The sequence below is a fragment of the Enterobacter cloacae complex sp. SHL009 genome, assembly GCF_049237205.1.
Lineage (GTDB): Bacteria > Pseudomonadota > Gammaproteobacteria > Enterobacterales > Enterobacteriaceae > Enterobacter > Enterobacter cloacae_M.
In genome coordinates this window covers 1-57,671 of sequence record NZ_JBMKIW010000005.1, presented here as the reverse complement: position 1 = coordinate 57,671, position 57,671 = coordinate 1, and the positions used below count along the sequence as shown (strand labels likewise).

General features: G+C 57.7%; 51 protein-coding genes and 1 pseudogene (1 of these 52 running past the window's edge). 39 read left to right on the top strand and 13 right to left on the bottom strand.

Going from position 1 to position 57,671, the window contains the following annotated elements; all coding sequences use genetic code 11:
* A protein-coding gene (gene minC / locus ACOTZC_RS13240; RefSeq protein ID WP_023312186.1) for a septum site-determining protein MinC crosses the window boundary here: on the bottom strand, window positions 1-396 show its 5' portion. It extends 312 nt beyond the left edge of the window; 396 of the gene's 708 nt are visible here — the first part of the coding sequence; the start codon lies at window positions 394-396; its stop codon lies beyond the left edge, outside the window.
* A 123-nt stretch (window positions 397-519) separates the two neighbouring features.
* Between minC and ACOTZC_RS13235 the strand changes: the two genes are divergently transcribed.
* From ACOTZC_RS13235 to ACOTZC_RS13225, 3 genes are all read left to right on the top strand, one after another.
* Window positions 520-795 carry a YcgL domain-containing protein gene (locus ACOTZC_RS13235; protein ID WP_029742143.1) on the top strand — a complete coding sequence of 92 codons (276 nt, stop codon included), beginning with the start codon at window positions 520-522 and terminating at the stop codon, window positions 793-795.
* 47 nt (window positions 796-842) lie between these two features.
* A complete protein-coding gene (locus ACOTZC_RS13230; protein ID WP_045404348.1) occupies window positions 843-1,502 on the top strand; it encodes a fumarylacetoacetate hydrolase family protein in 660 nt (219 codons plus the stop codon).
* Between the two features lie 93 nt (window positions 1,503-1,595).
* Complete coding sequence (locus tag ACOTZC_RS13225; RefSeq protein WP_023312183.1) at window positions 1,596-2,036, top strand: YcgN family cysteine cluster protein; 441 nt, start codon at window positions 1,596-1,598, stop codon at window positions 2,034-2,036.
* A 115-nt stretch (window positions 2,037-2,151) separates the two neighbouring features.
* On the opposite strand, the gene dsbB is transcribed toward ACOTZC_RS13225, so the two are convergent.
* Complete coding sequence (gene dsbB, locus ACOTZC_RS13220) at window positions 2,152-2,682, bottom strand: disulfide bond formation protein DsbB (protein WP_024909807.1); 531 nt, start codon at window positions 2,680-2,682, stop codon at window positions 2,152-2,154.
* 143 nt (window positions 2,683-2,825) lie between these two features.
* The gene (gene nhaB, locus ACOTZC_RS13215) at window positions 2,826-4,364 is read right to left on the bottom strand and encodes a Na(+)/H(+) antiporter NhaB (protein ID WP_421635815.1); all 1,539 of its coding nucleotides are present in this window, start codon (window positions 4,362-4,364) and stop codon (window positions 2,826-2,828) included.
* Window positions 4,365-4,564: 200 nt separating this feature from the next.
* Between nhaB and fadR the strand changes: the two genes are divergently transcribed.
* Window positions 4,565-5,284: a fatty acid metabolism transcriptional regulator FadR gene (fadR, locus tag ACOTZC_RS13210; RefSeq protein ID WP_023312180.1), complete on the top strand. Its 720-nt coding sequence runs from the start codon at window positions 4,565-4,567 to the stop codon at window positions 5,282-5,284.
* 44 nt (window positions 5,285-5,328) lie between these two features.
* Here the strand turns inward: fadR and ACOTZC_RS13205 are convergent, their stop codons facing one another.
* The gene (locus ACOTZC_RS13205) at window positions 5,329-6,861 is read right to left on the bottom strand and encodes a SpoVR family protein (RefSeq protein ID WP_023293929.1); all 1,533 of its coding nucleotides are present in this window, start codon (window positions 6,859-6,861) and stop codon (window positions 5,329-5,331) included.
* 321 nt (window positions 6,862-7,182) lie between these two features.
* On the opposite strand from ACOTZC_RS13205, the gene ACOTZC_RS13200 reads away from it, so the two are divergent.
* The 3 genes and pseudogenes from ACOTZC_RS13200 to ACOTZC_RS13190 form a co-directional block, all read left to right on the top strand.
* On the top strand, window positions 7,183-8,481 hold the full coding sequence (locus tag ACOTZC_RS13200) for a D-amino acid dehydrogenase (protein ID WP_023312179.1): 1,299 nt from the start codon (window positions 7,183-7,185) through the stop codon (window positions 8,479-8,481).
* Between the two features lie 9 nt (window positions 8,482-8,490).
* Window positions 8,491-9,561: a catabolic alanine racemase DadX gene (gene dadX / locus ACOTZC_RS13195; RefSeq protein ID WP_163353926.1), complete on the top strand. Its 1,071-nt coding sequence runs from the start codon at window positions 8,491-8,493 to the stop codon at window positions 9,559-9,561.
* A pseudogene (locus tag ACOTZC_RS13190) lies at window positions 9,522-9,719 on the top strand (hypothetical protein); the annotation flags it as partial. The gene dadX and the pseudogene ACOTZC_RS13190, both read left to right, overlap by 40 nt.
* Here the strand turns inward: ACOTZC_RS13190 and ACOTZC_RS13185 are convergent.
* Both ACOTZC_RS13185 and ldcA read right to left on the bottom strand, forming a co-directional pair.
* Window positions 9,654-11,387 carry a potassium/proton antiporter gene (locus ACOTZC_RS13185; protein ID WP_248169395.1) on the bottom strand — a complete coding sequence of 578 codons (1,734 nt, stop codon included), beginning with the start codon at window positions 11,385-11,387 and terminating at the stop codon, window positions 9,654-9,656. The pseudogene ACOTZC_RS13190 and the gene ACOTZC_RS13185 sit on opposite strands and share 66 nt — an antisense overlap.
* A 97-nt stretch (window positions 11,388-11,484) precedes the next feature.
* The gene (gene ldcA / locus ACOTZC_RS13180; RefSeq protein WP_045356007.1) at window positions 11,485-12,399 is read right to left on the bottom strand and encodes a muramoyltetrapeptide carboxypeptidase; all 915 of its coding nucleotides are present in this window, start codon (window positions 12,397-12,399) and stop codon (window positions 11,485-11,487) included.
* Between the two features lie 107 nt (window positions 12,400-12,506).
* Here ldcA and emtA point away from each other — a divergent pair, with 107 nt between their 5' ends.
* On the top strand, window positions 12,507-13,118 hold the full coding sequence (gene emtA, locus ACOTZC_RS13175) for a membrane-bound lytic murein transglycosylase EmtA (protein WP_023312175.1): 612 nt from the start codon (window positions 12,507-12,509) through the stop codon (window positions 13,116-13,118).
* A 37-nt stretch (window positions 13,119-13,155) separates the two neighbouring features.
* On the opposite strand, the gene ycgR is transcribed toward emtA, so the two are convergent.
* Window positions 13,156-13,887, bottom strand: a complete 732-nt coding sequence (gene ycgR / locus ACOTZC_RS13170) for a flagellar brake protein YcgR (protein ID WP_023312174.1) — start codon at window positions 13,885-13,887, stop codon at window positions 13,156-13,158.
* Between the two features lie 208 nt (window positions 13,888-14,095).
* Here ycgR and ACOTZC_RS13165 point away from each other — a divergent pair, with 208 nt between their 5' ends.
* Window positions 14,096-14,350 (top strand): GlsB/YeaQ/YmgE family stress response membrane protein, encoded by a 255-nt coding sequence (locus tag ACOTZC_RS13165; RefSeq protein WP_008502662.1) that lies wholly within the window; start codon window positions 14,096-14,098, stop codon window positions 14,348-14,350.
* A gap of 112 nt (window positions 14,351-14,462) precedes the next feature.
* The gene (locus ACOTZC_RS13160) at window positions 14,463-16,565 is read left to right on the top strand and encodes a TonB-dependent siderophore receptor (RefSeq protein ID WP_421635814.1); all 2,103 of its coding nucleotides are present in this window, start codon (window positions 14,463-14,465) and stop codon (window positions 16,563-16,565) included.
* A 431-nt stretch (window positions 16,566-16,996) separates the two neighbouring features.
* Here the strand turns inward: ACOTZC_RS13160 and ACOTZC_RS13155 are convergent, their stop codons facing one another.
* Both ACOTZC_RS13155 and ACOTZC_RS13150 read right to left on the bottom strand, forming a co-directional pair.
* Window positions 16,997-18,682 carry an alpha,alpha-trehalase gene (locus ACOTZC_RS13155; RefSeq protein ID WP_248162075.1) on the bottom strand — a complete coding sequence of 562 codons (1,686 nt, stop codon included), beginning with the start codon at window positions 18,680-18,682 and terminating at the stop codon, window positions 16,997-16,999.
* Window positions 18,683-18,784: 102 nt separating this feature from the next.
* On the bottom strand, window positions 18,785-19,741 hold the full coding sequence (locus tag ACOTZC_RS13150; protein ID WP_045404333.1) for an AraC family transcriptional regulator: 957 nt from the start codon (window positions 19,739-19,741) through the stop codon (window positions 18,785-18,787).
* A 115-nt stretch (window positions 19,742-19,856) separates the two neighbouring features.
* On the opposite strand from ACOTZC_RS13150, the gene ACOTZC_RS13145 reads away from it, so the two are divergent.
* Window positions 19,857-21,044, top strand: coding sequence for an MFS transporter (locus ACOTZC_RS13145; RefSeq protein WP_163353923.1), 1,188 nt, complete (start codon window positions 19,857-19,859; stop codon window positions 21,042-21,044).
* Between the two features lie 47 nt (window positions 21,045-21,091).
* On the opposite strand, the gene gap is transcribed toward ACOTZC_RS13145, so the two are convergent.
* Together gap and ACOTZC_RS13135 are read right to left on the bottom strand one after the other, a co-directional pair.
* Window positions 21,092-22,102: a type I glyceraldehyde-3-phosphate dehydrogenase gene (gene gap / locus ACOTZC_RS13140; protein WP_023312169.1), complete on the bottom strand. Its 1,011-nt coding sequence runs from the start codon at window positions 22,100-22,102 to the stop codon at window positions 21,092-21,094.
* Between the two features lie 78 nt (window positions 22,103-22,180).
* Complete coding sequence (locus ACOTZC_RS13135) at window positions 22,181-23,161, bottom strand: GlxA family transcriptional regulator (protein ID WP_421635813.1); 981 nt, start codon at window positions 23,159-23,161, stop codon at window positions 22,181-22,183.
* A gap of 149 nt (window positions 23,162-23,310) precedes the next feature.
* Between ACOTZC_RS13135 and ACOTZC_RS13130 the strand changes: the two genes are divergently transcribed.
* Together ACOTZC_RS13130 and ACOTZC_RS13125 are read left to right on the top strand one after the other, a co-directional pair.
* Entirely contained in the window at window positions 23,311-24,282 is a 972-nt protein-coding gene (locus ACOTZC_RS13130) for a fatty acid desaturase (protein ID WP_174259599.1), read from the top strand.
* Window positions 24,275-25,033 (top strand): phosphate/phosphite/phosphonate ABC transporter substrate-binding protein, encoded by a 759-nt coding sequence (locus ACOTZC_RS13125; protein ID WP_126303761.1) that lies wholly within the window; start codon window positions 24,275-24,277, stop codon window positions 25,031-25,033. Before ACOTZC_RS13130 ends, ACOTZC_RS13125 begins: the two co-directional genes overlap by 8 nt.
* On the opposite strand, the gene ACOTZC_RS13120 is transcribed toward ACOTZC_RS13125, so the two are convergent.
* Both ACOTZC_RS13120 and ACOTZC_RS13115 read right to left on the bottom strand, forming a co-directional pair.
* The gene (locus ACOTZC_RS13120; RefSeq protein ID WP_421635842.1) at window positions 25,012-25,908 is read right to left on the bottom strand and encodes a LysR family transcriptional regulator; all 897 of its coding nucleotides are present in this window, start codon (window positions 25,906-25,908) and stop codon (window positions 25,012-25,014) included. The genes ACOTZC_RS13125 and ACOTZC_RS13120 overlap by 22 nt on opposite strands.
* A 22-nt stretch (window positions 25,909-25,930) precedes the next feature.
* A complete protein-coding gene (locus ACOTZC_RS13115) occupies window positions 25,931-28,219 on the bottom strand; it encodes an FdhF/YdeP family oxidoreductase (protein ID WP_047173196.1) in 2,289 nt (762 codons plus the stop codon).
* A 1,001-nt stretch (window positions 28,220-29,220) separates the two neighbouring features.
* Here ACOTZC_RS13115 and ACOTZC_RS13110 point away from each other — a divergent pair.
* The 26 genes from ACOTZC_RS13110 to ACOTZC_RS12985 all read left to right on the top strand — a co-directional run.
* Entirely contained in the window at window positions 29,221-29,715 is a 495-nt protein-coding gene (locus ACOTZC_RS13110; RefSeq protein WP_033145802.1) for a hypothetical protein, read from the top strand.
* A 23-nt stretch (window positions 29,716-29,738) separates the two neighbouring features.
* A complete protein-coding gene (gene tssJ / locus ACOTZC_RS13105) occupies window positions 29,739-30,242 on the top strand; it encodes a type VI secretion system lipoprotein TssJ (RefSeq protein ID WP_421635812.1) in 504 nt (167 codons plus the stop codon).
* A 28-nt stretch (window positions 30,243-30,270) separates the two neighbouring features.
* Complete coding sequence (gene tssK, locus ACOTZC_RS13100; RefSeq protein ID WP_029740099.1) at window positions 30,271-31,614, top strand: type VI secretion system baseplate subunit TssK; 1,344 nt, start codon at window positions 30,271-30,273, stop codon at window positions 31,612-31,614.
* Between the two features lie 17 nt (window positions 31,615-31,631).
* On the top strand, window positions 31,632-32,870 hold the full coding sequence (locus tag ACOTZC_RS13095) for a DotU family type VI secretion system protein (RefSeq protein WP_033145801.1): 1,239 nt from the start codon (window positions 31,632-31,634) through the stop codon (window positions 32,868-32,870).
* 2 nt (window positions 32,871-32,872) lie between these two features.
* Entirely contained in the window at window positions 32,873-36,493 is a 3,621-nt protein-coding gene (gene tssM, locus ACOTZC_RS13090; protein WP_047173195.1) for a type VI secretion system membrane subunit TssM, read from the top strand.
* A gap of 16 nt (window positions 36,494-36,509) precedes the next feature.
* Window positions 36,510-37,226: a type VI secretion system-associated protein TagF gene (gene tagF / locus ACOTZC_RS13085; RefSeq protein WP_047173194.1), complete on the top strand. Its 717-nt coding sequence runs from the start codon at window positions 36,510-36,512 to the stop codon at window positions 37,224-37,226.
* Between the two features lie 11 nt (window positions 37,227-37,237).
* Entirely contained in the window at window positions 37,238-38,254 is a 1,017-nt protein-coding gene (gene tssA / locus ACOTZC_RS13080) for a type VI secretion system protein TssA (RefSeq protein ID WP_047173193.1), read from the top strand.
* Window positions 38,255-38,329: 75 nt separating this feature from the next.
* Complete coding sequence (gene tssB, locus ACOTZC_RS13075) at window positions 38,330-38,854, top strand: type VI secretion system contractile sheath small subunit (RefSeq protein ID WP_008502644.1); 525 nt, start codon at window positions 38,330-38,332, stop codon at window positions 38,852-38,854.
* A 3-nt stretch (window positions 38,855-38,857) separates the two neighbouring features.
* Entirely contained in the window at window positions 38,858-40,357 is a 1,500-nt protein-coding gene (tssC, locus tag ACOTZC_RS13070) for a type VI secretion system contractile sheath large subunit (protein WP_023336028.1), read from the top strand.
* 97 nt (window positions 40,358-40,454) lie between these two features.
* A complete protein-coding gene (locus tag ACOTZC_RS13065) occupies window positions 40,455-41,120 on the top strand; it encodes a hypothetical protein (RefSeq protein ID WP_226855178.1) in 666 nt (221 codons plus the stop codon).
* A gap of 682 nt (window positions 41,121-41,802) precedes the next feature.
* The gene (locus ACOTZC_RS13060; protein WP_008502640.1) at window positions 41,803-42,285 is read left to right on the top strand and encodes an Hcp family type VI secretion system effector; all 483 of its coding nucleotides are present in this window, start codon (window positions 41,803-41,805) and stop codon (window positions 42,283-42,285) included.
* Window positions 42,286-42,352: 67 nt separating this feature from the next.
* Window positions 42,353-42,760, top strand: a complete 408-nt coding sequence (locus ACOTZC_RS13055; RefSeq protein ID WP_045404297.1) for a putative T6SS immunity periplasmic lipoprotein — start codon at window positions 42,353-42,355, stop codon at window positions 42,758-42,760.
* Window positions 42,761-42,840: 80 nt separating this feature from the next.
* Window positions 42,841-43,332, top strand: a complete 492-nt coding sequence (locus ACOTZC_RS13050) for a type VI secretion system amidase effector protein Tae4 (protein WP_045404296.1) — start codon at window positions 42,841-42,843, stop codon at window positions 43,330-43,332.
* The gene (locus ACOTZC_RS13045; protein WP_047173191.1) at window positions 43,329-43,682 is read left to right on the top strand and encodes a T6SS amidase immunity protein Tai4 family protein; all 354 of its coding nucleotides are present in this window, start codon (window positions 43,329-43,331) and stop codon (window positions 43,680-43,682) included. Before ACOTZC_RS13050 ends, ACOTZC_RS13045 begins: the two co-directional genes overlap by 4 nt.
* Before the next feature lie 87 nt (window positions 43,683-43,769).
* Window positions 43,770-45,533, top strand: a complete 1,764-nt coding sequence (gene tagH / locus ACOTZC_RS13040; RefSeq protein ID WP_047173190.1) for a type VI secretion system-associated FHA domain protein TagH — start codon at window positions 43,770-43,772, stop codon at window positions 45,531-45,533.
* Window positions 45,530-46,327, top strand: coding sequence for a PP2C family protein-serine/threonine phosphatase (locus ACOTZC_RS13035; RefSeq protein ID WP_023336024.1), 798 nt, complete (start codon window positions 45,530-45,532; stop codon window positions 46,325-46,327). The genes tagH and ACOTZC_RS13035 overlap by 4 nt, the downstream gene beginning before the upstream one ends.
* A 16-nt stretch (window positions 46,328-46,343) precedes the next feature.
* Window positions 46,344-47,342, top strand: coding sequence for a hypothetical protein (locus ACOTZC_RS13030; RefSeq protein ID WP_047173189.1), 999 nt, complete (start codon window positions 46,344-46,346; stop codon window positions 47,340-47,342).
* Between the two features lie 9 nt (window positions 47,343-47,351).
* On the top strand, window positions 47,352-48,164 hold the full coding sequence (locus ACOTZC_RS13025; RefSeq protein ID WP_047173188.1) for a type VI secretion system accessory protein TagJ: 813 nt from the start codon (window positions 47,352-47,354) through the stop codon (window positions 48,162-48,164).
* A complete protein-coding gene (gene tssE, locus ACOTZC_RS13020; RefSeq protein WP_047173187.1) occupies window positions 48,157-48,720 on the top strand; it encodes a type VI secretion system baseplate subunit TssE in 564 nt (187 codons plus the stop codon). The genes ACOTZC_RS13025 and tssE overlap by 8 nt, the downstream gene beginning before the upstream one ends.
* Window positions 48,721-48,722: 2 nt before the next feature.
* The gene (tssF, locus tag ACOTZC_RS13015) at window positions 48,723-50,594 is read left to right on the top strand and encodes a type VI secretion system baseplate subunit TssF (RefSeq protein ID WP_023312147.1); all 1,872 of its coding nucleotides are present in this window, start codon (window positions 48,723-48,725) and stop codon (window positions 50,592-50,594) included.
* Window positions 50,591-51,634: a type VI secretion system baseplate subunit TssG gene (gene tssG / locus ACOTZC_RS13010; RefSeq protein ID WP_348942128.1), complete on the top strand. Its 1,044-nt coding sequence runs from the start codon at window positions 50,591-50,593 to the stop codon at window positions 51,632-51,634. Before tssF ends, tssG begins: the two co-directional genes overlap by 4 nt.
* Before the next feature lie 38 nt (window positions 51,635-51,672).
* The gene (tssH, locus tag ACOTZC_RS13005; protein ID WP_421635811.1) at window positions 51,673-54,288 is read left to right on the top strand and encodes a type VI secretion system ATPase TssH; all 2,616 of its coding nucleotides are present in this window, start codon (window positions 51,673-51,675) and stop codon (window positions 54,286-54,288) included.
* A gap of 24 nt (window positions 54,289-54,312) precedes the next feature.
* Entirely contained in the window at window positions 54,313-55,731 is a 1,419-nt protein-coding gene (locus tag ACOTZC_RS13000) for a serine/threonine protein kinase (RefSeq protein ID WP_421635810.1), read from the top strand.
* Between the two features lie 20 nt (window positions 55,732-55,751).
* Window positions 55,752-56,555: a hypothetical protein gene (locus ACOTZC_RS12995; protein WP_045404277.1), complete on the top strand. Its 804-nt coding sequence runs from the start codon at window positions 55,752-55,754 to the stop codon at window positions 56,553-56,555.
* The gene (locus tag ACOTZC_RS12990) at window positions 56,539-56,991 is read left to right on the top strand and encodes a hypothetical protein (RefSeq protein ID WP_045404275.1); all 453 of its coding nucleotides are present in this window, start codon (window positions 56,539-56,541) and stop codon (window positions 56,989-56,991) included. Before ACOTZC_RS12995 ends, ACOTZC_RS12990 begins: the two co-directional genes overlap by 17 nt.
* 71 nt (window positions 56,992-57,062) lie before the next feature.
* Window positions 57,063-57,671: type VI secretion system Vgr family protein (locus ACOTZC_RS12985; RefSeq protein WP_421635809.1), on the top strand; the 609-nt coding region annotated here is incomplete at its 3' end.

Below are 57,671 nucleotides of genomic sequence, written 5' to 3'. Positions count from 1 at the left end.
AATCATTCGCGTTTTTGTGACGGTAGTAACGTTTTGCACCGCAGGAGGGGGCGTTTGCACGGCAACGGGTGCCGCACGCGAGGCTTTTTCTTTGCCCTCATTCAGAAGAGGCAGCCCCGCACGCTCAATTTCCGCTTTCAGCTCAGTATCTTTGCAGCCGCTGATGCCCACGATACGCAGTCCGGTCGAGGAGACTGCCTGCTGGAGAAGCTTCCAGTTAACCGGCGCCTCAAGACCGCTGACGTTGATAACAACAGGGGCGTGCTTCAGAAAGGCGGGAGCCTGGGCGATTTTGTCTTCTAACGCCTGACGAATAACCTCGGGTTTTGCATCATGCAAATGTACCACTGATAAGGTGAAGCTACTGCCTTTAAGCTCGATGGGCGTGTTTGACATCCTGGCCTTACTCAATTTGCTATTAACCGCAACCACTCGCTGCGATATTCCGAAGAGTATCAGGCATGTTATAGTCAGGAGTATATTGAGGCAAGCAACCACCCATTAATTCAGAGTAAAAACATGTTTTGTGTGATCTACAGAAGTACAAGCCGTGACCAGACCTATCTTTATGTCGAAAAGAAAGACGATTTTTCACGCGTGCCTGAAGAATTAATGAAGAACTTTGGCCGACCACAGCTGGCGATGCTGCTGCCGCTCGATGGTCGTAAGAAACTGATTAACGCCGATCTGGATAAAGTGAAAACGGCCTTAGCCGAGCAAGGCTATTATTTACAGCTTCCACCGCCACCCGAGAATTTATTAAAACAGCATCTTGAGGCGAACGGTAAAAAATAGTCTCAACTGTTTTTGGGCACAACACATCAACCGTTTAGGGGTCGACCATGTATCAACATCATAACTGGCAAGGTGCATTACTGGATTATCCCGTCAGCAAAGTGGTTTGCGTGGGCAGCAACTACGCAAAACATATTCAGGAGATGGGCAGCGCGACGCCAGAAGAGCCGGTCCTGTTTATTAAGCCTGAAACGGCGCTTTGCGATATCCGCCAGCCGCTGGCGCTGCCCCAGGGGCTGGGTTCGGTGCATCACGAAGTTGAACTTGCCGTGCTGATCGGCGCGACGCTGCGCCAGGCCTCGGAAGAACATGTTAAAAAAGCGATTGCCGGATACGGCGTGGCGCTGGATCTGACCCTGCGTGACGTTCAAGGCAAAATGAAGAAAGCAGGGCAGCCGTGGGAAAAAGCCAAAGGGTTTGATAATTCCTGCCCGATTTCGGCGTTTGTGCCGGTGAGCGAATTTAACGGCGATCCGCAGGACACGCCGCTCAGCCTGAAGGTTAACGGCGAGATCCGCCAGCAGGGCACCACGGCAGACATGATCCATAAGATTGTGCCCCTGATCGCCTACATGAGCCGCTTCTTTACCCTTAAACCAGGCGATGTGATCCTGACCGGAACCCCAGAAGGCGTTGGCCCGCTACTCAGCGGTGACGAGCTTGAGGTCGGTTTTAACGGCCTGTCGCTGAAAACTCGCGTGCTGTAACCCCATCTTGCCGCCTGAAGAGGGCGGCAAAACTTGCAACAACGTGCCAGACTCGTTATAAGGTGCGCTTTCTTTTGAAGTGTGGACATCCTGATGAACAACATCCCTTTCTGGCAAAGCAAAACTCTCGACGACATGACTGACGCGGAATGGGAATCATTGTGTGACGGCTGCGGGCAGTGCTGCCTGCACAAGCTGATGGATGAAGATACGGATGAAATCTACTTCACCAACGTTGCCTGCAAGCAGTTAAACATTAAAACCTGCCAGTGCCGCAACTATGAGCGCCGGTTTGAATTTGAGCCTGACTGCATCAAGTTAACCCGGGATAATCTGCCGACGTTTGAATGGCTGCCGCATACCTGCGCGTATCGCCTGCTGGCGGAAGGGAAAGGTCTGCCTGACTGGCATCCGCTGTTAACCGGTTCAAAAGCGGCGATGCACGGTGAACGTATCTCTGTGCGCCACATTGCTGTGAAAGAGTCCGAGGTGCGTGACTGGGAAGACCACATCATGAATCACCCGACCCGTTGAGATTAAAAAACCCGCCGAGGCGGGTTTTTTATTGTGCGCTGTTGTGTCGGTTGGCGCTGCGCTTACCCGACCTACAAAACTGGAGGCCCGCGCAAGCGAAGCGCCGCCGGGCAACTTAGCGCCCGAACAGATCGCGTTTCTTCGGTTTGAACGGCTGAGCGATCAGCACCAGCAGCGCCACGACGAAGTAGGCGGCAAAAATACCCACCAGCCACTGCGGCATCTCCAGCGTCAGGAATTCCCACTGACGAACGGAGCAGTCACCGGATGCAACAAACACCTGCGGCAGCCATTTGTCCAGCGGCAGCCAGCTCGGGAAGCGGGCGGCAAAATCACAGGTCATAAACGGTGACGGATGCAATTGCATCATGGTGTGCTGCCAGGAGAGTTCAATTCCTTTCCAGGCGCTGTAGATCCAGATGGCAATACCGGCATAGCGAAGCGGCGATTTTGGGGCAATCGCGCCCACCAGGCCCGCACCCATAATGCCGAATAGCGCGCAGCGTTCGTAAATACACAGTACGCAAGGTTTCAGTCCCATTACGTGCTGGAACCACAGCGCGACCATTTCCAGCGCAAAGGCGGTCAGGGCCATTAACAACCACGCTCCGCGACCGCGGGAGCACTGGTTTAAAAATCTCAACATAATCATTTCCCTGGAACATGCTTAGAAAGCGCAGTGTAAACGAATTCGTTTTTCGCGCCACCTGTACCTGGCGAAATAAAACGTAATTGGATGTTTATCGTGCGAAAAGGCAAACGGGCAGCGAACTGCCCGAGATGCGTAGTTTACTGCGCCGCAAGTATACCCGCTTGTACCAGCCATTGCGTACAGGGAATGAGGGTAATTTTGACGCAAAGCAATCCGACGATCGTGAGCACCAGCGTATAGGGCAGTGCCATCCACACCATCCTGCCATAAGAAAGACGTATGAGCGGCGCGAGGGCGGAGGTCAGCAGGAACAGGAAGGCGGCCTGGCCATTTGGCGTCGCTACCGACGGCAGGTTGGTACCGGTGTTGATCGCCACGGCCAGCAGCTCAAACTGTCCGGCGCTGATAACGCCTTGCTCCATGGCCGCTTTGGCCTCGTTGATGTAGACCGTCCCGACAAAGACGTTATCTGAGATCGACGAGAGCAGGCCGTTAAACAGGTAAAACAGCGAGAGCTGAGCATCCGGTGACGCCTGTAATACAAAGGCAATAATCGGCGCGAACAGGTGCTGGTCGATAATCACCGCCACGACGGCAAAGAACACCGCCAACAGGGCGGTAAACGGCAGGGCTTCGGTAAACGCCTTGCCGATGGCATGTTCGTCCGTCACGCCGGTAAAGGTGGTGGCGAGAATAATGACTGACAGGCCAATCAGCCCCACTTCGGCAAGATGGAACGCCAGCGCCGCGATAAGCCAGACGCCAATGATCCCCTGAGCAATCAGTCGTAGCGTCTCCTGGCGCGTCCGCTGTCTTCGGCTCTGCACATCGAATTTATGCAGTTCCTGACGTACCGGATCCGGGAGCTGCGCCCCGTACCCAAAAAGGCGAAACTTCTCCACCAGCAGACAGGTCGCCAGCCCGCAGATCAGCACCGGTACGCTCACCGGGGCCATTCTCAGGAAAAAATCACCGAAGTGCCAGCCCGCCGCTTTGGCAATGATCAGGTTTTGCGGCTCGCCCACCATGGTCATCACGCCGCCCAGTGCGGTACCCACGCCGGCATGCATCATCAGGCTGCGCAGAAACGCGCGGAACTGTTCCAGCACGTCACGGTTATGCGCCTCAACGTGGCTGTCATCCTGCAGGTCCTCATTTGGGCGAGAGGAGGCCACGCGGTGATAAATACCGTAAAACCCAACCGCGACGCTGATCACCACCGCGACGACCGTCAGCGCATCCAGGAAGGCCGACAGGAAGGCGGCGGCAAGGCAAAACGCCAGCGAGAGGAACATTTTCGACGGAATGCTGAGCAGCAGGCGCGTGAAGATGAACAGCAGCAGCTGTTTCATAAAGTAGATACCCGCCACCATAAAGATCAGCAGCAGAAGCACTTCGAGATTAGACGCCAGCTCTGCTTTGACATGCTCGGCGCTGGTCATACCAACGACGACGGCTTCAAACGCCAGCAATCCGCCCGGCAGCAGGGGATAACATTTCAGCGCCATGGCCAGGGTGAAGATAAACTCCGCCACCAGCAGCCAGCCGGCGATAAAGGGATTCACACTAAAAATGATGGGATTAACGACCAGGAAAACCAACAGTATCAGTTTATACCAGTCAGGAGACTGGCCTAAAAAATTGCGCCATAGCGCGCGCCCAAAAGAAATTTCCACAACAGACGTCCTTCCCGTCAAGTAAGACAAAACATCAGTATACGCAAAAATCACGGCCTGGAGGCGGATAAGGCTGCATTGTAAATTTCACAAAAATGAAACGGCGATCCCTCTTTTCTCTCTTTGCCGCGCTACCTGCTACTGCGTCCCTCTGGTATGATGAGTCCAATTTGCTAAAGCTGTGTAATGGAAATCTCACTATGGTCATTAAGGCGCAGAGCCCGGCGGGTTTCGCGGAAGAGTACATCATTGAAAGCATCTGGAATAATCGTTTCCCTGCGGGGTCCATTCTTCCGGCTGAACGCGAACTCTCTGAACTGATTGGCGTCACTCGCACCACGCTGCGTGAAGTGCTTCAGCGGCTGGCGCGCGATGGCTGGTTGACGATCCAGCACGGTAAGCCTACGAAAGTAAACAACTTCTGGGAAACGTCCGGGCTGAACATTCTTGAAACGCTGGCGCGTCTCGACCATGAAAGCGTGCCGCAGCTCATTGATAATCTGCTCTCCGTTCGCACCAACATCGCGACGATCTTTATTCGTACCGCTTTCCGTCAGCATCCGGAAGACGCCCTTGCGGTGCTGGCCACAGCAAACGAGGTGGAAGATCACGCCGATGCTTTTGCCACCCTCGATTACAACGTGTTTCGCGGCCTGGCGTTTGCCTCCGGCAACCCGGTGTATGGCCTGATCCTCAACGGTATGAAAGGGCTTTATACCCGCATTGGCCGCCACTACTTTGCCAATCCGGAAGCGCGTAGCCTGGCGCTGGGCTTCTACCATAAGCTGAGCAAGCTCTGTACCGAAGGCCTGCACGATCAGGTTTATGAGACGGTGCGCCGCTACGGTCACGATTCCGGTGAAATCTGGCACCGTATGCAGAAAACTCTGCCGGGTGATTTAGCGATTCAGACCCGCTAAAAGAAAAACCTCTCATACGAGAGGTTTTTTTTCGCCCGGTGGCGCTACAGCGTATTCAACCGCGCCGGGCAACGTTCCAGCAGCTCGACGCTCCCGTCTTCATTCTGCTGCTCCAGCTGCACGTCAAAACCCCACAGGCGATGCACGTGCTTCAGCACCTCTTTACGCCCTTTATCCAGCGGCGCGCGATTGTGCGGGATATAGCGCAGCGTCAGGGAGCGGTCGCCGCGCAAATCGACGTTCCACACCTGAATATTCGGCTCAAGGTTGCTCAGGTTGTACTGGGAAGAGAGGCGAGAGCGGATCTCACGGTATCCCTCTTCGTTATGGATAGCGGAAATCTCCAGATAGTTGTTGCGGTCATCGTCCAGCACGGTGAAGAAGCGGAAATCACGCATGATCTTCGGCGACATAAACTGGCTGATGAAGCTCTCATCCTTAAAGTCGCGCATCGCAAAGTGCAGCGTTTCCAGCCAGTCAGAACCGGCGATATCCGGGAACCAGTACTTGTCTTCTTCCGTCGGCGACTGGCAGATGCGCTTAATATCCTGGAACATGGCGAAGCCAAGCGCATACGGGTTAATCCCGCTGTACCACGGGCTGTTGTAGGGCGGCTGGAACACCACGTTGGTATGGCTGTGGAGGAATTCCATCATGAACCGCTCGGTCACTTTTCCCTCGTCGTACAGATGGTTAAGAATGGTGTAGTGCCAGAAGGTCGCCCAGCCTTCGTTCATGACCTGCGTCTGTTTTTGCGGGTAAAAATACTGGCTCACCTTGCGCACGATGCGCAGGATCTCACGCTGCCACGGCTCCAGCAGCGGGGCGTTCTTCTCCATAAAATAGAGCAGGTTTTCCTGCGGCTCGGACGGGTAACGACGCGCTTCGGCGATCGTTTTTTCCTCCTCACGCTTCGGCAGGGTTCGCCACAGCATGTTCACCTGGCTTTGCAGGTACTCTTCGCGGCTTTTCTGCCGGGCTTTCTCCTCCTGCAGGGAGATTTTCTGCGGGCGTTTATAGCGGTCCACGCCGTAGTTCATCAGCGCGTGGCAGGAGTCGAGCAGTTTTTCCACTTCGTCCACGCCGTAGCGCTCTTCGCAGTCGGTAATGTATTTGCGGGCGAAGATCAGGTAATCGACGATGGAGCTGGCGTCCGTCCAGCTGCGGAACAGGTAGTTATTCTTGAAAAATGAGTTGTGCCCGTAGCAGGCATGCGCCATCACCAGCGCCTGCATGGTAATGGTGTTCTCTTCCATTAAATAGGCAATACACGGATTGGAGTTAATCACAATCTCATACGCCAGCCCCTGCTGGCCGTGCTTATACAGCCGTTCCGTTTCAATAAATTTTTTACCAAACGACCAGTGCGGATAGTTAATCGGCATCCCGACGCTGGAGTAGGCGTCCATCATCTGTTCGGACGTAATGACTTCAATCTGATGGGGATAGGTATCCAGACGATACAGCTTTGCGACCCGGTCGATTTCGGCGAGGTAAACATCCAGCAGCTCGAAGGTCCAGTCGGGTCCATCGCTCAGACGTGTGTTGTCCTTGTTCAGGGAATCAATAGTAGCCATTAGCGCGCCCTCGTTGTGGGTGCTCTCTCTGTCTGGAGAGCCTCCTTTCAAGCATAGATCAACGTGTTAAAAAGCGTGCTGGGGCAGAAATTTTTTCTTTGCGATTTCGCGTTTTTGATACGGCAAAAAAACGGTATGCCTCAGCATATTATGCTGGTTAAAAATAACGCGCAGCAGGAGATCCCAAATTAGCACTATCCCCTGATGCTGGGGGATGTGTGAGGTAAGTCACCATAAAAAAGTCGTATGTTGAATAATATTTTCAACTAGGTTATCAATCTGTAATTAGAAGATTGTTCTTTTGCACATAATGGAGTGGCTATGCGTGTTGTCATACTGGGAAGTGGTGTCGTTGGGGTAACCAGCGCCTGGTATTTAAGTCAGGCGGGACATGACGTAACCGTTATCGATCGTGAATCCGGTCCCGCGCTTGAAACCAGCGCGGCGAACGCCGGGCAAATCTCTCCGGGGTATGCGGCGCCGTGGGCTGCGCCGGGCGTTCCGCTGAAAGCGATTAAATGGATGTTCCAGCGCCATGCGCCGCTGGCCATCAGCCTTGACGGCACGCAGTTCCAGCTGAAGTGGATGTGGCAGATGCTGCGCAACTGCGACACCCGCCACTACATGGAGAACAAAGGGCGCATGGTGCGCCTGGCGGAATACAGCCGCGACTGTCTGAAAGCGCTGCGCGCGTCGACGGGGATTGAGTACGAAGGCCGTCAGGGCGGGACGCTGCAGCTGTTCCGCACCGAGCAACAGTACGAGAATGCCACCCGCGATATCGCCGTGCTGGAAGATGCGGGCGTACCGTACCAGCTCCTTGAAGCCAGCCAGCTTGGCCAGGTTGAACCGGCGCTGGCGGAAGTGGCGCACAAGCTGACCGGCGGCCTGCGCCTGCCGAATGACGAAACCGGCGACTGCCAGCTCTTTACGCAACGTCTGGCGCAAATGTGCGAGCAGGCGGGAGTGAAGTTCCGCTTTAACACCTCCGTCGACAAGCTGCTGTCGGAAGGGGAAAAAATTTACGGCGTGAAGTGCGGCGACGAGGTGATCAAAGCCGATGCCTACGTGATGGCGTTTGGTTCGTACTCCACCGCCATGCTGAAAGGCATTCTCGACATTCCGGTTTATCCGCTGAAGGGCTACTCGCTGACCATTCCGGTGAAAGAAGAGAGCGGCGCACCTGTCTCGACCATTCTGGATGAAACCTACAAAATCGCCATTACCCGCTTCGACAACCGCATTCGCGTAGGCGGCATGGCGGAGATCGTCGGCTTCAACACCGAGCTGCTGAAGCCGCGTCGTGAAACGCTGGAGATGGTCGTGGGCGATCTCTTCCCGCGCGGCGGTTTTGTTGAGCAGGCGACGTTCTGGACCGGCCTGCGTCCGATGACCCCGGACGGCACGCCGATCGTAGGCCGCACGCCGTTCAAAAACCTGTGGACCAATACAGGACACGGCACGCTCGGCTGGACGATGGCCTGCGGATCGGGCCAGCTGCTGAGCGACCTGATTTCCGGGCGCACGCCGGCAATTCCGTTTGACGATTTAAGCGCCGCACGCTATCAATCGGGGTTTACGCCTTCGCGTCCACAGCACCTGCACGGCGCGCATAGCTAAGGAGTTGTCATGTCCCGTCCTGTTCTGGCCCAGCTGAACCTGCAGGCCCTGAAGGATAATCTGCAAATTGTTCGTCGGGCGGCACCGGGTTCGCGCGTCTGGTCGGTGGTGAAAGCGAATGCCTACGGCCACGGTATCGACCGTATCTGGAGCGCGCTGAGCGCGACCGACGGTTTTGCGCTCCTGAATCTGGAAGAGGCCATTCTGCTGCGCGAGCGCGGCTGGAAAGGGCCGATTCTACTGCTGGAAGGGTTCTTCCATGCGGACGATCTGCCGCTGCTGGACAAGTACCGTCTGACCACCAGCGTGCACAGCAACTGGCAGATTAAGGCGATCCAGGATGCGAAGCTCCACGCTCCGCTGGATATCTACCTCAAGGTGAACAGCGGCATGAACCGCCTGGGCTTTCAGTCTGAGCGGGTGCATACGGTCTGGCAGCAGCTGCGCGCCATGAAAAACGTGGGCGAAATGACGCTGATGGCCCATTTTGCCGACGCGGAAAAACCCGACGGTATTGCCGATGCCATGGTCCGCATTGAGCAGGCGGCTGAAGGGCTGGATTGCCCGCGCTCGCTGTCGAACTCGGCGGCCACGCTGTGGCATCCCGAGGCGCACTATCACTGGGTGCGTCCGGGGATCGTTCTGTACGGTGCGTCTCCCTCTGGTCAGTGGCAGGATATCGCCAACAGCGGCCTTAAGCCGGTCATGACCCTGCGCAGTGAAATCATTGGCGTGCAGACGCTGAAGGCCGGGGACACGGTGGGCTACGGCAGCCGCTACCGGGCAAAGGGCGAGCAGCGGATTGGCATCGTGGCGGGCGGCTATGCCGACGGCTACCCGCGCATCGCACCAACCGGCACGCCGGTCTGGGTCGATGGGGTCCGCACGGGAACGGTGGGCACCGTATCTATGGATATGCTGGCCGTTGACCTGACGCCATGCCCGCAGGCGGGCATTGGCTCACCCGTCGAGCTGTGGGGTAACGAAGTTAAGATTGACGACGTTGCTGCCGCGGCGGGCACGGTGGGGTATGAATTGATGTGCGCACTGGCACCAAGAGTGCCGGTTGTGACGGTGTAACTTATGTTAGCCGGGTGGCGCTAACCCTTACCCGGCCTACGTTCGAGGGTTTTGTAAGCCGGGTAAGGCGAAGCCGCCACCCGGCAAAAAAACTACTCCGCTTCCTCTTCCATCTGCCTCAAACCGACTTTCCGCACCGCGTTATCTTCTTTTTCGGCAACGGTCCAGATCATCCCGGCAAACTCTACCTGATCCCCCACGACCGGGGCAGCGCCAAGCCGCTGCTGGATGATTTCGCCCAGCGTTTGCGGGTTATCACCGTCTTCAGCACCTTCATCCAGGCCGTAAATCAGCGCGACATCCGCAAATTTGGCGCTGGCTTCCAGAATAAAATCGCCGAAGAAGCGCTGGTCCAGCGCCACCGGAGGCGACTGGCTGAACAGCTTGCCCAGCGCCGGCAGGTCACGCTCGCGACCAATCACGCAAAGAATATCCCCCTCGCGCAGACGGGTGCTGCCGGTAGGGTGCAGTAGGACATTATCGCGGAACAGGGCGGCAATGCGCGTTTCGGTCGGCATGTGCAAATCGCGCAGCGAGGCTCCCACGCACCATTTGTCGGCGCTCAGCTGATAGACAAACTGTTCCCACGGGTTCTCCGGATGAATATCAAGCCCCACGCGGGAGACCGGCCAGCCCACGGGCGGGACCACCACTTTGGCTTTTTTCGCCGCCCACCCGAGCGAGGTTCCCTGGAACAGAAGGGAAATCAGCACCACGAAGAAGGCCACGTTAAAGAACAGCCGGGCGTTATCCAGACCGGCCATCATCGGAAACACCGCAAGGATAATCGGCACCGCGCCGCGCAGGCCCACCCAGCTGATAAACACCCGCTCGCGCAGGTTGAAGCCGCGAAACGGCAGCAGGCCTGCAAATACCGACAGCGGACGGGCGAAGAAGATCATCCACGCGGACAGCAGCAGCGCCGGAACGGCGATCGGCAGCAGGTCCGATGGCGTAACCAGCAGGCCCAGCACCAGAAACATGCCGATTTGCGCCAGCCACGCCAGACCGTCGAAGTTCTGCAAAATGGCATGCCGGTTGCGAATAGGGCGGTTGCCCATCAGGAACCCGCAGAGATAGACCGCGAGAATACCGCTGCCGTCCACTGCGGTGGTGACGGCAAAAATGAGAATGCCGCCGCTCAGCGCCAGCAGGGGGTAAAGCCCCGCGGGCAGCGAGATGCGGTTGATCGTCTGCTGTAAGAGGTATCCCCCCGCCAGGCCGATGACGATCCCCAGACCGAACTGCTGCAGGATATGTAACGCAAACATCCAGCTCAGCCCGCTTTCATGCTGCTGAATCATCTCGATAAGCGTAATGGTGAGAAATACCGCCATCGGATCGTTACTGCCGGATTCAATCTCAAGCGTGGAGCCAACGCGTTCGTTAAGCCCTTTTCCGCCGAGCAGGGAAAACACCGCTGCCGCATCGGTTGAGCCCACGATGGCGCCAATCAGCAAACCTTCCATGATATTGAGATGGAAAAGCCACGCGGCCATCATTCCGGTGAGGCCGGAGGTAATCAACACGCCGACCGTGGCGAGCGACAGCGCAGGCCCTAAGGCCACGCGGAAGGAGCTCGCCTGGGTGCGCATCCCGCCGTCCAGCAGGATCACCGCCAGCGCGAGGTTACTCACCATGTAGGCGAAGGGATAGTTATCGAAAGGGATACCGCCAATGCCATCAATGCCGGCCAGCATGCCGATGGCGAGGAAAATGACAAGAATAGGTATGCCGAGACGCGATGAAAATGAACTTAATAAAATACTGCTGGTTACAAGGACGGAACCCAAAATGAAAAGGCTGATTATCGCTGCGGCATCCAATGTTCTCTTACTCCCACCTCAATGTTAACGCTGTTACTAAAACCCTAACATATTAACAACGGCAACAGCGTTTTATTAAGGGGGTATAACGGCTTTTTTATGCCTTTATGACAGGATGACCGCTGATGGTCAGCCGACTGCCGGAATCATTGTGGATCAGGGTGGCGTGCGCCCCCAGCGCCAGGGTCACGGTTTGCTGCTCGTGGCCGAAATCGAGACCGGTGATGACCGGAATATCCAGCCGCGAGCGAACGAAGTCGACCATGGTCTCAAGGGAGTAACCCGCGTCATAGTCATTCGGGGCAGAGCCGCTGAAGCTGCCCAGCACAACCGCGGACTGGCGTTCAAGAATACCGGCATGATAAAGCTGCAATAGCATGCGCTCGACGCGGAACGGATGTTCGTTGATATCTTCCAGCACAAGAATGCCGTCCTCGATTTGCGGCATCCACGGCGTGCCGATGAGCGAGACCAGCATCGCCAGGTTACCCCCCCAGAGCTGGCCTTCACACTCCCAGTGCGGTCCATTGCCTTGCCACTCCACGCTGTAGGTAGGGTTACGCAGCGCGCGCCAGAAATGTTCCACGGTGAACGCGTCCAGCTCCGGTGCGCCGAAGTTACCGGCCAGCATCGGGCCGCTAAACGTGATGACGTTATGCAGGGCCAGCAGCCCGAGCTGGATGACGGTGAAATCGCTGTGGCCGCAGATCAGCAGCGGATCCTGCTGCTGGCGCAGCGCCAGCCCCTGCCAGTCAATGCTCTCCAGCAGCCGGCTCGCACCGTATCCGCCACGCACCGCAAGCACAACCCGGTTTTCGCCCGTCAGGTTCACCAGACTATTGATATCATTCAGCCTCTGCGCTTCGGTACCGGCAAAACGCTGCTGGCGGCGGGGGATAATCGTCTGATTTTCTACCTGATGGCCAGATTCCAGCAAACGCTGAACGCCCCGCTGCGCCGCGTCCTGGTTAATGCAGTAGCCCGACGGCGCGATAAGATGAAACTGAGACATGGCAATTCCTTGCTGAATGAGAAACTAATTGTCTATATCATGCCGCTTATACGCCGCCTGCTTCAAGAGGCGGCGCACCGCGATGACCGGCTATAAGGATAGATGACGTGAAATTGAGATGGTTTGCTTTTTTGATTGTGTTGCTCGCTGGCTGTAGTTCAAAACATGATTATCAAAACCCGCCCTGGAACCCGGAAGTGCCGGTGAAACGGGCCATGCAGTGGATGCCGATCAGTGAGCAAGCCGGGAAGGCCTGGGGCGTCAGCCCGCGTCTCATCACGGCGATCATTGCGGTGGAGTCCGGCGGTAATCCCACGCTTGTCAGCAAATCCAACGCGGTGGGGCTGATGCAGCTTAAAGCGTCAACGGCGGGGAGAGAGGTTTATCGCTACATGGGCTGGAGCGGCCAGCCGTCGACCAGCGAGCTGAAAAACCCGGAACGCAACATTTCAATGGGCACGGCCTATCTGAGCATTATGGAGCATGGCGTGCTGAAGGGGATTAAGGATCCGGAGGTGATGCAGTACGCGCTGGTGGTGTCTTACGTTAACGGTGCCGGCGCGTTGCTCAGAACCTTCTCCTCTGACCGCAAAGAGGCGATAGAAGAGATTAACGATATGGACAAAGACGAATTCTTTGAGCATGTGGCGAAAAATCACCCGGCACCACAGGCGCCTCGTTATATCTGGAAAGTACAGAAAGCGATGGATGCCATGTAATGCCGCAGACGGGCGGCGGTCACGCTGCCCGATTTCTTCACAGAACTTTATTTGCGCGTTCCCGCGCCTCCCGCTCCAGGGAATAGATAATACGCTGAAGCTCACGCTCTGCGCCGGGCCCGACGTTGAGGAAACGGAAGCTCAGACGCGGCGTGGTGATAGTTTCATTTTTGCTGTCCACGACGGTGCGGTCGCTGATGGCAATCAGCTGCGCATCGAAATAAAAGCGACCCCAGCCCCCCATATCCAGTTCAATTTGCGTAAAGCGCATGCCCTCTACCAGCCCGTCCGGTTTCGGCGTATCCATCAGCGCGCCCATGCCGCCGAGTGACAGATCGAAGAGGCGGAAGCGGATCTCTTTTTTGTCCGGCATTTTGGCCTTACAAAAATAGGCGGGGTGAAGCGGGGCGCTGATGCGGAAATATTCACGACGCTGAACAAACCAGAGATTCGTCGGAAGCGGGGTAACAAAAGCCGGCAGTCCCTGATATTCGCTCAGTTCCAGCCGCGACAGGACAAATTCCACTTTGGCGCCCTGCGTTTCGGCCATCACCGCGATATTCTCCGCTTTTAGCGCCGCGCGGTTTTCATACTCCTGACTGCCTAAATCAATCACCAGCCGATCCTGCGAGGCGTCAAGGATCTTGCTGATGAACTGATTATTCGACCAGCTGATGCGCAGCGGCACTTCACCTTTTTGCAGGTCGCGTAATACCCCTAATACAGCCAGCGGATTTTGCTTGAGGAACTGCTCACTGTAATGACTCACGCCGGATGGCTCCTTGATAGATGACGGACTGTCTTAGCGTTATCGGCAATCTGCAATGAAACTTAATACAAACCGGTGAGTTTTTTTTGCCTGTTTAAGCAAAGATAAGTCGGTGAGATGAAAATGGTTTTCCGGCGATGACCTATACTTAAGTTAGCTGTGCAGAAGGTTTTCTGCGCACGCGTTAAACCTGCAAGAGGGCATCGCTATGGGTATCATCGCCTGGATTATCTTTGGTCTTATTGCTGGCGCTATCGCTAAACTGATCATGCCGGGAAACGATGGCGGCGGCTTTATTTTGACCTGTGTACTCGGGGTCGTTGGTGCGGTTGTGGGCGGCTGGCTGGCGACGATGTTTGGCTTTGGAGGCAACATAAGTGGTTTCGACCTGCACAGTTTTCTGGTCGCTGTCGTGGGTGCCATTGTGGTGCTGGGCATATTCAGGTTACTGCGACGAGCATAAATTGACATGAACGGCTCTCTGCGGAGGGCCGTTTTTTTGGCAGAGTATTGATTTGTTAATCTAAATGATAATAATTGTCGTTCCGTATTGCATCTAACAACAAGACGACATTATGAATACCTCACGTTTTACGCTTTGCGCCCTGGCAGGGGCCGTCACGCTGGCATTGCAGGTCCCGGTGTTCGCCGAAGAATCCACCATCGTCGTCACAGGTTCAGAGCAGGGCAGCGCGCTGCCGGCCTGGACGAACAGCGCCACGAAATCGGCCGTTGCTGAAAGTAAAACGCCGCAGGTCATCACGACCCTCTCTGCGCCGGAAATTGAAAAGCGTCACGCGAATTCGGTGAATGAAATCCTGCGCTATGCCCCGGGCGTCTCAACCGAGGTGCGGGGAAATACCTCCTACATGAGCGAATATAAAATTCGTGGCTTTACCGTTGACCAGGAGTTCTACAACGGGCTGCAGCTGCCCTATAACGTCACCGGCAATACCAAAGCGCGCATCGATCCGCTGCTGATCGACAGCGTTGATATCCTGAAAGGTCCCTCATCGGTACTTTACGGCGGCGGTTCGCCGGGTGGGCTGGTGAATATTCAAAGTAAAAAACCGCAGCGGGAAGCGCGGACGGAGATCGGCGTTAACACCGGAAACCGTAATCTGAAAGAGGGCTATCTCGATTCAACCGGGCAGATTGCCGACAGCGACTGGAACTACCGTCTGCTGGGCAAAGCCACGGAAAACGACGATCAGCCGCACACCACCCGGTATGAAAACTACCTGGTTGCTCCGTCCGTCACCTGGCAGCCGGACAGCAAAACCCGCCTCACCCTGGACGCGCTGGCGCAAAACACCCCGAGCCTGACGCCGTCTAACCCGCTGCCGCTCGCCTACCTGCGCTCGAAATATGCGGGCAAGCGCGATTACGCCGGAGATGAGTGGAGCGGGTTTAAGCAGCGTCAGTGGATGCTGGGCTACAGTTTTGAACATGAGTTTGACAGCGGCTGGGGCTTTAACCAGAAGGCGCGCTATTTCGACGTCGATACCCACCAGCGCAGCGTCTACGCGACAGGGACGGGAAGCGAGGTGTATCAGCTCAACCGCTTTGCTTATACCACCGATGAAGACCTTAAGAGCTTCAACATCGACAACCAGGTGACCAAAACCGTTGCGCTGGGCGAGTGGAAACACCATCTGCTGGCCGGGTTTGACTATCAGAAGCTGAACTCCCATTTCCACTATCGCTACGCGTCGGCCACGCCGGGTATCGATATGCGGTATCCTGACTATTCGCAGATCCAGGAAAGCGCGCTGGGGCTCTATACCGCCCAGAAAAACCGTCTCAGCTACCAGCAAAACGGTTACTACCTGCAGGATCAGGTTGAATTTGGCGGCCTCAACCTGTTGGGCAGCCTGCGCTACGACGATCACCGCTCTGTCACTACCAACTACCTGCAAAACGGTGATAAAGCCTGGGTGTCGCAGGATCGCGTCACCAAACGCCTGGGCGCGCTTTACGCCTTCGATAACGGTCTGTCGCCGTTTATCAGCTATTCAGAAGGTTTTGCGCCGGTCTCACCGCAGGGCACGCTCGTGGCGAAAGACGTCAAACCGACCACCAGCAAGCAGGTGGAGGGCGGGGTGAAATTTCTGCTGGCCGACTACGCCACCACCTTTACCGCCTCGGTGTTTAACATCCGGCAGAAAAATGTCGTCACCTCCGACCCGGGCTTCCTGAACTATCGTCAGACCGGGGAAGTGGAATCCAAAGGGGCAGAGCTGTCCGCCATCAGCCGTCCGACGGACAGCCTGACGCTGATTGCCAACTATGCGTACACACACGCGATCAACCGGGAAGATGACAAGTACAAAGGTAAACGTCCAACGCAGGTCCCGGAGAATGCCTTCAACCTCTGGGGGGACTACACCTTTGAAAATACGCCGCTGAAAGGACTGATGCTGGGAGCGGGCGCACGCTACACCGGGCCGATGGAAATCTCTCCGGCAAACGATGCGGGAAAACTGGGCGGCACTACGCAGTACGATCTGGCGGCCTCGTACCGGATGGGCGAAATCCTGCCCTCGCTGGCAGGGTTAACGCTCAAAGCCAGCGCGCAGAATATCACCAACAAAGAGACGCTGACCTGCTACGACGCGACCAACTGCTGGATTGGACGTGACAGGACGTATCAGTTAGGGGCGAGTTATAGTTTCTAAGGAACCAGGGAAACCCCGTCAAAAATGCGCAATCGGACTGCCCCCTCTCCCTTGAGGGAGAGGGCTGGGGTGAGGGGGAACATACGGCTGTGGTGGTCATTCCGTTCACTTTATGTTCCTTGCTACTCTGTAACGATGTGACCGGTGAACGTGCCAGGGTGGCTCGGTCGCCGCCACCCTGGCGACCCGGGCTCCCGGCGGTAAATCACCGCTTCGCGGTGCCCTCGGCTTATTCCTTCCGGCTTGTCGGGGACGGGCGGAAGGAAATGCCTCAGCGATTTACAGCCGGACCATGGCATCGCTGAAAGCGTTCAGGCGTTCTGAAACAACGTTATTGCTTCTGCTCAAAACTTACTGGCTAACCTTCTCCCGGAGGGAGAGAGCCAGCACGCGCAGGCCGGGTAAGGCGTAGCCGACACCCGGCAATACCCTCACTGTGCAGCAGCTTTCACCGGCGCAGCCTCATCATTCGCCGCAGGCTGATTCTCCGGCACGCTGTCGCACGGTTTTGCTTTCGGACAGACCCGATCCAGCATTTTCAGCGTCACGCCGTTGCTCCAGCCGAAGCCGTCCTGCAGCGGATACTCACCGCCGCCGCCGCCCGCACCGGTTGTCGACACGTCATACTTCTCGACCAGTTTCTTTTCGCGGTCGTAAGTATGCTGAACGTTCTTCAGGAAGCGCCAGGTCACGTCCATTGAGACCTTCTCCTGTCCGTAATTCTGCAGCCCTTCCGCGGCCACCCACTGCAGTGGGGCCCAGCCGTTTGGCGCATCCCACTGCTGGCCGCTGTTTACGGTGGTGGTCGCAATACCGCCCGGTTTCAACAGGCGCGATGAAGTTGCCGCGGCGACTTTATCGGCCCGATCCTGCGCCGCCGCCTTCACGTAAAGCGGGAACAGGGCTGCCGCCGTGAGCTGATTGCGTACCTTCTTGCTTTTCAGATCGTAATCCGCGTACCAACCCTCTTTATCATTCCACAGGTGGCTCTCGATGGCTTTCTGACGCGCCGTCGCCAGCGCCTCGTACTTGCTTGCGCTGGCGGCGTCGCCACCCTCCTGGCTTGCCCGCGCCAGCAGTTTTTCCATCTTGAACATCAGGGCGTTCAGGTCCACGGGGACAATGCTGGTGGTTCGGATGGTGCCGAGCTTTTGCGGATCGTCCATCCAGCGGGAGCTAAAGTCCCAGCCCGAGGCCGCAGCGGAACGCAAATCACGGTAGATCTCGGTCGCAGGCCGGTTAGGGTTACTTTTGGCGGTATTCACGTCGTCAAGCCAGGACTCCGGGCGCGGGGTGTCGCGGTCGTCCCAGTAGCGGTTGAGGATAGCGCCGTCGTCCAGCTTCACCACGCGTTTGTTAGCCTGCCCCGGTTGAAGGGCGTCGACGCCGTCCATCCAGTAGGCATACTCTTTCTCCATCTGCGGGCGGTACTTCTTCAGCGCATCGCTGTCGTGGGTCGCCAGCAGTTCAACCATCATTGAGAAAAACGGCGGCTGGGAGCGGCTCAGGTAATAGCTGCGGTTGCCGTTGGGAATGTGGCCGAAGGTATCAATCTCATACGCAAAGTTATCCACCATGTCGCTGATTTTGTCCCAGTGATCGCTCTCTGCCAGGCCCAGCATGGTGAAATAGCTGTCCCAGTAGTAGACCTCGCGGAAACGTCCGCCCGGCACAACGTAAGGTTTGGGTAACGGCAGCAGGGAATCCCATTTGTTGCTGGCTTTATCCGTGGTGCGCGTCAGCACGGGCCAGAGATCGTCAATGTGCTCACGTAAACTTTGTCCAGCAGGCGGAACATATTTTTCCCCTTCCGCAGGGAGCGTAAAGTTCATCTCGACAAAGTGGCGTAAGTCAAAGCTGGACTGCGTGTGCTGCATCCGGTAATCCGCCAGAATCATCAGCGGGTCGCTTTTGGGGACGGCATCCGCGAAGGTTTTCTGATCGGGAAACAGTTTGGCGCTTTGCACATCGTTAAACAGCGGGCCCAGCAAAATATCGGGTGAGGTTGTCTGGGCTGCGGGGCTATCGTCGGCATAACCGAAAGTAGTGACGCCGAGCAGCGCGCCTCCTAACGCAAGGGGCAAGAATGCGGGGCGTAGTGTACGAGGTCTTATCATCAGTTCGTCTCCTGTCTTCACTAAACAGCGTGACCGCTGTTGTCAATCACCTGAAAACCTTAGACGAATATTGCCCGCTTCGCGTTAATAATTGCCTGCCCGTCAGACCTCTTCCGGCGTCTGGCTGGCTTCCCGCAGCGTGCCCGGCGCCTGTCCAATGATGCGCTTAAATGCCCGGCTAAACGCCGCCAGAGAGCCGTACCCCAGCCGCAGCGCGACGGTTTCAATCGGCTGATTTTCGTGGCGAATGTACTGGATGGCCAGTCGCATCCTCAGCTCGCTGAGATATTTTGCCGGGGTGGTTCCCGTCGCGGCCAGGAACCGTTCGGCGAACACGGAACGGGACGTGCCCGCTTCTTTTGCCAGATCCGCCACGCTCCAGTTCAGGCCGGGCTGCTGGTGCATGGCGTAAATGGCCCGGCTCAGGCGCGGGTCACGCAGAACCTGCACCCAGCCGGTGGCTTTACCACACCCGCCTTCAACCCAGCCGCGCACGATTAACGCCGCCACCACGTCGGCCAGACGCGCAAGGATACCGGCATACCCGGCCTGACGCGCCACGGATTCCCGCTCCATCGCCGCCAGCAGCGGGTGGATCTCCGGCCAGGTGGACATCAGCCGGCTGACCATCATCACTTCCGGCATCGCCTTGATCAGCGGCTGCATCCCGCCCAGCTCAAAATCCATGCACCCGCTAAAGATGATGGTGTTCTCGCTTTCAGGGCAGGGCTCGCAGGTGATGGCACACACCGAGCTGCAGATAGGCTCGCTGGGAAAGTCGCTGACCGGGGTAATGGTGGCCCGCTCGTCGGAGAGCAGGGCATGGGAATTGCCGCCTGGAATAAAGAGGGCGTCTCCGCTGCTCAGCTGAAAGGCCGCACCGCTCTCCATTCGCAGCAGGGCGCTGCCGTGGCTCACGAAATGAAACTGCGCTTTGCCGGGGGCGTGATGGAACGCGACGCCAAACGGCGAGCAGGCTTCAATCCGCCGGTATTTAACCCCTGACAGGCGCATGCCGCGTAAAAGTTCGCTGATCAGATCGGGTGACTGTACGGTCATGGCGCAACTCCGGACGAATAATCAATAAGTGGAGATTATATGTCATAGATCGTCCAGGGTGAACCTTCTATGCTTTTGCGACAGTTGTCACATTTTTATAACGGGAGAAAAACAGATGAATTCATGTGTCGCGGCGAGCGAGGCGGTAGCGCCTGCAAAACCCGCCTGGCGGGCCGTCTATTCACTGGGGCTGGGGGTGTTTGGTTTGATTACGGCAGAATTTCTGCCCGCCAGTCTGTTAACGCCGATGGCCGCGAGCCTGGGCGTGAGTGAGGGAATGGCCGGACAGGCCGTCACCGCCACCGCGCTGGTGGCGCTGGTGACCGGACTGCTGATTACGCCGGCGACCAAAAGCATCGACCGCCGCTGGGTGCTGATGTTTTTCTCGGTGCTGCAAATTATCTCCAGCCTGCTGGTAGCCTTTGCGCCCAACCTGCACGTCCTGCTGATGGGCCGCCTGCTGCTGGGGATCGCCATCGGGGGATTCTGGGCGATGTCGACGGCGACCACGATGCGTCTGGTTCCGGCGGATAAAGTGCCGAAGGCGCTGGCGGTGATCTTCTCCAGCGTATCGATAGCCACGGTGGTCGCGGCGCCGCTCGGCAGCTATCTGGGCAGCCTGATCGGCTGGCGCAACGTCTTTGTTCTCTGCATCCTGCCGAGCATGCTGGCGCTGCTGTGGCAGCTCTGGGTCCTGCCGTCCATGAAGCCGGAGAGCAGCAGCAGCCTGAGTACGCTGTTCCGCGTGCTGCGTCGTCCGGGGATGATCGGCGGCATGCTGGCGACCATCCTGATCTTCAGCGGCCATTTCGCCTTCTTTACCTACCTGCGCCCGTTCCTGGAAACGGTGGGGCAGGCTAGCGTTGAGACCATTTCGCTGATCCTGCTCGGCTTTGGGCTGGCCAACTTTGTCGGCACCTCCGTTGCCGGGCATCTGCTGGCACGCAATCTGCGCCTGACGCTGGCGCTGGTGCCGTTCGCAATGGGCGTTCTCGCGCTCACGATGGTGGCGTTTGGTCATCTGGCGATGCTGGACGGGTTCCTGGTCGCGCTGTGGGGCTTTGCATTTGGTCTGGTTCCGGTGGGCTGGTCAACCTGGCTTGCTACCACCGTTCCGGATGAAGCCGAAAGTGCAGGCGGGCTGCTGGTGGCCTCAATTCAGCTGGCAATCAGTGCCGGTGCGGCCGGGGGCGGGGCGGTATTTGACCTCAACGGTGCCAGCGGCGTATTCGCGGGCAGCGGTCTTTTGCTGGTAACGGCGATGGTAATTGTGTTTATGGGAGTAAAAGTGAAGGCGGAGTGAATTATTTGCCGGGTGAGCGCAAGCGCCACCCGGCATCACGGTAAGACTTACAGCCCTTTCTTATCCATCCACACCGCCAGATCAACCAGACGGTTAGAGAAGCCCCACTCGTTGTCGTACCACGCCAGGATCTTCACCATGTTCCCGCCAATCACCAGCGTGGAAAGCCCGTCGATAATCGAGGAGCGTGGGTCGCCCTGGTAATCGCTAGAGACCAGCGGTTCGTCGCTATAGCCCAGAATACCTTTCAGTGGCCCGCTGGCGGCCGCGTTGCGGAACGCCTCGTTCACCTCTTCGGCGGTTACGTTACGGCTCAGCGTTACCGTTAAATCCACAATCGACACCACCGGCACCGGCACGCGCAGGGAGTACCCGGTCAGTTTGCCGTCAAGGGATGGGATCACTTTCCCCAGTGCTTTTGCCGCGCCGCTTGAGTAAGGAACAATCGACAGCGCCGCCGCGCGAGCGCCGCGCAGATCTTTCTCCGGCTGATCGTGCAGCGCCTGGCTGTTGGTGTAGGCGTGCGTCGTGTTCATCAGGCCATGCTCAATCCCGAACTGCTGGTGCAGCACCTGAGCGGCCGGCGCCAGACCGTTCGTGGTGCAACTCCCGTTACTCACCACCGCGTGACGGGCTGGATCGTACTGCTCGTGATTAACCCCCATCACAATCGTCAGGTCGTCGTTCTTCCCGGGGGCGGAAATGATGACGCGCTTGGCGCCGCCGTGGGTGATATGCACCGCCGCTTTTTCCCGCTCGGTAAAGAAGCCGGTGGCCTCAATCACCACGTCAACGCCGACGTCACGCCAAGGGATATTCGCCGGATCGCGTTCGCTAAATACGACGATCCGCTGCCCGTCTACCTGCAGCGCGCCGTCAGCCGCTTCAACGGGCGCGGGCAGTTTGCCCAGAAGGGAATCATGCTTCAGCAGGTGGGCGAGGGTTTTACTGTCCGTCAGATCGTTAATGGCCACAATCTGCAGATCCGGGTTACCCAGCGCCGCGCGCAGGAAATTACGTCCGATACGGCCGAAACCGTTAATACCGACCTTAACCATGGTGCACTCCTTATCTCTGTTGTCTGGAGCCACTGTAGGCGTCGGGCCGGTTGGCGTAAACGACAAAAAAGGATCAGATTACGCCATCTTGCGGCAGTGGAAGCGCTGGCGGTACTCGCCAGGCGTGAGGTGAAGCTGTTTCTCAAAGATGCGGCGCAGGTTAATGCTGGTACCAAACCCGCTTTGCTCGGCAACGCGCTCAAGGGAGTCATGGGTCTGCTCAAGCAGCTGGCGGGCCGCGGCCAGACGCGCTTCGGTCACGTAGCGGGCCGGAGAAACTCCCGCGTCGCGGGTAAACACGCGGGTGAAATTACGCGGGCTCATTGCCGCTTTCTCGGCCAGATTTTCCACGCACAGATCGGCGGTCAGGTTTTGCAGGATCCAGGTTTGCAGCTCGCTTATCGGACCGGATGTGCCGGTCTGCTTCAGGCTGTAACGGCTGAACTGCAGCTGGCCGCCGGGACGGCGCAGATACATCACCATATCCTGCGCCACGTCGCGGGCGAGGGTAAATCCGTAGTCGTCTTCCACCAGCGCCAGGGTCAGATCGAACCCGGAACTCACGCCGCCGGAGGTCCAGATGGGGCCATCCTGAATATACAGCGGACCGCCTTCGACGTGGATAGTCGGATACTGGGCTTGCATCGTCTCCAGCAGCCGCCAGTGGGTGGTCGCGCGCCGACCGTCCAGCAGGCCGGTCTGGGCCAGCAGCATCGCGCCGCCGCAAACAGAGGCTACCCGCCGGGCGTGCGGCGCAGCGAGGTGCAGCCAGTCCACCACCGCCGTGCTCTCCTGCTCGTTCATGCCGCGTCCTGTGATGATAATCGTGTCCAGCGGTTCACGCGGATCCAGCTCCGGCAGGCGATAGTCCGCCAGCAGATTCAGGCCGGACTGGCCGTGGATCACCTGGTGAGGCTGGGTGGTGGCGATGATAATCCGGTAGCGCGGCTGTGCAAGCCCTTCCGGATGCAGCCGGTTGGCCTGCATCAGAATGTCGGCGATACCGGCGGCTTCAAACAGCATGCCGCCGTCGGGAACAATAATCAGGATTTTCTTCATGTCCTGAAAAGTACCTTTATCACAGAATAAGTCAAGCAGCGCGTGTGCTCCACGTTTCTGGCAAAGCAATGCGATTTAAGTTCTTTGTTATTTCAGGCGTTATCCCCGATCGTCAGAGAATTATCTCTGGCGAAACGGCGTCTGAAGGAATGAGTCAACGAAGCTCCCTCTATTTACATCCGCAACAACGCGAACAAATCCGCCACCTTGCATCGGGTTTTTTATGGCGAAGCGAACTGCCCACGTGGCTGTTGATTATCACTATTTATGCAGGCTGGTTTGCCACGCTGGCGTTCTGGCAAACGCTCGGCCTGCTGCCCGCCACGCTGCTGCTCATCGGGTTTACCGCCTGGTACATGTCCCTGCAGCATGAGCTGATCCACGGGCACCCCACGCGTTTTGCCTGGCTCAACCAGCTGTTCGGCACGCTCCCGCTGGCGGTCTGGTATCCGTATGGCCTGTACCGGGACTCCCATCTCGCCCATCATAGGCACCATAGCCTGACCCATCCGGTGGATGACCCGGAGTCATACTATTTTACCGACGAGAGCTGGGCGCGCTTTTCCCCCTGGCAGAAGCGTACGATCCGCGCCCGGAATACCTTCGCCGGGCGGCTGGTGCTGGCCCCGCTGCTGGATATCCTGCAGACGCTGGGCAGCGCCGTGGCGGCATTTCGCCACCTTCACCTGAGGGCGATGGCGATGTGGCTGGTTCACGTTTTGCTGCTGGTGGCGCTCTTCGCCTGGATGACGCGTACCGGTTTTTCACCCGTCTGGTTTGTGCTGGCCGTCAGCTATCCGGCGCTGGCGCTGACCAAGGTCCGATCGTTTTTCGAACATCGCGCGGCGGACGACCCGCTGGCGCGCTCCGTCATTAACGAGGCCGGGTTATTCTGGCGGGTGCTGTTTTTGAATCTCAACTACCATTCAGTGCATCACGATCTGCCGGGCGTTCCCTGGTACGGGCTGAAGGCCATCTACGAGCAAAACCGGGAGGCATACCAGCGGCGAAACCACGGTTTTCTCGTCAGGGGCTATGGTGAATGGCTGCGTCAGTTCTGGGTCAGACCCGTCGACGTCACCGTTCATCCCGCAAAACAACAGGGGGAAGGGTATGAGTAAGCTGCTGGCATTTCCCATGTATGCCGTGGATCGCGCCGATACGCGCGCGCTCTGGCTGGCGGTAAAGGGGCTGCTGGCCGCGCGCGGTGTGTCCGTCGATCGCGATCCCGGCTGGCCGGAGTCTGACCTGCTGAGCCACTGGCAACAGCCTGCGCTTATCCTCAGCCAGACCTGTGGTTATCCGCTGGTCACGCAGCTCCCGGACGTGCAGGTGGTCGGCTGTTTTCACTACGCGGCACCGGGCTGCGAAGGGATCCAGTACCGCAGCTTTCTGGCGGTGCGCGAGGAGGATCGGCACCTCACGCTGGCGGATTTTCGCGGACGTCGGGCGGTCTGTAACTCCCCGGATTCCCAGTCCGGCTACAATGCGCTGCGAAAAAAAGTGGCTCCCCTTGCGAGCGGCGGTCCCTTTTTCGCGCAAACGTCCTTCAGCGGCAGCCATCGCCAGTCGCTGATTGATGTGAAGCGCGGGGCGGGGGATATCGCGGCCATCGACTGTGTGACCTGGGCACTGCTGCAGCGCCATGAGCCGGAACGGCTTGCGGGACTGGCGGTCATTGACCGCACCCCGCTGACGCCGGGACTGCCGCTGATCACCTCGCATAACACCTCGCCTGAAACGCTTAACGCTATTCGCGATGCGCTTCACGAGCTGGTGGATGCGCCGGAATACCGGGAGATGCGCGACGCGGTGCTGATCGACGGTTTTAGCGTGGTGACGCGCGAGGCCTACGCCTCATTGTCCGCGTGATAAATCTCCTGCGCGTCGGTAAAGCAGCGCAGCGCCAGCGAGGAGACGGGCTTCTGCCTGCGCATAATCAGGCCGACGGGAGCCTCAATGTTCGCGTCGGCGATGGGGACGATCCTGAAGTTGCTGTTCAGTGCCTCCAGCCCGTTGTTCAGCGGCATGACGGCGCAGCACACGCCGCTCTGAACCGCCTGAATGATCTGGAACGTCGAGTCGCTCTCGAAAACGGACGTCGGTTCGATGCCTGCAGATTTAAAGCTGGCCTCCATATGCGCCCGGTAATGCATCCCTTTGGTCAGGAACCCCAGCGGAAAATCCGTCAGGTCGTGCCACGTCAGCGTTGCCTGGCCGAGCTGAAAATGGCGGACGTCGTGCAGCAGGCCCATCTTGGTTTTTGGCAGCTGGATAACGTCAAACAGGCTGGTGTCGATGCTGTTGAGGTAGCAAATTCCCAGTTCAAGCTGATTGCGACTTACGCCGTCGGCAATCTGCGCTGAGGGCATGGAATAGAGGCTGTAGGTCAGCTCCGGGTATTTTCGCGTCAGCAGGCGAATAAAGATCATCGGATCCACGCTCGCCAGCGGCACCATCCCCAGACGTAATTCGCCCACCACCTGGCCTTTACACAGCGCGGCTTCCGCCTGTAACCCGTCGTGCGCGGCAAGCAGGGCACGGGCCCACGCGAGGATGCGTTCACCCTCCGGCGTAAACCCTTCAAAGCGCTGCCCGCGCACGATCAGCACCAGCCCCAGCTCCTCTTCCAGGCTGCGGATGCGCATGGAGAGAGTCGGCTGGGTGACGTTGCACTGCGAGGCCGCTTTACCAAAGTGGCGGGTCTCGTCGAGTGCGATTAAATATTTTAACTGTTTAATATCCATCATTATCTCTGCGCGAGCAGCCTTACAGCATGCGGATCTCTTTCGAGCGCAGGGTGATGCGAACCGGAACGGATTTATACGACGGCGTACCGCTGTCCTTATCCAGATAATCAAGCGGCACCAGCACGTTGGCCTCCGGGTAATAGGCGCCGACGGTGCCCGGCGCGATGTTGTACGCCACCACGGTAATGTCCTTCAGACGCTGGACGCTGCCGGGGAGGGCGGTTTCGATATCCACGCGGTCGCCGTGTTCCAGGCCTGACTGCACCATATCGTCTTCGTTCATAAACAGCACGTCGCGGCGGCCAAATACGCCGCGGTAGCGGTCGTCCAGGGCGTAAATGGTGGTGTTGTACTGGTCGTGGCTGCGAAGCGTGATCAGGCGCAGAACGTGCTCACCTTCGCCGCTGGCGTTCTCGTGAACGCCGTCGAACACCGAGAACATCGCTTTTCCCGTCGCCGTTGGCCAGATGCGCTGCGTCGGCGGCAGCGGCATGCGGAAGCCGCCGGGAACGCGGATCCGCGCGTTGTAGTTCTCAAAGCCCGGAATGGTCTGCTCGATCAGATCGCGGATGCGGTCGTAATCCTCAACCAGCGTTAGCCAGTCCACGCGGGTTTCCGGCAGCGTGGCTTTCGCCATGCCGGCGACGATAGCCGGTTCCGAACGGAGTAACGGCGAGGCGGGCTTCAGCTTGCCGGACGAGGCATGGACCATCGACATGGAGTCTTCGACGGTAATGGACTGACGGCCGGTGGCCTGGAGATCCAGCTCGGTGCGGCCGAGACACGGAAAGATAAAGGTCTCTTTGCCCACCAGCAGATGGGTACGGTTGAGCTTGGTCCCGACGTGCACGCTCAAATCCAGGTTGCCCATCGCCGGAAAACCCCGCTCGTGATCGGGCATCGCGACGGCAAAATTACCCCCGAGGCAGATGAGCGCCTTCGCGCGGCCGTCGATCATCGCCTGCGTGGCCTGCACCGCATCGTGTCCGTGCTGAGACGGCGGCTCAAAGCCGAAAACGTCCTTCAGACGGTTCAGGAAGGCCGGGGTAGGCTTCTCGCTAATCCCGACGGTGCGGTTTCCCTGAACGTTGGAGTGGCCGCGCAGGGGGCAGATACCCGCGCCTGGCTTGCCGATGTTTCCGCGCAGCAGCAGCAGGTCGGCGATCAGGCGGACGTTTGCCGTACCTTTATTGTGCTGGGTAATGCCCATCCCGTAGGTAATGATGGTGGCATTTGATTTCGCATAGGCGTCGGCCACCTTTTTGAGCGCCGCCTGGCTCAGGCCTGACTCGCGCTCGATCTCGTCCCAGCGGGTTTGCGCGATATCGGCGGTGAAGTCCTCAATGCCCTGGGTGTGTTCGGCAATAAACGCATGGTCGAGCACGTCACCGCGTTCGGCCTCCATTTCCAGCAGATGTTTGGCAATGCCTTTCAGCGCGGCGGCATCGCCCCCGGCCTTCACCTGGAAATAGGTCGAGGCGATATCCGTTGAGCCGTAGGTCGCCATTTCAATCACGCTTTGCGGGTCGGCGAAGCGTTCGAGGGCGCGCTCGCGCAGCGGGTTAAAGACGATAATCGGCACGTTGCGACGGGCCAGCTCATGGAGAGTCCCCATCATTCGCGGATGGTTGGTGCCGGGGTTGTGGCCGATGGAGATCACCAGCTCGGTCTTATCGAAGTCGTCCAGCGAGACTGTGCCTTTCCCGATGCCAATCGAACGCGGCAAACCGACGCTGGTGGCCTCGTGACACATATTTGAGCAGTCGGGGAAGTTATTGGTGCCGTATTCGCGGGCGAAGAGCTGGAAAAGATACGCCGCTTCGTTAGAGGCGCGTCCGGAGGTATAGAACTCGACCTGGTCCGGTTCGAGCCCGCGCAATACTTCGCCGATGCGTTGAAACGCCTCTTCCCAGTCGACGGGCCGGAAGGTATCGCTTGCCCGGTCATAGCGCAGGGGATGCGTCAGCCGACCGTAGCCTTCCAGTTCAAAGTCCGATTTTGCCAGCAGCGAGGAGACGCTGTTCTCAGCCAGAAACGCGGGGGTAACGCGTTTGCTGGTGGCTTCCCAGGTCACGGCTTTGGCGCCGTTCTCACAGAACTGGAACGTCGACTTGTGTTCTTTATCCGGCCACGCGCAGCCCGGGCAGTCAAAACCGTCAGGCTGGTTGGTGCGCAGCAGCGTGGCGGGAGCATCAAAGGTATCCATTTGGGTACGTACCGCGATGGCCGTCGCTTTTAACGCGCCCCAGCCTCCGGCAGGACCGTCATAGTGTCTGATACCCGGCACCGAGCGTCTTTTCTTATTCATACCCACTCCTGATTTCTTCGGTCACACAACGTCTGAACCCATAAAAACGCTGCAACGGACAATAAGTAAAAGCAATGACGACCGGATGGCTATGCGCATGCGGTGTGGAAAAATGCTTTATCTTAAATTCGTTTTATTACAGAGTTTTATCGGGTCTGATGCTTAAATATTTAAAGAAATTATAACGAAATTTTATCATTTTAATAATAAATCTTATCTATCAAACGGTAGGCAAGATAGATGGGGCGAGCAGGAGAGGATGTAGCAGCAATAAAATTTCGAATGAAGCCTTTGAGCGGCAGCAATAAAGAATGTTCGCAGCTGGCGGGCTATTGCGAGCATTTTCGGCTGCGGTAATGTCAGGATGGTTAACGCAGGCTTAATGATTAATGGATATAATTTATGCCTGACAGGGGAATTATCACAACGCGAAATATAAAGTTATTTTGAGGCGTAAAATTAACGTAGTGCAACATAAGTGAAATAGCCACATTCACGTTGTCGGGTGCATTCAATATTAAAGATACCCTGTTAGTGCAACAAATAATTCATCTTTCATATATTCTGCTGACCTCACCAATACGCGAATTCTACTAATTATGGTAGTGGCGATAATAGCAGTATTGCGTTATTGAAAGTGGTTCTCTTTTGTTCTTTTTCTTTATAATACAATAATTTGCGTTGTAATGTGGTGGAAAAATAACAGCGTGTAGGCCGTATCGGCTTTTTTCATAGGATTAATCCTATAATTTTCCGACTGCTTCATTTACCAACAGTTACGTAGCGGTAAATATTGAATTGAGACGAAGCTCATGTAAACTTGTTTACCGTTTGTCAAAATATGTCAGGAAGACACTGGGCCTTATTCTGAAGGGCTCGTGCGGTAGCTATGCCCTTAAAATAGTAACGCCCCGAAAATATCCTGGCTATTTTAACAATAGCACCTAAGTCAAACTTCACCCCCTTATCTTCATCATCGAAATATCGCTACGGAAAAGCATATGAAAATGCGCGTACTGTTTTCACTTCTGTTTGTAATGGCGGTGGCGGGCTGTAAAGCGCCGCAGAAACCTGTGATCAACGACGATACGATCGAGACCAGCCAGGTCAACGGCGTGACCTTAACCCACCGTCACGCTGTGACGCCGCCTGCGGAGTTCAACCCGGTCAACGAACCGTATCGCGCCATGTATCCGGCCTCCCTGATGAGCCGTCCTGACTTCGGCGGCAAAGTTATCCGCACTCTCGACACCGGAAAAACGTACGTGGTACTGGGGCAGGTTGAACACTACTGGATGGCGCTTGCCGATGAAGGTAACGATCAGCTGATTGGTTACGTCCCGATGCGCGCCGTGATCAAGGCCGACCTGTACGACGCCGCCGTGCGTAAACAGGCCATCCGTCCGAAGGCGCGTAAAAAAGCGACCTGTGTCGACGTCGATGGCAACAGCAAAGCCTGCAAAGACAGCGCTAACGGTACCTGGATCCTGAACTAAACGGCTTGCATGAGCGCATTTTTATGAATAATAAAAATTTTCATAAGCTGTGGTTATTCTTTTACGCGGTGATTTTCGCCCTGGTCAGTGGTTGTTCGTCGTCTTCACACAGCGACCCCTCCCGCTACAATCTGAAGTTTCAGGCTCATCCACAAATCAACGAATCTGCGCCGCTTAAGGTTCGGGTGTTGTTGCTGAAATCCGATGCGGATTTCATGTCCAGCGACTTCTACTCCCTGCAGAACAACGCGTCAGCCACGCTTGGCGCGAATCTGCTGAACAGCGACGTGTTCTTCCTGATGCCGGGACAGCTGTCCAAAACCCTCAGCGGGCAAAGCTCTCCGGAGGCCCGCTACATCGGCGTGATGGCGGAGTATCAGATGCTGGATGGCAAAAAATGGCGCGTTTCACTCCCTCTGCCTGTGCCTGGCGAAAATCATATCTACCAGTTCTGGAAATGGTCCGCGGATGAACTTCAGGCCAACGTTTTTCTCGACGTGAACGGCATTCGGGTCATCAGCCAGTAACGCGCTTCAACACAGGAAACACATCATCATGACGAAAGCAGAAAAGGTCGTCTGGACCGAAGGCATGTTCCTGCGTCCACACCATTTTCAGCGGACTGAAAGCTATCTGCTCAACCATGTTCGTGAATGGGGCGCGCTACAGCGGTCATATCTCTGGGGCTTTCTTGACGTGGAACTGGATGAAGCGATGCTTCGTCAGGGATGCATTGCCCTGAGCTACTGCAGTGGCCTGCTGCCGGACGGCACCTTTTTCCAGGTGCGTAACGGGCGCAACGGTCCTGTACCGCTGAAAATTCCTGACAACCTCACCAACGAAAAGGTGGTGCTCGCGCTGCCTGTTCGTCGCGGCGAGAGAGAAGAGGTGATTTTTAGCGAAGAGCCGGCCTCGCTGGCGCGCTTCATCGCTTTCGAGCAAGAGGTGGAAGACGACAACGCCATGTCGGTGGGGGATGCCACCGTCCAGTTTGGCCGCCTGCGTCTGACCCTGATGCTGGAAAAAGACCTCACGGCGGAATGGACCGCCATCGGCGTGGCGTTTGTGACGGAGAAACGTAACGACAACCACGTGCGGCTCGACAACAGCTACATCCCGCCGATGCTCAACGCCAACAACAGCCCGCAGATCTACAGCATGATCAACGATCTGCACGGTCTGCTGGTGCAGCGCAGCCAGCAAATTGGCGGTCGTCTGCGCCAGCCTGGCCGCTTTAACACCTCCGAACTGATTGAGTTCACGCTGCTGTCGCTGGTTAACCGTCATCTGGGCGAAGTATCTCATTTAAAAACCCTCCCGCTGCTGCATCCCGAAACGCTCTGGCGCAGCTGGCTGCCGTTTGCGACCGAGCTAGCCACCTGGACGTCGCAGCGTACCGCCGAAAGCGTGCTGCCGATTTACGATCATGACGATCTGGCAAACTGCTTCAGCAAACTGATGCTGATGCTGCGTCAGGGGCTGTCGCTGGTGATGGAAGACCACGCGATTCAGCTGCCGCTGAACGAACGCTCCCATGGCCTGAACATCGCTACGGTGCCTGAAACCAGCATGGTGCGCGAGTTCGGCTTCGTGCTGGCGGTAAAAGCCAATGTGCCAGGCGAACATCTGCAAACCCATTTCCCGGCGCAGATGAAGGTCGCGCCGGTCTCGAAAATCCGCGATCTGGTTCAGCTTCAGCTGCCGGGCATTATGCTGCGCGCCATGCCGGTCGCGCCGCCGCAGATCCCGTGGCATGCCGGCTACAGCTACTTTGAACTGGAGAAGGGCAGCGAGCTGTGGCACGAGATGGATAAGTCCGGCGCATTCGCCCTGCATCTTGCAGGGGAGTTCCCGGGGCTGGATATGGAGTTTTGGGCCATCCGTAGCCCGACAGAATAATAAAGCGAGCGCTTAATATGCAGGAACGACAGGACACCGGCAGTGATGCCGCGTTTACCGGGGCCAGTAGCAACAATCAGCTGGTGGCGGCCGCCAATCCGCTGCTCAACGCGATTCCGCAGATCCGTCATTCGGTCTCCCATGACGATCAGGTGGCGTTACGCCAGCGCCTGATCGATGAGATTCGCCGTTTCGAAGTCCGCTGCCAGCAGGCGGGGCTGCCCTACGAAGTGATCGTCGGGGCGCGTTACTGCCTGTGTACGGCGCTCGATGAGGCCGCCGCGCTCACCCCCTGGGGCAGCAGCGGCGTCTGGTCAAGCAACGGTCTGCTGGTGACCTTCCATAACGAAACCTGGGGCGGTGAGAAGTTCTTCCAGCTGCTGGCGCGCCTGTCGCAGAACCCGCGCGAGCATATTCTGCTGCTGGAGATGATCAACTACTGCCTGCTGCTGGGCTTCGAAGGACGCTATCGGGTACTGGATAATGGCCGCACCCAGCTTGAAACCATCAAGCAGCGGCTGTGGCAGATGATCCGCGGCGTGCGCGGCAGCTATCCGCCGCCGCTTTCTCCCCATCCGGAAGATCGTCCGGTGCTGCGCAAGCTCTGGCGGCCGATGGTTCCCCTGTGGGCCTGCGTGGCGCTGGCCGGGTTTATCGCCTGTCTGTTTTATATCGTGCTTAACTGGCGCCTTGGCGATAACACCAACCCGGTGCTGGCGAAGATTTACCAATCCCAGCTGCCGGAAACCACTATTCAGCAGCCGGCCCGTCAGCTACCAGCGGTGCTGAACCTGCGCGGCTTCCTGAAGCCTGAAATCGAGGCTGGCCTGGTCGCGGTGAAAGACGAAGCGGATCGCAGCGTCGTTATCCTGAAGGGCGACGGGCTGTTTGCCTCTGCCTCTACCGTCGTGCGTGACCGCTATGAACCGGTCATCAACCGCATTGCGCAGGCGATGAATAACGTCAGCGGCAAAATTCTGGTGGTGGGCTACAGCGACAACGTGCCGATCCGCAGCGCGCGCTTTGCCTCGAACTATGAACTCTCTCTGGAACGCGCCCGCTCGGTACAGAAAATGCTGCAGGGAAGCCTCTCTCAGCCTGGCCGCGTGAAAGCGGAAGGGCGGGGCGAGATTAACCCGGTGGCGCCGAACACGACGCCTGAAAACCGCGCCCGTAACCGCCGTGTGGAAATTACTCTGCTGGTGTCGCCTGAAAACACTCAGGCCGAGCTGAACGGATTGCCGCAAGGAAACTAAGGATGCTGACTACACTTCTTTCCATCTTGACCAACCGCATTCTGTGGAGCTTCCTCGGCGTAACGGCGCTTGCGGCGGTGATCTGGATGATTGGTCCCCTGTTGTCCATCGTGGACACCCGACCGCTTGAGTCTGAACAGAACCGCATTATCAGCATCGCCGTGGTCTATCTGCTCTGGGCGCAGGGCCACATTCTGCCGCGCCTGTACAATGCCTGGCTTAACCGCAAGCTGATGGACAAGCTCAAGGAGAACACCGCCAGCCCGGAAGCGGCGGATCCGCAGAAGCGGCTGAACAGCGAGGAGCAGATCCTCGCCAGCCGCTTTGATGAAGCCGCGCAGATGCTGAAAAAAGCGCACTTCAGCAAAGCGGGCCAGGGCGCCCAATGGACGCAGCGCTTCAGCACGCAATATCTCTATCAGCTGCCGTGGTACGTCATTATCGGCGCGCCGGGCTCCGGTAAAACCACGGCGCTGGTTAACTCCGGGCTGCAGTTCCCGCTGGCCGATCGCTTCGGTAAGACCGCGCTGCGGGGCATTGGCGGCACGCGTAACTGCGACTGGTGGTTTACCAATGAGGCGGTGCTGCTGGACACGGCGGGCCGCTATACCACCCAGGAGAGCGAGCAGGTACAGGACGCCGGCGAATGGCTGGAGTTCATCAACCTGTTGCGTAAGTATCGCCGCCGCCAGCCGATCAACGGCGTCATCATCACCATCAGCATTTCTGACCTGCTCACCCAGTCCGCCGAGGCGTCCCGCCAGCAGGCGGTGAACCTGCGCCAGCGTCTGTCCGAGCTGCATGAACAGCTGGGTATTCGCTTCCCTGTCTACGTGATGGTGACCAAGGCCGATCTGCTTAAAGGCTTCCGCGCCTGGTTTGCCGACTACGACAAAGCGCAGCGCGACCAGATCTGGGGCTTTACGCTGCCGTGGGAGCAAACCAAACACGCCGATTACGACCTGATGGGCAACTTCCAGCAGGAGTTTTCTCTGCTGCAGCAGCGCCTCGATGCCGGGCTGCCGGAAACCATGCTGAAAGAGCACGACGCGAAAACCCGCGCCGAAGCGTATCTCTTCCCGCAGGAGTTCGCCGCGCTGCGTCCGCTGCTGGCGGATTACCTGAGCACGGTCTTCGCCCGCTCCAACTTCGAAACCGAGTTCTCTCCGCGCGGGATCTACTTCGCCAGCGGGACTCAGGAAGGCATGCCGTTCGACCGCGTGATGGGCGAACTGAACCGCGCGCTGTCGCTGCCGGAAGGGGGAGAGGCGGATAACTGGGATTCGGTCAGCAAAGAAGCGCCGATCCCGGGGGCAAAAGGTCAGAGTTTCTTCATTAAGAACCTGCTGCAAAACGTCATCTTCCAGGAAGCCGGTATCGCGGGCGAAAACCGCTGGTGGGAGCTGCGCAACCGGGCGGTGATCTGGTCCGGCTACGCGGCGCTGCTGGCCCTGCTGGTTATCCTCGGCGGTCTGTGGCTGACCAGCTATGCCAAAAACAAGGCCTATCTGGAAGAGGTGGATGCGAAGGTGCCGCTGCTGGACCAGCAGAGCAAGTCGCTGCAGAACCAGACCCAGCGTGACCTGTTCGATCTGCTGCCGCTGCTGAACGGTCTGGTGGATCTGCCGAAAAGCGACGCGTTTGATGTGAACGATCCGCCCGTATCCCGCCGTATGGGGCTCTACCGCGGAGATGACGTCAGCGATGCCTCGCAGTCGCTGTACCAGAAAGCGCTGGATCAGATGCTGTTGCCTGCCGTTGCCATGCACATCACCACCTGGCTGCGCAACGACAACGGCAGCGACGTGGAATACAGCTATGAAGCGCTGAAAGCCTATCAGATGCTGTATCAGCCGAAGCACTACGACGGCAAATTCCTGCATTCGTGGGTGATGCTCAACCTGCAGCGAAATCTTCCGCAGAACGTCACGAAGGCGCAGCTGCAGCAGCTTGAATGGCACCTGACGCAGCTGCTGGAACCGAAAATTCAGGCCTCGCCGTACGCGCAGGATGAATCCCTGGTGGCCCGCGAAAGAGCGATGATCAATCAGCAGCCGCTCTCCACGCGCGTATACGGTCGCCTCAAACGCCTGCTGGAGCATGATGACAACCTCAAGCCGGTCTCCCTTTCCGACCTGGGCGGACCGCAGAGCGAGCTGGTGTTTTCCCGCAAAAGCGGCAAACCGGTGAGCGAAGGCGTGCCGGGTCTGTATACCCCGGACGGTTACTGGAAAAGCTTTAACGGCCAGATTGACAGCGTAACCACCGCCCTGCACGAGGACGACGCCTGGGTGCTGGGGGCCGCGACGGCGCAGGAGGATAAACAGCAGATCGATAACGCCGTGCGCCAGCTCTACATGCGCGATTTTATCGCGAACTGGGATCGCTTCCTCGCCGACATTCAGCTCAATAACAGCGCCGATCTCTCCCAGCGCATCAACACCGCGCGCCTGCTCTCCGGAGCAAACTCGCCGCTGCGCCGCCTGGTGCAGAACCTGAGCCAGGTCCTGACGCTGTCGCGCAATGCGCCAGCGCCGGAAGATGCGGATAAAGCGCAGGCGCAGAGCAACCGCGCCACCCGCACGCTGGAAGCGCTGTTCAGCAACAATGACGCTGCGCCGGCCCAGGCCGCCGTGGTCACCCAGGCGCCGGAACAGCTGGTCACCGACCACTACGCGCCGATGATTGAGCTGGCGCAGCCGCTGGAGAAGGGCGGGAAGACCATCGTGTTTGATGATTTTCTCAAGCAGGTGGATGAGCTCTATCGCTACCTGACCGCGGTTCAGGACGCGGCCAACAGCGGCATGCCGGCACCGGGCGGAGAGGCGATCAGCCGCCTCCAGGCCAGCGCCGGTCGCCTGCCGGGCGGGCTACAAACCATGTTCAGCAATATGGCGGTGGGCGCCAGCAGCGATACCCAGCGCCGCGACCTCGAAAACGTGCGGAAGCGTATTAACGTTGAGGTGGGAGGATTCTGCCGTCAGGCGATCGCCAGCCGTTACCCGCTGGTGCGCAGTGCCAGCACCGAGGTCACCCCTGACGATCTCGCGCGCATGTTTGCGCCGGGAACCGGGCTGATGGACGCTTTCTTCCGCGACAATCTGACCAATAAAGTGGATACCACGCAGGCAAACTGGCGCTTTATGCCCGGCATCGACGGTAAAACGCTGCCGGGAAGCGAAGGGCTGCTGAGACCGTTCCAACAGGCCCAGTCGATTCGCGACGCTTTCTTTGCTAATGGCGCCACGACGCCGTCCTTCAAGGTGACGGTTCGCACCGTGCGAATGGATAACTCCATTCTGAACCTGACGCTGGACGTCGACGGCCAGCTGCTGCGCTACAGCCACGGCCCGCAGGCCGTGCAGATCATGAACTGGCCGGGGCCGGGCGGCACCAACCAGGTACGCATGCAGCTGGGGCTGGCGAACGGCAGCACGGCGACGCTGGTCACCAACGGCGCCTGGGCGCTGAACCGCTTCTTTGATAAGGCGAGCACCAGCCCGGGGGCGGGTAGCCTCAGCCGTCAGGCCACCTTCAACGTCGACGGACATCAGGTCACGCTGGAGTTTGCGCCAAACAGCATTCGTAACCCGTTCCAGCTTCCCCGTTTCTCATGCCCATAACCGCAAGGACAGCCGTATGACGAATACCCCTGCGATGAACCGCTACAGCTGGTATGGCAAGTTACCCAGCGCCGGAGATTTTTTGCAGCGTCGCTTTCCTGACACTTTACAGCGCCAGTGGTCACACTGGTTCCAGGTCGGTCTGCTGGCCTGGCAGCAGGAAGAGCAGCGCAGCGGCGAGCGCCAGTTTCAAAAAGCGCCAGTCTGGAATTTTGTGGTACCGCCCATGCTGGGCAGCCAGATGATCCAGATGGGCTGTCTGCTGCCCGGCCGCGACAGCGTTGGCCGACAGTATCCTGTTTGCCTTCAGCTGAGCTTCGCGCCGTCCGAATGGTCGACCAGCCTGCTCAGCCAGGCCGAAAGCTGGTATCAGCAGATTGGGCGCCTGGGGCTGCACGCGGTGCGCAACAGTTTTTCCGCCTCGCAGCTCGACGAGATGCTGATGTCCATTCCGGCCCCGCAGCCGGTCGAGCCGCAAAAGCGTTCCGACATACTTGATGTGATTGGCTATGACGAGGACGGCCAGAGCACGCTGGGCTGGCCTCAGGCGGCTGAATGTTTTGATCCTCTGCGTCAGACCAGCTACTGGTGGACCAACCGCTGCGACGGCTACCCGCTGTACACCCACGTGCACAGCGGTAACTTTACCGGGCAGCTTTTCACCCTGCTGTTCGACCCGGCAGGGGGCGCCCGTCCGGGCCGTCACGGTCTCTATCCGCCTATGTTTGAATAAGCAGGGATCTCATGAATATCGAAGAATTTCTCGCGCCAATAAGTCCCGAAAAACCCTGTGGCGAAAACCTGGAGTACGACGCCGACTTCCAGAGCATGAATCAGGCAAGTCTTGGGAAAGCGGAACAGCAGTTTGGCGACACCATTATTCCGGCAGAACCAGCTGACTGGAACACGGTGGAAAAATACGCCACCAGCCTGCTGACCCGCACCAAGGATCTTCGCGTCCTGCTGGCGTTAACCCATGCCTGGACCCGCCGTCGCGGGCTTGCGGGCTACGCGGACGGATTACTGCTGGTGCAGGAGGCGATCGCCCGCTACTGGGAGCCGCTCTATCCGCTGCTGGAAGAGTATGGCGAAACCGACCCGTTCTACCGCATTAACGCCCTGGCAGGGCTGAGCGATAAGTCCGACCTCACCGTCGCCGTGCGTAACGCCTCGCTGCTGCGTTCAAACGGCGATGAAATTTCGCTCCGGGATGCTCAGGCCCTGCTGGACGGCAGTAAAACCGAATGCCCGGACTATCCCGGCGGGCGTCCGCGGCTGATTGACGAGCTGGCCCGCGGCGACCAGCCGGGAACCGCCGCGGTTATCGTCATTAACGAACGTCTGCTGGCGATTCGCGAGCTTCTCACCGGGCATCTCGGTGAAAGCGGCGTGCCCGAGATGGAGCAGCTGCTGAAAACCGTCGGACTGGTCGCCAGCGCGTGTCAGGTAACCGACATCAGCAAGCTGCTGCCGAACCGCGAGGCGCAGGCAGAACCCCAGGCCGAGCAGCAGTCGACGGCAGCGCAGCCCGTTCAGTCGGTCACCGACTGGCGCAGCGTGCAGATCACCAGCCGCGCCGACGCGCAGCTGATGCTGGAAAAAGCGAAGCAGTATTTTGCGCAGTACGAACCGAGCCACCCCGCACCGCTGATGATTGAACGGGTGCAGCGGCTGTCAGAACTTAACTTTATGGACATTATTCGCGACCTGGCGCCAGACGGCGTTAACCAACTTGAAAACATCTTTGGGCGCCGCGAATAACGCGTCCAGGCATTATGACGACAGGCATGGAGCCTGCCGTTTCACCTTCACCGCGCATCTTTGATGGAGAACATCATGGCAATGAGTAACAGTGGGCAGAAATTCATCGCACGTAACCGTGCCCCCCGCGTGCAGATCGAGTACGACGTAGAGATCTACGGTGCAGAACGTAAGATTCAGCTGCCGTTTGTGATGGGCGTCATGGCCGATCTGGTCGGCAAACCGGTTGAAAATCTGCCGGCCGTCGACGAGCGTAAATTCCTCGAAATCGACATCGACAACTTTGACGAACGCATGAAGGCGCTTAAGCCGCGCGTGGCGTTCCAGGTGGATAACACCCTAACCGGCGAAGGCAAGCTCAACGTGGATCTGACCTTTGACAGCATGGACGACTTCCTGCCGGATGCGGTGGCCCGCAAGGTCGAGCCGCTGAATAAGCTGCTGGAAGCGCGTACCCAGCTCTCCAACCTGCTGACCTATATGGACGGCAAAAACGGTGCGGAAGAGCTGATCGCTAAAATTCTGCAGGATCCGACGCTGCTCAAATCCCTGAGCCAGTTGCCGAAAAATGACGAAAGCGCGAAAGGTAGCGAGGAATAATCGATGAGCAACCAGACTCAACAACACGAGCAGCAGGCGGGTCAGGCGTTCAGCCAGGATGAATTCAGCGCGCTGCTGAACAAAGAGTTCCGCCCAAAAACCGATCAGGCCCGTTCAGCCGTAGAAAGCGCGGTTAAAACGCTGGCGCAGCAGGCGCTGGAAAACACCGTCACTTTCTCCAACGACACCTACCGCACCATTCAGAACCTGATCGCCGGTATTGACGAGCAGCTGTCGCAGCAGGTGAATCAGATCATTCACCACGACGAGTTTCAGAAGCTGGAGAGCGCCTGGCGCGGTCTGAGCTACCTGGTGAACAACACTGAAACTGACGAGATGCTGAAGATCCGCTTTATGAGCATCTCCAAGCAGGAGCTGGGCCGCACCCTGAAGCGCTTCAAGGGCGTGGGCTGGGACCAGAGCCCGATCTTCAAGAAGATCTACGAGCAGGAGTACGGTCAGTTCGGCGGCGAGCCGTTTGGCTGCATCGTCGGCGACTACTACTTCGACCACAGCCCGCAGGACGTTGAGCTGCTGGGCGAAATGGCGCGCATCGGCTCTGCGGCGCACTGTCCGTTTATCACCGGTACCGCACCGGGCGTGATGCAGATGGAATCCTGGCAGGAGCTGGCTAACCCGCGCGATCTGACCAAGATCTTCCAGAACACCGAATACGCCGCCTGGCGTTCGCTGCGTGAATCCGAAGATGCCCGCTATCTGGGGCTGGTGATGCCGCGCTTCCTGTCGCGTCTGCCGTACGGCATTCGCACCAACCCGGTGGACAGCTTTGACTTTGAAGAGCAGACCGACGGCGCGAACCACAACAGCTACTCCTGGGCGAACGCCGCGTACGCGATGGCCGCCAACATCAACCGTTCCTTCAAAGAGTACGGCTGGTGCACCTCGATTCGCGGCGTGGAGTCCGGCGGGGCGGTGGAAAACCTGCCGTGCCACACCTTCCCGAGCGATGACGGCGGCGTGGACATGAAGTGCCCGACCGAGATTGCCATCAGCGATCGTCGTGAAGCCGAGCTGGCGAAAAACGGCTTTATGCCGCTGGTTCACCGCAAAAACTCCGACTTTGCGGCATTCATCGGCGCGCAGTCGCTGCAGAAGCCGGCCGAGTACCACGACCCGGATGCCACCGCCAACGCGCGTCTGGCCTCTCGTCTGCCGTACCTGTTCGCCTGCTGCCGCTTTGCCCACTACCTGAAGTGCATCGTGCGCGACAAAATCGGCTCCTTCCGCGAGCGCGAAGAGATGGAGCGCTGGCTGAACGACTGGGTCATGAACTACGTCGACGGTGACCCGGCGAACTCCTCTCAGGAGACCAAGTCCCGTAAACCGCTGGCCGCTGCGGAAGTGCAGGTGCAGGAGATTGAAGATAACCCGGGCTACTACGCCGCGAAGTTCTTCCTGCGTCCTCACTACCAGCTGGAAGGTCTGACCGTTTCCCTGCGTCTGGTTTCTAAACTGCCGTCGCTGAAGACGAAAGACGCGTGATGAGTGTAGCCGGCCCATTGGGCCGGCAAAGTTAACTACATTGGCATAATTCATATAGAAAACCATCGATGCTCATTAACTTCAGGAGGAATCAACATTGGGAACGAGTTCATCAAAAGAAATTGCAGATGGCATGTTGAAGATTTTTGATACGCGTAAACAGAGTGGTCCAGAAATTTTCGCTCGCAGCGCGGTCGATGGTTTTATGTCAATCCCAGAAGACTTATGGATGTTAACCAAAGATTTTCTGGATACTGACCATCGGTGGCGAAATGAAACAGATAAAATTAGGTTGTTAACGCTAATCAAAAAAGGGCTTACATCAGAAGATGTGCGTCGGTTAATCAATACAGTGGTCAAACGTTATCTGTCTGGTTTATCTGAAGAGCAATCTAAGGAGCTCCTCCTAAAAGTAGGTGGGTCGCAAGTAGGTGGTATAGCCTTTAAAATGGTTTTCGTAAATGAATTAATTACGCTATTCGTTTCAAAAATTGTTCCGCGATTTCTTGTTTCTGCAGGGCTTACTGGTGTGTTAAGTGTGGGTGCTTCAATTTCTCGCTCAGTATATACCTCATACGATCTGTTAAAATTAAACAAAGATATTTACTATGAGTTGCGTGGTGCGGGTGATTTAGATTTATTATATTTTCTCGTTGAAGATAATGTTAAGCCATTTATTGAAGCTATAAATTTCCAACAAAGTCATGGTGCTATAGATAAAGAGATTTTTAGCCGATTTTTAGCAGGAGCTACTCGTGTTTGAAAGAGCATCAAAGTACGTTATAGTCTATCTCATGCTTATTGTCTCATTTATGCTTTTTTTCTCAACTCTTGGCTATTATATTTTTGTTTTTGATTGGTCGGTAACCACCTTAGAAATAACGATAAATACAGTTCTATTAATCATTCTTTTAGCTGCATCTATCGCTATTTACTATTTTGCGGAAAAATTAAAGTCAAGACTTTGATTTGCGCAAGGACTTTAGTGAGAAGTAAGATGCCAAAAGGATGATCAGCAAAAAAACCAATTTCCCAAAAAGTAAGCCTGCAGAAGTTGTAGTGATTTTTTCTAATGAAAATACATACCAGGCTGATTGGAAAAGATCTACAGTTGTGAAAATTGCGATAACTAAAAATACGACTGTCAGTATTAATAACATTATTTTCTTCATTTTATGTTGCCTTATATGAATGATAGACGGTTGAAAATATTCTAGATGATGCAGTGAATGATTGTCTAGCGCTTAGTTACCATGAGGTGTGACTAACCATAATTTAGGGTGGTTGCAATTGCAGGCACTCTGAAGAGTCTGTACGAAGTACGAATTCGACAGGCTAGAGGCAGAGGTAAAATATGGACGGTTTTATTCAGCCCCATGCTTTCCTGTTTGCCATATAAGTGCTTTTTCGAAAGCAATATTGTTCATCCACGAAGAGTAGATATTATGGCTATTGATATGTTTCTGAAGGTCGAGGGTGTTACGGGCGAATCTAAAGATTCTAACCACACCGGCTGGACTGATATTACCTCCTTCTCCTGGGGCGCTTCCCAGCCAGGTAATATGAGCGTTGGCGGTGGCGGCGGTGCCGGTAAAGTTAACTTTAACGACCTGCACGTTAACGCGCTGATCGACAAATCCACCACCGCTATCCTGAAACACTGCGCCAGCGGTAAACACCTGACTAAAGTTGAGCTGTCCGTCTGTAAAGCCGGCGGCCAGCAGGTGGAATACTCCCGCATCACGCTGGAAGATGTGCTGGTGACCTCTGTTCAGTACACCGGTGCTGACAACGGCGACACCGTTGGTGTGACCTATGCATTCCAGGCTGCGAAAGTGAAACAGCAGTACTGGGAGCAGACCACGTCGGGTGGTAAAGGTGCTGAAAGCAGCGCTGGCTGGAACATCAAAGAAAACAAAGAAGCGTAATTGCGTATGTGGCCGGGGAGTTTTCCCCGGTCATTATCAACCTCAAGAGCCCTCAGGATTGGCGGGCATGATTATGCAAAAGTTATTCGGTGTGTTTGCAGTCACGTTGATGGTCAGCGCCTGTTTGTCTCATCCAGGACAATATCAGTCGCTTTCGGTTACGCTGAAAAATAATGAACCCTGCTTTGCTATCCCTGCTAATTCCGGGTTAGACGCGCCTGTCACCAGCCATTCGCCCACCATAATGATACGCGCGGGAAATGAATGGAAAGCGATATCGCCGCCGTCAACGTTTAGCCCCGAGGTGACGTTAACGACCCAGCAGTGTCACCAGTGGAAGGGGATTGCGTGGCAAGCCGGAGAATATGATGTTGCCTTGAAAGTGTCAGAAAAAAACGATTCTATTCGCTATGCGGCCCGTTTCACCTTACAAGAAGGTCCTTCAGGCCAGTTTAAGCTTACGCAGACTGAATAGAATGTTTTAACCCCAAACGTCGCCGTTCTCGCCCCGAGAGCGACAGCCCCATCCTGAGCTTCTTATCAAGGAGAAACAAGATGTCTCAAATGCGTCCTGCTTTTGGTGCCGCCTGGAACAGATTCAGAGAAGTGAACATAAGCGTAGAACAGGTTGGCAAATTGTTGGGTGGAAAAGTTCAGCATAATATCGACGCCGGTATTTTTAAAAATGCCTGCCCAATTCGTATGAGCTACGTTTTAAATTACTGTGGCATTCCGATTCCTTCTAACAGTAAATATGCGACAGTGACCGGAAACGACAAAAAGCGCTATATGTTCCGCGTTAAAGATATGATTTCATTTCTACCCACGGTACTGGGCAATGCCGATATGTCTGTCTCTTCTCCCACTCCTGCGCAATTTGCAGGCAAACAGGGCATTATCATCTTCACCGGGCACGGCTGGAGCGACGCTACCGGGCATGTCACACTCTGGAATGGAAATATTTGCTCTGATGATTGCCATTTTCTGGGCTCACCGGGTAATGGTTCATTTATTCCGACCAACGCAACATTCTGGAGCCTGAAATGAAACGTTTATTACTGCTGATCCTGGCTATAAATGCCCCTGCTGTTTATGCCCAAACCCTGCCTGATGTTAGCGCTTTTTCTCAGCAACAAATCTTTGAAAACTGGGTGCAAAATCGATGCATCAGTAAGATTGCGGACAGTAAAAGTCTCAAAGATGATGCAGAGGCCAGTGCAGCCGCATGGCTGGAAGCAAGCAATCTCCCTGCTGAGAATTTTGAAAAAGCTGACAAGGTGATTGTTTCTTTACTGAAAGAGAAAGTAGGCGGTACCGAACCGGGTCAATATCAGGTTTTAAAGTGCAGCTTAATCGCCAATAGCGAAGCGATTCGTCCGCTCAAAACGCCAGAATAGAACAGATGGAATCGGCCCCCAAACGCCGCCGTTCTCGCTCCGAGAGCGGCAGCGTTTGAGCGCTAATCATACCAGCAGGAATACGCCATGCGATTCACGATTATTTCTACGAAACCCGGTCATCAGCCGCCGCAAAGCAGCTGTGATTTTTACGCCCCGGGCGGCACCATTGGGCGCGGTACGGATAACAATCTGGTGTTGCCGGACAATGACCGCACCATCTCTCGTCTGCAGGCCATTGTTCACGTTGACGCCCAGGGCGAATGCCGCGTGACCAACCGTGGCAGCGTCACCCGCGTGGTATTAAATGACATTCCGCTGGAGCGAGGGCGTCAGGTTGAGCTGCAGGATGGCGACATTCTCGGTATTGATGACTACCGTATCGAAGTGTCCGAACTGATCCACGATACGCAGCCCGTGAGCCGTATGGCGGCCAGCATGCATCAGCAGGCGCGTCCGGCAGCCGCACCCGCGCCCGCTGCGCAACCGAAGCCGGCGAGCGCCGCACCGCGCGGGAAGGCCGAGCCAACCGCCGTGCCAACGGAGATCTGGGATAGCCTGATGCAGGAGTTCTCCATCTCCGACAGCATCTCCAGCAACCGTACAAAACCGCAGCCTGCTGCATCGCACGATCCGTTCTCCCAGCCTTCGGCCCCGGAACGTAACGCTGAAGATCCGCTGGCGATGTTCAACGACAGCGATCCAAAGCTCGAGCGTAAGAACGTTGACCCGGACACGCTGTTCAGCGACGAAGCGTTGTTCAAAAAAGAGAGTATTTTTGACGACGTCACCCCGTCAACGCTGGTGCCGCCGGGCGAGACGACCCCCGCTAAGCAAGAAGACGAGGCGACGGACGAACTCGATCCGCTGGCCCTGTTTGGCGGTAAGGCCAGCGCGCCAGCCGCGCGTAATGACGACCCGCTCGGGCTGATGGGCGGCGCCCCATTAACCCATCCGGATGACATTCTTACCGAAAAGCCTGCGCCAGTGCCGGAACCCGCGCAGGAAGAGGACGTGCTGGCCGATTCTCCGCTGTTCGCCCCTGAGCCGCAGGAAGAACCGCGTGCTGAAGAAGAGCCCGCGCGACCGGATTACGCAGGCTTCACCATGCCTACGCCACAGGCCGTTGCGCGCAGCAGCGCTCAGGCCCCGAAGGGCCGTCTGCGCATCGACCCAGTCAATAACGCCGCCGCCCCAACCGCTACGGCGAATAGCGGTGAGAAGGGCGAAGTGCTGCAGGGCGAGCTGCTGGAGGCGCTGCTGGAAGGCATGGGGCTGAGCGAAATGCAGCCCGTCCCGCAGTTTGACCGGGAAAATATGCGACAGCTCGGGCAAATCCTCGGTATGTTCTCTCAGGGGACCGTGGCGCTGCTCTCCTCGCGTTCCATTCTCAAGCGTGGCGTGAAGGCCGATATGACGATGGTGCTGGACGATGCCAACAACCCGTTCAAGCTGTTGCCGACCGGCAAAACCGTGCTGATCCAGATGTTCGGCACCCCGATGCCGGGCTTTATGCCGCCGACCAAATCCGTGCGCGACGCGCTTATCGATCTGCAGGCGCACCAGCTGGGCATGATCTCCGGTATCCGCGCCATCATTGCCGCGATGCTGCAGTCCTTTAACCCGGAACAGCTGGAAGAGCAGGCGAAGCAGAATGGGATGACCTCTCGTCTGGCGCTGCCGGGCAGCCGCAAAGCCGCCCTGTGGGACTATTTTGTTCGCAGCTATGGCGAGACGGCTGGCGAGATTGAGGATGACTTCCATACCCTGTTCGGCGAGGCCTTCCTTCACGCGTACGACATGGAGGTAAATCAGTACAAAGACTCACAGAGCGGATCGGAAGACAAATGAATATCGCAACGGCTTCTCTCTCCCGCCAGGGGACGCGCGCCAGCAACCAGGATCAGACGGGAGAAACCATAGGGGAACGTTCAGCATGCTTTGTCGTCTGCGACGGCATCGCGGGCCTGCCGGGCGGTGAGGTGGCTGCAGAGCTGGCCCGCAACAGCATTATCTCCCGCTTCGATGGCGACAAACATCTTAATGCGCAGCATATCCGCGACTACGTGCAGACGGCGAACCGCACCATCCTCAGCGAACAGCAGGCCGTTCAGGACTATCGCCGGATGGGCACGACGCTGGTCAGCCTGTTCATTGACCGTGATTACGGTCTGGCCTACTGGGCGCACGCCGGAGACAGCCGCCTGTACCTGTTTCGCCGGGGATGGCTGTGGCATGTGACCACCGACCACAGCCTGGTGCAGCAGATGAAAGACGCCGGGCACCAGACCGACGATCTCAACAGCAATCTGCTGTACCTCGCGCTGGGGATTGAAAACGGCGGGCCGGAAGCGAGCTACAGCGACGTGGTGCAGGTTGAAGACGGCGATGCATTCTTACTCTGCACCGACGGGTTCTGGCACGGCGTTAGCGAAGAGCAAATGAAGCAGTCGCTGCATATGGTCAATACGCCGCAGGAGTGGCTGACCTTAATGAACCAAATCATTCAAAAGAATGGCGAACAGGAGGGGAATGCTCAGGATAACTATACTGCCCTGGCGGTATGGATGGGCAACCCTCAGGACACCACTTTGCTGCACACCCTCTCTGACGCAGCACAATTTCTTCCCTGCGGAACTGATTAGACACACAAGGAACGATATGAAACTTTGGCTATCGGGTTTGGCACTTCTGGCGGTCACCTCCACCGCGCAGGCTGAGAATTTCCGCATCGTGCAGTCTCCTGCGCAGAAGCTGGATATCTGGATCGACAACATCAAAGACAACACGCCGCAGAGCTGGTGTAAGCCTGAGGTGGCGCTGCGCATTGTGGCGAATGGTAAGAAAGACGTCTCCGTGCTGGAGAATTTTGTGCCGCGTCTTGGCTCCCTGCTGGAACACCAGTGCAGCAAAGTGAATAAGCTTAGCTGGACGCTCAACGATCCGGCGGGTACCACGCTGGCGCAGGGTACGGCAGGCAAAGCGCAGGACTGGGCGCTGGTGGTGAAACAGGAGCAGGCCGCACCTGCTGCGACCGTCACCGCAACCCCAGCCAGCGGCGCTCTGCTGCCGCCGGACCAGAACGTGGCTTCCCGCACCGTTGCCGCCGACCGTACGCCGTGGCAGGAGTTTACGCTTCAGGACGGCTGCCACCTGCGCACCTTCTGGGAAGGGGGCGCTTCCGCTCCGGCGCTCTTTATTCCGGATTCTGACACCACCCGCTGCGGTAACGGCAGCTGGCTGAGCGGACACACCGTGGTTTCGCAGTCCCGCAACGGTGGACAGAAAGAGATGGCGGTGACCTACATTCATGGCTTCCCGGTGGCGGGTCTGAATCAAAGCGCCGATCCTGAAAACGCGCTGATCACCTCCGTCAACAAAGAGCGCATGGTGTTCAGCACCCCAGACAGCGACCAGAGCTGGATGATCCTGCCTTACGATAGCGCCCTGAACAGCTGGAAAAGCAACGGCACCGTAGCGGTGGAGATCTCCCGTGAAATTGCCAGCGATGATGCAAAACTGCAGGCGCGTATTGCGGCGGTGAAAAAAACCTGGAGCGCCTGGGTCGCACCCGGCACGCCGCTGAATATCGTGCTGATTGACACCCTGCGTCCTCAGCTGCGCGATCCGGCCGTTGGCGCATGGCGCGCGGCGAATTAAGGAGTGGCTATGAATACGCTCTATCAACACCTGGCGGGCGAGCCGCTCAGCGATGCGCTGGCGCGTCTGGAAGCTGAAATCAAAGCCCGTCCGGCAGATGCCGACCTCCGCGCCGCGTTCGTGCAGTTTTTAACCCTCAGCGGCAACTGGACGCGCGCGCTGACCCAGCTGAAAAGCTGGCTGGCGCTGAAGCCTCAGGCGAAGCCCACCGTCACGCTGCTGGAGCAATCCATTCAGGGCGAACTGCAGCGCGCGCAGGTGATGGCGGGACAGGCGCGTCCGGCTATGCCTGAAACCCAGTGGCCGTGGCTGACGACCCTGGCCTCGGCGCTGAGCGAGGAGGGCGAGCGCGCCCGGGAACTGCGTCTCGAAGCCCTCGAACAGGCGCAGGCCACTGCGGGTCACATCACACTCGAAAACGAGGAGACGCAGGCTTTCGAGTGGCTGATGGACGGCGATGCCCGTCTCGGCCCGGTCTGCGAAACCATCGTGAACGGTCGTTATTTCTGGCTGCCGTTCAGCGCCATCGCGGAGATCCGTTTCCAGGCGCCCGCCAGCGTGACCGATCTGGTCTGGCGTCACGCGCTGGTGCGCCTGACCGACGGTATGGAGCAGGTGTGTCAGATCCCGGCGCGTTATCCGTTTGCTGACGATGCCACCGATGCGGTCAGGCTGGGCCGCACCACCGAATGGCAGCCGCTCGACGAAGACGGCACTCTTTACGAAGGCAGGGGCCAGAAGGCCTGGCTGAGCGAGCAAAGCGAATACCCGCTGCTGTCATTAAGCCTCGTGACGTTTGCGACGGATGGAGCCGATGAGTAATCCCGCTGGCGAAGGCGATCTGCTGCGCAGCGGCTGGCAAGCCCGCAGCAGGCAGGAGAAAGTGGGGGCGCGCGACAAAATGCAGCCCTCGCTGCTGGATCGGCTCACCGATAACGACCCGGAAAAAAAACGCGAGTCGGCCAACAGCAATCTGATCACCCACGCCGCCCTGCGGCGCAACGTCCTGCGCGATCTGCAGTGGCTGTTTAATACCATCAACCACGATGCCTCCGGCGACTTGAGCGACTTGCCGCACGTGAAGCGCTCGGTGGTCAACTTCGGCGTCGCGCCGCTGGCCGGGAAAAGGATGTCGGATATCGAATGGCACGACATTCAGCGCAAGCTCACCGAGGCCATCATCAATTTTGAACCGCGCATTTTGCCGCAGGGGCTGCAGGTCCGCTGCGTGTCGGATACCTCCTCGCTGGATCTGCACAATGTGCTCTCCATCGAGATCAAAGGGCGTCTGTGGTGTGTGCCGTACCCGCTGGAGTTTCTGTTTCGTACCGATGTCGATCTGGAAAACGGCCATTTTGAACTGAAAGATGCGGGGTAATCATGGAAAGTAAACTGCTCGAATATTACAACCGCGAGCTGGCCTACCTGCGCGAAATGGGGGCCGAGTTTGCCGAACGCTACCCAAAAGTCGCCGGACGGCTGGGCATGCGCGGCATCGAAGTGGCGGACCCGTATACCGAACGTCTGATGGAGGGCTTCGCCTTCCTGACCTCCCGCGTGCAGATGAAAATGGACGCGGAGTTTCCGCGCTTCTCCCAGCGTCTGCTGGAGATGATTGCGCCTAACTATCTCGCGCCCACGCCGTCGATGGCGATCGCGGAGATTGAGCCCGACAGCAGCCGGGGCGATCTGAGCAAGGGCTTCATTGTGCCGCGCGGCACCATGATGGACAGCCTGGCGCTAAAAAAAACCGGCGTGACCTGCAGCTATACCACGGCGCACGAGGTCAACCTGCTGCCGCTGAAAATCGACAAGGTCGAGCTGGGCGGCGTGCCCGCCGATCTGCCGCTGGCGCAGCTGGGGCTGAGCCAGCGGCAGATCGGCAGCGCCTTAAGGATCCGCATCGCCTGCGACGGCCCGCAAAACCTCGGACACCTGGATTTCGACCGTCTGGAATTTTTCCTCGGCGGTCCGGACATTGAAGCGCTGAAGCTGCTGGAGCTGGTGATGGAGCATCACGCCGGGATCGTCTGCCAGACGGTCAGCCCGCAGCCGCAGCGACAGCTGCTGGCGTCGGACGCGCTGCGCCAGGAGGGCTTTGAGCCTGACCAGGCTCTGCTTCCCGACGATCTGCGCAACTTTGACGGCTACCGCCTGCTGCAGGAGTATTTCGCCTTTCCGGCCCGCTTCCGCTTCATCAGCCTGAGCGGTCTGGGCACGCTTATCGAACGCTGTGAAGGCGAAAAAGCCTTCGACATCTTCATTCTGCTGGATAAGTCGGATGAACAGCTGGAGCGCGTGGTCGATGCCAGCCATCTGGCGCTGCACTGTACGCCGGTCATCAACCTGTTTCCAAAGGTCGCGGCGCGTCAGAAGCTGAATGAAGGCCAGCATGAATACCATCTGGTGGTCGATAACATTCGTCCGCTGGATTATGAAATTTACGCGGTCAAAAAAATTTATGGCAGCGCTGACGGTCAGCGCGATGACCAGACGTTTCGTCCATTCTGGAGCACCTGGAGCGGCGATGCGGGCAACTATGGAGCCTATTTTTCCCTGCGCCGCGAACAGCGCGTGTTGTCCGAGCACGCCCTGCGCTACGGCACCCGTACCGGATATATCGGTTCAGAGGTGTTTGTTTCGCTGGTGGATGAACAGCACGCCCCGTGGCAGGAAAACCTGCGCTATATCTCTGCCGAGGTGCTGTGCACCAGCCGCGACCTGCCGCTGATGCTGCAGCAGGAGCTCGGGCAGTTCATTATGGCCGATTCTATGCCGGTGAAATCCCTCACCCTGCGCAAAGGCCCGACGCCGCCGCGCCCGGCGCTGGCGGAAGGGTTCAGCACCTGGCGACTCATCAGCCAGCTGCAGATGAACTACCTCAGCCTGATGGACAGCGAAAACGAAGACGGCGCGGCCGCGTTGCGCCAGCTGTTAGGGCTGTACGCCAATCTGGCAGAAACGCCCGTTGCGCGTCAGGTGGAGGGGGTACGCCACTGCGTGCTGGAGCCGGTTCACCGCCGCGTGCCTGAACCCGGCCCGGTCGTTTTCGCCCGCGGGATCGGCATCACCCTGACGGTCGATGAGCGAGCCTTTTCCGGCGCCAGCCCGTGGCTTTTTGGCAGCGTGATGGAGCGTCTCTTTGCCCGCCTGGTGTCCATCAACAGCTTTACGGAGTTCACCCTGAAAAGTCAGCAGCGCGGCGAGATTGGCTACTGGGCGCCGCGCATGGGTAAAAGGGCGCTGATATGAGTGACGCTGCTACTGCACCGCTGCGCGTGCATCGCCTGACCCGGCTGCCGGACGCGTTCTGGCAAGGGGTTCGCGAGACGCCCTGGCGCTACGATCTGTTTCAGCTGTTAAGGCGCATTGATGCCCAGGGCGGCGAGCGCTACCCGCTGGGACGCGCACCGTTGCCGAAATTTGAGCCGCTGCGCATCGGCCAGCAGCCGTCGATGAGTTTTGCGCCGTCGACGCTGGCTCAGGTACGCCAGCGCGAAGAAAGCGGGCTGCACGAGGTGTCTATCCTCAGCTTCGGCCTGTTTGGCCCGAACGGCCCGCTGCCGGTCCACATGACCGAATACGCCCGCGAGCGTATTTATCATCATCAGGACACCAGCCTCAGCGCGTTTGCCGACCTGTTCCATCACCGCCTTGCGCTGCTGTTTTACCGCGCCTGGGCGGATGCGCAGCCGGCCGTCTCCCTGGATCGCGCCGACAACAGGCGCTTTGAGGGGTATCTGGCATCGCTGATTGGCATGGGCCAGCCGGGGCAGATGAACAAAGGCAGCCTGAGCTCGCATGCTCGCTTTACCCACGCCGGACACCTGACCCGTCACGGGCGGGATCCGGAGGGGCTGGAGAAGATCCTGAGCAACTATTTTAAAGCCCCGGTTAAGCTGGTGAGCAACGTGCCGCAGTGGATGCCCCTCTCCACGCGCGAGCAGGCGCAGCTTGGCGCAGGACGCCGCATGCCGCGCATGGGGGAATCCGCCTTTCTCGGCGTCGCCGTCCGCGACGTGCAGCACAAGTTTCGCATCGAAATTGGCCCGCTGAGCGCGGAGGAGTACAACCGTTTTCTGCCGGGTGAAGCCTGGGTCACCGAACTGCGCGACTGGGTGCGTCAGTACGCCGGGGTGGAGTTTGAATGGGAAACGCGGCTGATCCTGCGTGAAGACGCGGTGCAGGGCACCACGCTCGGCAGCAATGGGCGATTAGGCTATAACACCTGGCTGGGCCTTCAGCCGCAGCCTGTCCCGCGTGGCGATCTGGTGTATCGCGCAGAGCGGTAATCCTTCCGTATACCGAATCATTGTTAATGGAAACTAACATGTCAGAAATTAGCCGTGCCGTGCTTTTCGGCAAACTGGATACGCTGTTATTTACCTCTCTGGAAAGCGCCACTGCGTTCTGCAAGCTGCGCGGCAACCCGTACGTTGAGCTGGTGCACTGGATGCATCAGCTGATGCAGCAGCAGGATGGCGATCTGCAGCAGGTCATCCGCCACTTTGCCCTTGATGAACAGCAGCTGACGCGCGATATCGTTGCCGCGCTGGACGTCCTTCCGCGTGGCGCCAGTTCCGTTTCCGATCTCTCCGAGCATATCGACAGCGCTGTGGAGCGCGCCTGGGTCTTCGGCTCGCTGAAGTTTGGCGTCAGCCGTATTCGCGGCGGCCATTTGCTGATCGGCATGCTGAAAACCTGGAACCTGGCCAACGTGCTGAAAAGCATCTCGTCGCAGTTCACCCGCCTTAACGTCGAGGTGCTGATTGAGCAGTTCGACGCGATTTGCGCCAACAGCAAAGAGACGCAGCAGGCCGCTGCCGCCGCAGACGCACCGGCGGGTACGGTACCGGCGGCGCAGGGGACGCTGGCCCAGTACGGCCAGGACCTGACGGCCCGCGCCCGCGAAGGGAAGATTGACCCGGTTGTCGGGCGCGACGAGGAGATCCGCCAGATGGTGGATATCCTGATGCGTCGCCGCCAGAACAACCCGCTGCTGACCGGGGAAGCCGGGGTCGGGAAAACGGCGGTGGTGGAAGGGCTGGCGCTGCGTATCGCCGACGGCGACGTTCCGGAGCCGCTGCAAAATATTCAGCTGTGGCTGCTGGATATCGGCATGCTGCAGGCTGGCGCAGGCATGAAAGGCGAGTTCGAGGCCCGTCTGCAGGCGCTCATTAATGAAGTCCAGTCCAGCGCCACGCCGATCGTTCTGTTTATCGATGAGATCCACACCTTGATTGGCGCAGGCGGCCAGCAGGGGACCGGCGATGCGGCGAACCTGCTGAAGCCTGCCCTGGCGCGCGGACAGCTGCGCACCATCGGCGCTACCACCTGGGCGGAATACAAAAAGTACATCGAGAAAGACCCGGCGCTGACCCGTCGTTTCCAGACGGTGCAGGTCCACGAGCCGGACGAAGCGAAAGCCATTCTGATGCTGCGCAGCACCGTGTCGCCGCTGGAGACGCACCACCAGGTGCTGCTGCTCGACGAAGCGGTCAGCGCGGCGGTGAAGCTGTCGCATCGTTACATCCCGGCGCGTCAGCTGCCGGACAAAGCCGTTGCGCTGCTCGACACCGCCTGCGCCCGCGTCGCGGTCAGCCAGAGCGCGCCGCCTGCGCAGCTGGAAGACTGCCTGCGCCATCTTGCCGCGCTGGACGTTGAGATTGAGATTGCTGAGCGCGAGGCGCGCGTGGGAGCCGGAGATGCCGACCGCGTGACGGCATTACGCACAGAACGCGAAGCGTACGAAACAAAACGCGAAGCCCTGGCCCGGCGCTGGGAAGAAGAGCGCAGCCTGGTGCAGGAGATTATTCGCCTGCGCGCGGCGCTGTTCGCGGCTGGCGAGGACGATAGCGCTGAGCTGCGCGGCCAGCTGGCGGAACGGCAGCAGGCGCTGAACGCCCTGCAGGGCGATGAGCCGCTGCTGTTTGCCGCAGTGGATGAAAACGTCGTTGCCGCGGTGGTCTCCGACTGGACTGGGATCCCGCTGGGCCGGATGGTGAAAAACGAGATCGACGCGGTGCTTAACCTGGCAGACACGCTCAACCAGCGCGTTATCGGCCAGCGTCATGGTCTGGATCTCATTGCCCGCCGCGTGAAAACCTCGCGGGCGAAGCTGGACGATCCCAACAAGCCGGTGGGCGTCTTTATGCTCTGCGGACCGTCCGGCGTCGGTAAAACTGAAACCGCGCTGGCCCTCGCCGAATCCCTGTACGGCGGCGAGCAGAACGTCATCACCATCAACATGAGCGAGTTCCAGGAAGCGCACACCGTTTCCACCTTAAAAGGTGCGCCTCCGGGGTACGTAGGGTATGGTGAAGGTGGCGTGTTGACCGAGGCCGTCCGCCGCCGTCCGTACAGCGTGGTGCTGCTGGACGAAATTGAAAAAGCGCACCCGGACGTCCACGAGATCTTCTTCCAGGTCTTTGATAAAGGCTGGATGGAAGACGGCGAGGGGCGCCACATTGATTTCCGTAACACCATCATTATTCTGACGTCTAACGTCGGCACCGACCTGATTAGCGCCATGTGCGCCGATCCGGAGCTGATGCCGGAGCCTGACGCGTTAAGCGGCGCACTGCGCCAGCCGCTGCTGGAGGTATTCCCACCGGCGCTGCTGGGCCGCCTGCTGGTGGTGCCGTACTACCCGCTCAGCGACGAGATGCTGGGGCAGATTGTTCGCCTGCAGCTCAGGCGCATTCAGCGTCGTCTGGAAGAGAATCACAGCATTATTTCTGAGTTTGACGACAGCGTGGTGGAACAAATTGTTCAGCGCTGTACCGAGGTGGAGTCCGGCGGCCGCATGGTGGATGCTATTCTGACCAACACCTTGCTGCCTCAGATGAGCCAGATCTTACTTACCGCCAGCCGCAGCGACGAGCAGTACCGACGTCTGCACGTCACCTGCGAGCAGGGCGAGTTTCACTGTCAGTTTGCCGCGTAATAATCATCAAGAGAACTGTAAAAGATGACGGATAATGATAACAATCGGACTGTCCCAAACGCGCTCCCGGTCGGGTACCGCTTCAACGAGTTTGAAATCAAAGAGGTGATCGGCGGCGGCGGTTTTGGCATCGTCTATCGCGCGTGGGATCACCAGCTCGAACGCACTATCGCTATCAAAGAATTTATGCCTTCCTCGCTCGCCGTGCGCGGCGACGACATGACCCTGGTGCTGCGCAGCGAGCGCTTTGGCAAAGCGTTTTCCGCAGGCCTGAACAGCTTCATCCAGGAAGCCCGTCTGCTGGCGCGCTTTAACCACCCGAACCTGCTGCACGTCCTGCGTTTCTGGGTGCAAAACGACACGGCCTACATGGGGACGCTGTTTTACAGCGGGACCACGCTTTCGCGCCTGCGCGAAGAAAAGCCGGAGCTGATCAACGAGGCCTGGATCCGGCGCACGCTGCCGATGCTGTTCGGTGCGATCAAGACCATTCACGACGAAGGTTATCTGCACCGCGACATCTCTCTGGATAACATTCAGATCCAGGATAACGGCCTGCCAGTGCTGCTTGATTTCGGCTCCGCGCGCCGCACCATCGGTAACCTCTCCGACGAAACGGAAACCATGCTGCGCCCGGGCTTTGCGCCGATCGAGCAGTACACCGACGACAACGAAAGCGAGCAGGGCCCGTGGACGGATATTTATGCCCTCGGCGCCGTGCTGCGTACCCTGATTGTGGGTTCTCCGCCGCCGGTCAGCGTGGTGCGCTCGATTCAGGATACCTGCAAACCGCTGGTGGAAATCATGCCGCAGGGCTATTCCATTCCGCTGCTGCAGGCCATCGACCGCGCGCTGGCGCTTCACATGGAGGACCGTCCGCAGTCCATCGACGAGTTCGCCGCGCTGATTGAGATGCCGGTCGCGGGTATCAACGATGTGCTGACGGCGAAAAAGCCCGGCACGATGCTGGTACCGGTGGAGGAGGAACAACCGGCTTCGCTGCTCGACTGGCGTCGCTATAAGATCCCGGGCATGGTTGCCGCAGGCGTGCTGGTGGGCGTTGTCGCCGGGGCGATGCTGTTCAGCAGCGGTAATGATGCTCCCGAGCAGGCTGCACAGCCACCGGCAGAGACGCGTCCGACTGAAACCGCCGCTAACACTCCGGACGTGAAGCCGGAAACGGCGAAGGTTAACGAGCAGGCGACGGCCCAGCAGACTCCGCCGCCTGTCGAGAGCCCTGTTGCGCTGGTCTATATCCGCATCCTCGACGGCGAAACGCTGAAAGTGAACGGCGAGCCAAAAGCGCTGCGTCCGGCGACCAACGGCTATGCATCGCTCAAGCTGCCGGCCGGTGAGGTGAAGATTGAACTGCAGGGCAACGGAAGAACGCGTGGCCAGACGCTGGATATCACCAGGCCGGGCACCTGGCTGGTGAATCCGTAGAAATATAAACAGGAGAAACTATGGAAGTGTACGATCTTCGAAGCCAGAGGCTTCATCCAAAGGAATTCGAAAAGATTGTCTCTCCTGTTTATGCGCGGAGCGACGTAGGACGTGAATTTGTTGTGGTGCGCGGTGCTTTAAATCCATTTCACAGCATTGATGGTTTAACGTTGCGACGTCGCTTCGAATTTAATCCTAATGCCGTGTTTGATCCTCTCTACGCACAAAATCTTAGTAAAATTGAACGGTTAATTGACTCAGGAGAAGTAGTTTTAACAGACCACCGTCAACGGACAAAAGCCATATATCCCTTTTTCATCTCTGAGTCAGGAGAGTTGTTTTGTGTAGATGAGAAGATGTACAGCTCAGCTTTCGTGAGTTACATCCTCGAACGTTACCGAAACAATGTCGCTCTATTTGGAAAACCAGCCCCAACGCGTGATTCATTTATTCCATCGACCGCTTACTACGGACCGGGTTACTGGAAAACTGTGGAAGATGATTATCATGGCACAAAAAATGTTGTGATCATGGCGATTAATCGCCTGACGAGCATGGGGGACGAGGGACGGGTGTTTGGATCGGACGGTAAAGATTACATGAATACGTCGCGCGATAAAATCCAGCGCTGGACAGCACTACCCGCAGACCTGGACGGAGTATCACGCGCGTTGATATCTGAAAAATCTGTAATTAGACGATTCGGAGAACAACGATCCATTTATCAGAAATACCTTGAGAGCGATGATGCCTGGGCAGTAAGTGGTAAATCATGGCAATGGATACCTGGAGTCAGAGAAGAGGATTATGAATTTAAAAAGTAAATTATGGTATTTCTGGGGATGTATGGATGTACTGGCTATCTTGCTTTACGCTATAAATTCACTTCGCCAGGACAGGATCCCCTTCATTTCAGATATCATCGCGTTCACAGGGAACTCAGATGTCATTTCAGGAGGCGGTTACAGCTTTATCGTAACCCTCTTTTTTATATTTGATTTGCTTTTGTTGCTTTCTCTTTTTGCTTCGGCCTGGATGTTTTTTAAGAGAAAAAATGTTGCGATTAAGTTTGCCCTTATTCAGGAAGTCTTTCGTCTCATTTCATTCAGATGTTCGGTTTCTCTTTTCCCACTTCTGATAAGTGTGTTTGGTATTTCAAATGTGTGGGTGAATTTAGGGTTGTTTGTTATATCGGAGTTTCTGAAGATATATTCTCTCATTTACGTAATGGGCAAAAGAGAAAAAACTCATTCACTTTGATATATAAATGACGCTCATGCATAGATGCGAACCTCTTTTCTGAATCGCATAAGCTAGATGGAATAAAGATTATGCTCAACCGAATTACCGTTCAGCTCCCGGTGGAGGGGCTTCTGTTCTGGAAACTGACGGGCCGCGAGGCGATGTCCGAGTCGTTTTCGCTGACGCTGACTGTGCTCGGCACGGACGCGCGCATCGACCGCAGTAAGCTGCTGGGCCAGCCGGTCACGGTGACCATCCCGACGCAGAGCCTGCTGACGTCCCGCTATGTTAACGGCAAGATTACCCGCGTGGCGGTCAGCGCCGTCGAGCTGACGGGCACCCGCTATGCGGTGTACCAGCTGACGGTGGAGCCGGACCTGTGGCCGATGAAGCGCGACCGTAACCTGCGCATCTTCCAGGGGCAGACGGTGCCGCAGATTGTCAAAACCCTGCTGGGTGAGCATCAGGTCAACGTTGAGGATAAACTCACCGGCAGCTACCGGGTGTGGGACTACTGCGTGCAGTATCAGGAGTCGAGCCTGGACTTCATCAGCCGCCTGATGGAGCTGGAGGGGATTGCCTATCACTTCAGCCATGAGGCGGACAAACACACCCTGGTGCTGACCGATGCCGCCACGCAGCATCAGCCGTTCAGCGGCTATGAGGTTATTCCTTACCACCAGACGCCGTCAGGCGGC

Bases quoted from the DNA above. Each gene is read 5' to 3' on its own strand.
- ACOTZC_RS13045 (WP_047173191.1), top strand. From the start codon at position 43,329: ATGAAACGTTTATTACTGCTGATCCTGGCTATAAATGCCCCTGCTGTT.
- ACOTZC_RS13120 (WP_421635842.1), bottom strand. From the start codon at position 25,908: ATGGATATTAAACAGTTAAAATATTTAATCGCACTCGACGAGACCCGC.
- tssJ (WP_421635812.1), top strand. From the start codon at position 29,739: ATGAATAATAAAAATTTTCATAAGCTGTGGTTATTCTTTTACGCGGTG.
- ACOTZC_RS13150 (WP_045404333.1), bottom strand. From the start codon at position 19,741: ATGACCGTACAGTCACCCGATCTGATCAGCGAACTTTTACGCGGCATG.
- tssG (WP_348942128.1), top strand. From the start codon at position 50,591: ATGAGTGACGCTGCTACTGCACCGCTGCGCGTGCATCGCCTGACCCGG.
- ACOTZC_RS13205 (WP_023293929.1), bottom strand. From the start codon at position 6,861: ATGGCTACTATTGATTCCCTGAACAAGGACAACACACGTCTGAGCGAT.
- ACOTZC_RS13135 (WP_421635813.1), bottom strand. From the start codon at position 23,161: ATGAAGAAAATCCTGATTATTGTTCCCGACGGCGGCATGCTGTTTGAA.
- ACOTZC_RS13125 (WP_126303761.1), top strand. From the start codon at position 24,275: ATGAGTAAGCTGCTGGCATTTCCCATGTATGCCGTGGATCGCGCCGAT.
- ACOTZC_RS13165 (WP_008502662.1), top strand. From the start codon at position 14,096: ATGGGTATCATCGCCTGGATTATCTTTGGTCTTATTGCTGGCGCTATC.
- ACOTZC_RS13095 (WP_033145801.1), top strand. From the start codon at position 31,632: ATGCAGGAACGACAGGACACCGGCAGTGATGCCGCGTTTACCGGGGCC.
- dsbB (WP_024909807.1), bottom strand. From the start codon at position 2,682: ATGTTGAGATTTTTAAACCAGTGCTCCCGCGGTCGCGGAGCGTGGTTG.
- ACOTZC_RS13035 (WP_023336024.1), top strand. From the start codon at position 45,530: ATGAATATCGCAACGGCTTCTCTCTCCCGCCAGGGGACGCGCGCCAGC.
- ACOTZC_RS13230 (WP_045404348.1), top strand. From the start codon at position 843: ATGTATCAACATCATAACTGGCAAGGTGCATTACTGGATTATCCCGTC.
- fadR (WP_023312180.1), top strand. From the start codon at position 4,565: ATGGTCATTAAGGCGCAGAGCCCGGCGGGTTTCGCGGAAGAGTACATC.
- ACOTZC_RS13025 (WP_047173188.1), top strand. From the start codon at position 47,352: ATGAATACGCTCTATCAACACCTGGCGGGCGAGCCGCTCAGCGATGCG.
- ACOTZC_RS13110 (WP_033145802.1), top strand. From the start codon at position 29,221: ATGAAAATGCGCGTACTGTTTTCACTTCTGTTTGTAATGGCGGTGGCG.
- ldcA (WP_045356007.1), bottom strand. From the start codon at position 12,399: ATGTCTCAGTTTCATCTTATCGCGCCGTCGGGCTACTGCATTAACCAG.
- tssH (WP_421635811.1), top strand. From the start codon at position 51,673: ATGTCAGAAATTAGCCGTGCCGTGCTTTTCGGCAAACTGGATACGCTG.
- tssM (WP_047173195.1), top strand. From the start codon at position 32,873: ATGCTGACTACACTTCTTTCCATCTTGACCAACCGCATTCTGTGGAGC.
- tssE (WP_047173187.1), top strand. From the start codon at position 48,157: ATGAGTAATCCCGCTGGCGAAGGCGATCTGCTGCGCAGCGGCTGGCAA.
- ACOTZC_RS13130 (WP_174259599.1), top strand. From the start codon at position 23,311: ATGAGTCAACGAAGCTCCCTCTATTTACATCCGCAACAACGCGAACAA.
- ACOTZC_RS13155 (WP_248162075.1), bottom strand. From the start codon at position 18,682: ATGATAAGACCTCGTACACTACGCCCCGCATTCTTGCCCCTTGCGTTA.
- ACOTZC_RS13160 (WP_421635814.1), top strand. From the start codon at position 14,463: ATGAATACCTCACGTTTTACGCTTTGCGCCCTGGCAGGGGCCGTCACG.
- ACOTZC_RS12995 (WP_045404277.1), top strand. From the start codon at position 55,752: ATGGAAGTGTACGATCTTCGAAGCCAGAGGCTTCATCCAAAGGAATTC.
- ACOTZC_RS12990 (WP_045404275.1), top strand. From the start codon at position 56,539: ATGAATTTAAAAAGTAAATTATGGTATTTCTGGGGATGTATGGATGTA.
- ACOTZC_RS13030 (WP_047173189.1), top strand. From the start codon at position 46,344: ATGAAACTTTGGCTATCGGGTTTGGCACTTCTGGCGGTCACCTCCACC.
- gap (WP_023312169.1), bottom strand. From the start codon at position 22,102: ATGGTTAAGGTCGGTATTAACGGTTTCGGCCGTATCGGACGTAATTTC.
- tssF (WP_023312147.1), top strand. From the start codon at position 48,723: ATGGAAAGTAAACTGCTCGAATATTACAACCGCGAGCTGGCCTACCTG.
- tagF (WP_047173194.1), top strand. From the start codon at position 36,510: ATGACGAATACCCCTGCGATGAACCGCTACAGCTGGTATGGCAAGTTA.
- ACOTZC_RS13050 (WP_045404296.1), top strand. From the start codon at position 42,841: ATGTCTCAAATGCGTCCTGCTTTTGGTGCCGCCTGGAACAGATTCAGA.
- ACOTZC_RS13200 (WP_023312179.1), top strand. From the start codon at position 7,183: ATGCGTGTTGTCATACTGGGAAGTGGTGTCGTTGGGGTAACCAGCGCC.
- tssC (WP_023336028.1), top strand. From the start codon at position 38,858: ATGAGCAACCAGACTCAACAACACGAGCAGCAGGCGGGTCAGGCGTTC.
- ACOTZC_RS13235 (WP_029742143.1), top strand. From the start codon at position 520: ATGTTTTGTGTGATCTACAGAAGTACAAGCCGTGACCAGACCTATCTT.
- tssB (WP_008502644.1), top strand. From the start codon at position 38,330: ATGGCAATGAGTAACAGTGGGCAGAAATTCATCGCACGTAACCGTGCC.
- ACOTZC_RS13145 (WP_163353923.1), top strand. From the start codon at position 19,857: ATGAATTCATGTGTCGCGGCGAGCGAGGCGGTAGCGCCTGCAAAACCC.
- tssA (WP_047173193.1), top strand. From the start codon at position 37,238: ATGAATATCGAAGAATTTCTCGCGCCAATAAGTCCCGAAAAACCCTGT.
- ACOTZC_RS13060 (WP_008502640.1), top strand. From the start codon at position 41,803: ATGGCTATTGATATGTTTCTGAAGGTCGAGGGTGTTACGGGCGAATCT.
- ACOTZC_RS13225 (WP_023312183.1), top strand. From the start codon at position 1,596: ATGAACAACATCCCTTTCTGGCAAAGCAAAACTCTCGACGACATGACT.
- tagH (WP_047173190.1), top strand. From the start codon at position 43,770: ATGCGATTCACGATTATTTCTACGAAACCCGGTCATCAGCCGCCGCAA.
- ACOTZC_RS13115 (WP_047173196.1), bottom strand. From the start codon at position 28,219: ATGAATAAGAAAAGACGCTCGGTGCCGGGTATCAGACACTATGACGGT.
- tssK (WP_029740099.1), top strand. From the start codon at position 30,271: ATGACGAAAGCAGAAAAGGTCGTCTGGACCGAAGGCATGTTCCTGCGT.
- ACOTZC_RS13055 (WP_045404297.1), top strand. From the start codon at position 42,353: ATGATTATGCAAAAGTTATTCGGTGTGTTTGCAGTCACGTTGATGGTC.
- ACOTZC_RS13000 (WP_421635810.1), top strand. From the start codon at position 54,313: ATGACGGATAATGATAACAATCGGACTGTCCCAAACGCGCTCCCGGTC.
- dadX (WP_163353926.1), top strand. From the start codon at position 8,491: ATGTCCCGTCCTGTTCTGGCCCAGCTGAACCTGCAGGCCCTGAAGGAT.